Here is a 43,261-nt window from a genome sequence, read left to right as displayed (position 1 = left end):
ACCCACGACCCCTTGGTTCGTAGCCAAGTACTCTATCCAGCTGAGCTACAGCCGCAAAACTTGCTCACTTACTCTTCACCATACTGCATGAAGTCACAACCTTCAACCAAAACCTGTACCACAGGTTCCGGGTCATACTGGTGCGGCTGGCAGGAATTGAACCCACGACCCCTTGGTTCGTAGCCAAGTACTCTATCCAGCTGAGCTACAGCCGCGCAGGCAAACATTATAGCGTATTCGTTTCGCTTTGAAAAGTTCGATTTTTCAATCGCTTAGCGGTGTTTTGCAAAACTGCTGCCCAGCACCGCCAACTCTTTTCACTGCCGAAAAGCTTGCGCCATTCGCACTGGATTTCAGCTAGCGCCGAGGTTTCCAGTACATCGAGAAGTTGCTGTCTCGAAAGAAGCGGGATTATAGGGACTGCATCCTGCTCTGTCCAGTGCTATCTGCACAACGAGGCTGAATCAGGCCCCGCAGGCCATGTGATCGACAGCGCCAAAGCGTAATCTTCTGGCAAGGGCAAGCGTGTGCAGGCCAATCCGTGCTTGGGGATACAATGGCCGCAAGATAGACAGATGTTGGCACACAGGATTTCTGATGGTTAAGCATGACCACAAGCAAGATCTGCCTTATCCGGCACAGCCGCTGAGCTTGTCGGATGAAGGCATCGCCAATGTGCTGGAAGGCATCACGGATGGCTTCAGCGTGCTCGATGCCGACTGGAACATCCTTTATATCAACGCGCGCGGCGCCGACATGCTGGCGCCGCAGCGCTCTCCCGGCGTGCCGCTGGCCGGTGCCAATCTGTGGCAGGCCTGCCCCGACATGCTGGGCACGGAGCTGGAAATGCAATACCGGCGCGCCATGGCGCAGCAGCAAAGCTGCAGCTTCGAGCTGCGCCACGCGCCGCTGGGACGCTGGCTGGAAGTGCGTATCTTCGCTTCCGCCGATGGCCTGACCACCTATATCCATGATATCAGCGAGCGCAAGGCCGCCGAAGACAGCCTGCGCCAGAGCGAGGAAGACTTGCGCGCACTGGCCGACTCGATACCGCAGCTGGCCTGGATCGCCAGCTTCGACGGCACCATGAGCTGGTACAACCAGCGCTGGCATGACTACACGGGCACCACGCCCGATGAAATGGCTGGCGACGGCTGGGACACGGCCTACGATCCGCACTACCTGCCGCAAATGCTGGCGGGCTGGAAAGCGGCGCTGCAAGGCGGCACGCCGTTTGAAATGGAGTTCCCGATCCGCGGCAGCAATGGCCAGTACCGCTGGTTCCTGACGCGCGCCAATCCCGTGCACCGGGGCGGACAGTTGCTGCGCTGGTTCGGCACCAGCACCGATGTCGACGAAGTCAAGCATGTCGAGGAAGCGCTGCGCGATGAAACGCGGGTGCTCGAATTGCTCAACAATACCGGCACCACGCTGGCCAGCACGCTGGACCTGCCCTCGCTGCTGCAAGAGACCGTCGATGCCGCCACCCGCATCAGCGGCGCGCGCTTTGGCGCCTTTTATTACGATGCAGAACATGAGGGGCATGTGGCGCACGAGCACGGCGGCAACAGCGAACCGCTGCTGCCGGTGGCGCAGGCGGTCAGCGGCATGACCGCGCGCGAGGCCGAAGCCATCGCCGCCGAACTGCGCCTGGGTCCGGCCATGCGCCACAACGATCTGCAGACGGCGCCCGACGGCAACGCCTCCGGCGCGCCCATCGTGCGCAGCTGCATGAGCCTGCCGGTGCGCTCGCGCTCGGGCCAGCTGCTGGGCCGCCTGCTGCTTGGCCATCCGCAGCCCGGCATGTTCAGCCTGCGCAGCGAACGCATCGTGGCGGCAATTGCCGCCCAGGCCGCCGTCGCGCTCGACAATACCCGTTTATATGTGGAAGCGCGGCGCGCCGCCGAAGAGCGCAAGGTGCTGCTCGACAGCGAACGCGAGGCGCGCGCCGAGGCCGAGCGTACCAACCAGCTGAAAGATGAATTCCTCGCTACCCTGTCGCACGAACTGCGCACGCCGCTGTCGGCCATCCTGGGCTGGGCCCAGGTACTGCGGCGCGGCACGCGCGACCAGGCCGACCTGCACCGCGGACTGAACAGCATCGAGCGCAATGCGCGCGCGCAGGCGCAGCTGATCGAAGACCTGCTCGACATGAGCCGCATCACGTCCGACAAGGTGATGCTCGACATGCAGACCATCGTGCCGGCCACCGTGATCGCCTCGGCCATCGAAACCCTGCGCCCGGCTGCCGACGCCAAGCATATCAGCCTCAATACGGACATCGCCGCCAACGCCGGCACCATGATGGGCGACCCCAGCCGCATGCAGCAGGTGATCTGGAACCTGCTGTCGAATGCGCTGAAATTCACGCCCCAAGGTGGCCAGGTCGATATCCGCGTGGCGCGCGACGGCAACCGCCTGCTGCTGACCATCGCCGACAATGGCGTGGGCATCCGCGCAGACTTCCTGCCGCATGTATTCGACCGCTTCCGCCAGGCAGACGCCTCGACCACGCGCAAGCACGGCGGACTCGGGCTGGGCCTGGCGATCGTCAAGCATCTGGTGGAGCAGCACGGCGGCACGGTTGCCGTCAGTAGCCCCGGTGAAATGCAGGGCGCCACGTTTACCGTGCGCCTGCCTGCGAACAGCCTGGCGCCTGCCGCGCGCGAAGCGGGCGTTGCCCCGGCCGCGCCGCACGACCTGGCCGGCGTCAGGGTACTGGTGGTCGATGACGAGCCCGACGCACGTGAACTGGCCGAACGCATCCTGTGCGACGCCCATGCCGAGGTGCAGAGCGCCGCCAATGCCAGCGAAGCGCTGCGCCTGCTGGCCAGCGCACGGCCAGACGTGCTGGTCAGCGATATCGGCATGCCCGATGTGGACGGCTTTGAACTGCTGGCGCTGGTGCGCGCGCGCGCCGACGGCGGCGACCTGCCGGCGCTGGCGCTGACCGCGTTTGCCCGGCCGCAGGACCGGCAACGTGCCCTGGAGAGCGGTTTTCAGGCCTACCTGGTCAAGCCGCTCGACCCGAATGAACTGCTGGCCACGGTTGCGCAGCTGGCGTCGGCGGAACAATTGAAAAACAAGCAGGATTGATGCAGGATAGTTAATACAAAGAAATAAATAAATATAGTTAGAAATTTATCAATGATGGGTTAAACTTCCTACTTTCAGACGCGGCCCTGTCCTACAAGCAACATCGACACCGTTTGCTACACTGAAATGGATAAGCGCAGCTATATACAAGCCGAGCGACGCCACCTTGCAAGTCAAGGATAAACCGGACTGATCCGCTTTCGTGCGCCCCATCTTGATGCAAGACGCTACCATCATCGCGCTCTTCTGCTGGCCGCCTTCGCCGTGGATGATGCCTGCGATGACCTAACAGAATTCACCGAGACTACTTATGCCCAGCCAAGATGAAATTTTGAAAGCCAAAATTTTGGTCGTCGACGACTCGCCCGACAATGTCGACCTGATGCTGGAGATCCTGCGTGACGCTGGCTACAGCAACGTCACTGCCACCATGCGGCCAGCCGAAGTGTGCCCGCTGCATGAAGAACATTGCTACGACCTGATCCTGCTGGACCTGCAGATGCCCGAATTGAACGGTTTCCAGGTCATGAAAGGCCTGAAGGAAATCGAGCATGGCGGCTACTTGCCGGTGCTGGCGCTGACGGCGCAGCCAAGTTTCAAGATTGCTGCGCTGGAAGCGGGCGCGCGCGACTTCATCAGCAAACCATTCGACCTGATGGAAGTGCACAAGCGCATCCACAACATGCTCGAAGTGCGTCTGCTGTACAAGGAACTGGCGCAATACAGCAAGCAGCAGCAGGAGCTGGCGCTGCACGACCCCTTGACGGGCCTGCCCAATCGCCGCCTGCTGGAGGACCGCATCGAACACACGCTGCAGCACTCGGCGCGCGTGCGCGGCAAGTCGGCCATCCTGTACCTGGACCTGGACGGCTTCAAGGCCATCAACGACAGTTATGGCCACGCGTATGGCGACGAAATCCTGAAAATGGTGGCCGAGCGCCTGGTGGGCGCCTCGCGCAAGGAAGATACCGTGGCGCGCATCGGCGGCGATGAATTCGTCATCGTGCTGGGCAACCTGGCCGGCAAGGGCGACGCGCGCGAGCCGGCAGCCAAGCTGATCGAGGTCATTTCCGAGCCCTATTTCATTAACGACCTGACCTTGCGCCTGTCGACCAGCATCGGCATCAGCATCTATCCCGACGACGCCACCACCGTCGAAGCGCTGCTCAGCGCGGCCGACACCGCCCTGTACGAAGCCAAGCGGGCCGGCAAGAACCGTTATTGCTGCGCACCGCACGACGTGGCGGTCAGCCAGGTCAGCAAGCATGGCGTGGGCTCGATTGCCTGACACCTTCACGGCCTGGCTTTGCCCATGAAAAAACCGGGATGTCGCCATGGCGGCATCCCGGTTTTTTCATCTTGCAGCGTATTGCTTACTTGGTCTTCTTGCCGGCCGTCACTTCATGCTTGCCGGCATGCTGATGGTCGAGCTGGGCGCTGACTTTTTCCGGCGCTACCTCAATGCGCGTAATGCCGGCGTCGACCGAAATCGGGTCGCTGGCTGGAAAGGTCATTTCGACGGCATCATCGAGCAGCTCTTCCTTGGCTTTTTCTTCGCCCGTCATGCCCTCCTCGTCGGCCAGGATGGCCAGCGCGCTGGCCCATTTGACGAAGTTCAGGTTGGCCAGTTCGCGCACCGTGGTCACGCCGAAAGCCTGGGTCAGGGCCTTGGCATCCTTGGCGCTGACGCCGCGCAGGGCGCTGATGGGCGCATTGACGATATCGCGGAAGCTTTTGGCACAGTATTCTTGATCAACAATGGTATCGATATTCATGGCATATCCTTTCGTTTGGGTGGGGGCCGGTCCTGCGCCCGAGCCGCAATGGCGGCAACTGCCGCATCTGCTGCATGGCTTGCGCACAACCTTACTATGGCAGGCACGGGCAAACGGGTATGTGCGCAACCGTACGCAAGGGACACTGTCCCACCTGGCTGTCGCGCATCAGGGCGAACTTGCCGGCAAACCAGAAATTTTCCTGCCATGCGCCCTGTCAAGCGATCCTCATGTATGATCCAGACTAAAATCACGTCGAATACTTTTATCATTCTTTCTATTCCCGGGGCTCCATGTCCGCACAAACCGATCAGAGCAAGGAAGTGGGCCACCCAGATACGGCACGCGCCGCCGATCTCAGCGAATTGCTGGGACACACCAATACCAGCTGGGACAACGAGCGGCGCGCCCTGTCGCGCCAGTTGCACGACAGTCTCGGCTCCTCGCTGACAGCACTGACCATGCACCTGTCGCTGCTGACGCAGAAAATGCCGCAGGAAGCGCCGCTGCTGGACCGCGCCGCCACCATGAAACAGTTGCTGCTCAATGTGATTGAAACCAATCGCCAGATGCAGATCAAACTGTGGAATGACAAGCTGGAGTTCTTGGGCGTCAACGTGGCCCTGAGCGAACTGGCGGCGCAATTTGCCGAACAGCACAAGCTCAGCGTGCGCTGCAGCCTGCCCGAAGATGAACTGGTGTGCCCGCGCGATGCGGGCGTGGCGCTGTTGCGCACGCTGGAAGAAGCGCTGCGCAATGTCGCCGCCCATGCGCAGGCGACGGAAGTGGACGTGATCGTCGACGACAATGACGAAGAATTGATGATTACCGTCAAGGACAATGGCGTCGGCCTGCCCGCCAGCCTGCCGGACGACCTGCACAAGCATGGCTTGCGCGCCGTGCGCGAGCGTGTGGCCTACCTGGGCGGCACGCTGACCCTGGCCGCCAACCCGCAGGGCGGCACGGCCGTCACTGTCGTCATCCCGCGCGCGGCAGCCGCCCAATAATCGGGCAAACTCGGTTTTCCGTCATTTGCGCGCCTCGCACGCGGTGCGCGTCATCGGAAAGTGTATCGTGGTCAGCTTGCCTTTCAGCGTACCCATGATACTGGCATGCACCTTGCGATCGCTGTCGTGGCGATAGGTGATACGGCTGGGAAAAGGATTATCGAGGTTGGCGAAAACGAATTCGTTCGGCTTGTCCTGCCGCAACAGATTGAATTCCACTGGCGCCTCGCCCCCTGACTGCACGATATAGGCCAGCTGGCCCGGCACCGTCAGGCGGATCTGCACGAATTCAAACGCGGTGGTCTTGCCGCCCTTGACGGTGCGGCTGGCGCCCAGGATGGTGCCGCCGGCCGCCGTGCTCCACTGCTCGCCGGAACCCGGCTCGGCACCGTCAACCTGCCAGCAGCCCGCGAGCCAGGCCAGCCTGGCCACCGTTTCCGGCGGCGGCGCTGGCCTGGCGGCGGCGTGGGCCACGCCCCACCCTGAACACAACGCTGCGGCAATCGCCGTACTCAACAATCGTTTCATGTTATCTCCAGTAGTGGGCAAGGCCAGGGTATCAGTGCAGCTTGACCTGTGGCGTGCTGCGCTTGATCAGGAAGCGGCCCATGGCCATCACGGCCGTGCGCACGGTACCGAGCACCGCATTGTGGTGCATCAGGTGCAGGCTCACATACATCATGCGCGCCACGAACCCTTCCACGAACCAGCTCAGGCCCTTGAGCGAACCCATCAGGGTACCGACCGAGGTGGTGCGGCCGAACGATACCAGCGAACCGTAATCGAGATACTCGTACGGTTTGGTTTGCGGCGGCTTGCCCTTCGCTTGCAGCAGGAAGGTCTTGAGCAGGTAATCGGCCTGCTGGTGGGCGGCCTGGGCGCGCGGCGGTACCGGCTTGCCATTGGCGCCCATGCAGGCGGCGCAATCGCCCAGCGCATAGATATTCGCGTGGCCCTGCACATTGAGCATGCCCGTCACTTCGATCTGGCCGCCGCGGTTGACCGGCAATCCCAGCGTGGCCAGGAATTCCGGCGCGCGGATGCCGGCGGCCCACACCACGATATCGGCAGCATAGCTGGTGCCGGTGGCGACATTGACCTTGTCGGCCTCGATCGAGGTGACGCGCGTGTCGGCCGCCACCGTGATGCCATGCTGGAACAGCAGCTTGGAGGCCGCCAGCGACACGCGTTCAGGCAGCGGCGCCAGGATGCGCGGCGCGCCTTCGAGCAGGGTGATGCGCACGTCCTTGATGGCGTTCAGGTTCTGGAAGCCATAGGCGGCATACACGCCGCTCGCCTCGCGCAATTCGGCCGCCAGCTCGACGCCCGTGGCGCCGCCGCCGATAATGACGATGTCGACGCCGGGATGGCCCGCGTCGCCCTGGCGCTGCTCGGCCATGGCCAGCAGTTTCAGCAGGGTCAGGCGGAAGCGCTCGGCATCTTCGGTGGCGTTCAGCGAAATCGTGTTTTCCTGCGCACCCGGCACGCCGAAGTAATTCGAGGTGCTGCCGACGGCCAGCACCAGCTGGTCGTAGCTGATGGTGCGCTGCGGCAGCAGCTGCTCATCCTTGTCGGAGGCAATCGCGCCCACCGTCAGGCTGTTAGATGGCGCGTCGAGCGCGACCAGGGGACCATACACATAGGTAAAGCCATTGTCATGGGCCAGCATCTGGTACGACAGCCCCTCCTGGTGGATATCGAGCGTGCCGGCCGCCACTTCGTGCAGCGACGGCTTCCAGATATGGTAAAGGCGGCTGTCGACCAGTGTCACCTGGCCGGCGCCGAGCTTGCGGCTGAGTTTGCAGGCAAGCTCAAGGCCTCCTGCCCCGCCACCGACGATAACGATTTTACTGTGCAAAGATCCTCCTGATGTGATTGCTTAATTCCTGTGTCCATTGTCCCGGTGATCGTTGCCGCGGCCATGGCCCCTGTCATTGCCGTGGTGGTTGCCAGGGCGGTTGTCATGGTGGTCCCGGTCCCGGTCCGGGCCACGGTCATGGCCGCGATCAGGTCCACGGCCGGGACCGTGGTCCGGACGGCCATGGTGCTGCGGCTGCGGGCGATGCATGGGCGGACGCGCATGCTGCTGGCGATAGCGCGGCGCATATTGGTTGTTATACCAACTATCCTGGACGAAATAGACTTCTTGGTTACAGGCATTATACCGGCGGCAGTGCTTCGACCAGTTTCTGGCATGGCCGGGCGGCACGCGCAGGTAGATCGGGCGCGCCTGCACATAGCGTGCGCGCTCGACAATCACGGGCTGGGCGTAGATCAATTGCGGCGCAGGATAATCGCCCACATCGATACGCCCGTAGAAGCCGGGCTGGCCGATGCTGACCGTGACGGCGGCCGAGGCAGTGGTGACAGCGGTGGTGGCAGCGAGCAGCAGGCCGGCGGCAATAAACAGGTTTTTCATGAGGACACTCCTTGACTTGGTGTCCCGATTGTAGCGCTTGCGCCAAAAGCTTGTTTGTTCGCAAGGACACATATGGCCCTGCGGCCGTTCTTATGCGATGCGACGCACCGGGCGCGGCGCGGCACCGGCCGGCCGGCGCAAGGTCGTGACATTGCTGGCCGGCGCCGTCTGGGTGGCATGGGTGCCGCTCAGACGAAACACGCTGACCACCTCGTTCAGGGCGGTAGCCTGGTCCTGCATCGATTCGGCGGCAGCGGCCGCCTGCTCCACCAGCGCCGCGTTCTGCTGGGTGACCTGGTCCATCTGCACGATGGCCATGTTGACCTGCTCGATGCCGGCGCTCTGTTCGCTGCTGGCGGCGGTGATTTCCTGCATGATGTCGGCCACGCGGCGCACGCTGCCCACCACCTCGTCCATCGTCAGGCCGGCGTCGCGCACCAGTTTGCTGCCGATTTCCACCTGCTCGACCGAGTCGCCGATCAGCGCCTTGATCTCTTTCGCGGCACTGGCCGAGCGCTGCGCCAGATTGCGCACTTCGGCAGCCACCACGGCAAAGCCGCGCCCTTCCTCGCCGGCCCGCGCCGCTTCCACGGCCGCATTGAGCGCCAGGATATTGGTCTGGAAGGCGATGCCGTCGATCACGCTGATGATATCGACGATCTTGCGCGACGAGGCATTGATCGACTCCATCGTCTGCACCACTTGCCCCACGACGGCGCCGCCCTTGCTGGCCACGTCCGAGGCGGCGCCGGCCAGCGTATTGGCCTGGCGCGCATTGTCGGCATTCTGGCGCACGGTCGAGGTCAGCTCCTCCATCGACGACGCGGTTTCTTCCAGCGAGCTGGCCTGCTCTTCCGTGCGCGACGACAAGTCCAGGTTGCCCTGCGCAATTTCGCTCGACGCCGTGGTGATGGTATCGGTGCCGGCGCGCACCTGGCTGACGATGCCGACCAGCTTGTCGCGCATGGTTTTCATGGCAAACAGCAGGCTGGCGCTGTCGCCGTTGCGCGTGGCAATCTCGACCGTCAGGTCGCCTTCGGCAATCGCGCCGGCGATATCGGCCGCATAGCCAGGTTCGCCGCCCAGCTGGCGCGTCAGGCCGCGCGTGATCAGCGCACCGAGCGACAGGCCGGCCGCCACGCTGCCCAGCACCAGTGCAAGCATGAAGCTGCGGCTGGTCTGGTAGACGCTGGACGCCTGCTCGGCCGCTTCCTTGGCGCGCACTTCCTTCTGCTGCGACAGCTTGTCGAGCACGCTGTCGAGCTCATTTGCATGTTCGCGCGTTTTATTGAGCAGCGCCACCAGTTCCGGGCTGCGCTGCGCCAGCGGCTCGGCCGCAGCCAGCGCCAGCACCTGGCTCATCGAGCTGGCATATTCGACCTCCACCACGGCAAAGCGGGCAAACAGTTCCTTGGCGGCTGGCGTGACAAACAGTGGCTGGGCCTTGGCCAGGCTGGCCTTGTTGGCGGCGAGAAATTTGGCAATATCGGCCTGGCGCGTGGCGCGTTCTTCGGCCGTGGTGGCCAGCAGGAAGTTGCTGCGCGCGCGGCCCACCTTGATCAGCGCGATATTGGCTTCCTTGATATGCGACAGTCCCAGCAGCTCATTGTGGTACATCTGGCCGGCCATGGTGTCGATCTTGCCCATGTTATAGATGCCGATGCCGGCCACGATGGCGCCCAGCAGCGCCACGCAAAAGAACGCCGCCAGCAAGCGGGTTCCAACTTTCATTTGATTTAACATGCTCTCTCCAGTATTCGGTCATGGACGCACGCAGCGTCAGTCCTGCCGGGCCGCATGGCAAGCAGGATAGGTATGCGTCGAATATAAGGAAAAAACATCGCCAACAAAAGCGCGGATTGTCACGGCAGCGACAATTCATTGATGCGGCGCAACACATTCTGCGGCTTTCCGTGCTAGCCAAGCCGCATTGTTAACTGTTATAAATCAATGTCCTGCGTGACCAGTTGGCTTGCGCACATTCATTTCCACCGTGCCAGTTCGTGGCGCCGCCGGCCGGCCCGCACCCTGCCCCCGGACCGGCTCCGGCAAGGCACCTGTCCACTCGTAGGCCAGCGTGCCTTTCGGATGCCGGTACCAGCCCGGATCGCGGTAGTCGCCGGGTTGCTGGTCCTTGCGCACCTTCACCGTGGTAAACATGCCGCCCATGCCGATCGCGCCGAACGGACCGTCGCCGGCCATCATCGGCAGGGTGTTGTCGGGGATCGGCATCTGCATCTCGCCCATGTCGGCCATGCCGCGCTCGCCCATTACCATATAGCCCGGCACCAGCTGGTTGATCTTTGCCGCCACGCCCTGGTGGTCGACGCCGATCATGGTCGGCACGTCGTGCCCCATGGCATTCATCGTGTGGTGCGATTTGTGGCAATGAAACGCCCAGTCGCCCGGGTCGGTGGCGGTGAATTCCACCGCCCGCATCTGGCCCACGGCCACGTCGGTGGTCACTTCCGGCCAGCGCGATTCGGGCCGGGTCCAGCCGCCGTCGGTGCCCGTCACCTCGAACTCGTGGCCGTGCATATGGATCGGGTGGTTGGTCATGGTCAGGTTGCCCACGCGCACGCGCACCTTGTCGCCCTGGCGCACCACCATCGGGTCAATGCCGGGAAACACGCGGCTGTTGAAGGTGAACAGATTGAAGTCCGTCATGGTCATGATCTTCGGCGTATAGCTGCCCGGATCGATGTCGTAGTTGCTGAGCAAAAAGACGAAATCGCGGTCGACCTGCATGAAGTTCGGGTCTTTCGGATGCGTGACCCAGAAGCCCATCATGCCCATCGCCATCTGCGTCATCTCATCGGCATGCGGGTGGTACATGAAGGTGCCGGGGCGCCTGGCCACGAATTCATAGACAAAGGTTTTTCCGGGCGCAATGCCCGGCTGGGTCAGGCCCGTCACGCCATCCATGCCATTGGGCAAACGCTGGCCGTGCCAGTGCACGCTGGTGTGTTCCGGCAATTTATTGGTGACAAAGATGCGCACGCGGTCGCCCTCCACCACTTCGATGGTGGGACCCGGCGACTGGCCGTTATAGCCCCACAGATTGGCCATCATGCCCGGCGCCAGTTCGCGCACCACCGGCTCGGCCACCAGGTGGAATTCCTTGACGTTGTTGTTCATGCGCCAGGGCAAGGACCAGCCATTCAGGGTGACTACCGGGTTATAAGGACGGCCATTCGGCGGCGGTGGCGGCGCCTTGGTTTCGGCGCCGGCCATGCTGGCCGCTTCCGGCAGCGAGGCCGCGCCGGCGCGGCTGACGGCGGCGGCACTCAAGGCGACGGCGCCCGCATTCATGAAAAAGTTTCTACGTGAGATCATGGTTATTCCTTGTTGGCTGCGCCGCTGCCATTGATGGCCGACTGCAATTCGGTTTGCGCGATCCAGAAGTCGCGCTGGGTCTCGATGGCGCTGTTGACGCTGGCGACCTGCTCGCGCGCGTCCGCCAATAGTTCGAACACGCTGGCCAGCATGCCGTTGTAGCGCAGCAGCACTTCATGCGAGATCGTCTTGCGCAGCGGCACCACTTCATCGCGATAGTGGCGCGCCAGGTCGTAGGCAGTGCGGTAGCTCGAATAGGCCTCGCGCACTTGCGAACGGGCATTCACTGCCGTGGCCGCCGTGCGCTGCAGTGCCTGCTCGTAGACGGCCTGCGCGCGCGCATGGCGGGCCGTGCCCCAGTCGAACAGCGGCAGTTCCAGCGACACCTCATAGCCGTTTTCGCGGGGCGCGGCCGAGGTACTCTTGTTGGTGTACGCCACGTCGAGCACATTGACCACGCGCGTGACATTCGACAGGCCCAGCGCGCTGGCGGTGGCCTGTGCATCGAGTTTGCTCATCTGCACATCGAGGCGCTGCTCCATCGCCTGCGCTTCGATAGTGCCGGGCTCTTCCGCCTTCGCCGGCAAGTCCGGCAGGCGATCGGGCAAAATGAACGCGGTTTGCCGGCCCCACAGGCCCAGCAGGCGCGTCAGCCGTTCACGCGTGGCCGTGGCCTGGTGGCGCGCGCGCGCCAGGTCGCTGACCGCATCGGCATAAAACACCTGCTGGCGCGCCTGGTCCAGGCGGCTCCAATTCCCAGCCTGTTGCAGGCGCGTGGCCAGCTGGGCGCCAGCCTCGGCCGATACCAGCGCGCGCTGCATGAACTGTTCCGTCTGCACCGCCGCCACCGCCATGAAATAGGCGCGGCGCGTGTCGGCGGCCAGCTGCACGGCAGAACTGGCCGCCTGCAGCTTGGCCTGCTCGAAGCGTCCCCGCTCGATTTGTACGCGCATCGGCATGGTCAGCAGTCCCGCCAGGTCGAAGCTGGCGCTGCGGTCGATTTCATGGCCTTCGCTGCCATGCGAGCGGCCGAACGACAGCCCCGGATTGCGCAGCCGGCCGGACTGCACCAGGTCGGCTTCCGACGCCCCCAGTTCGGCCAGCGCCGCCCTCAGGCCGGGATTGTTCATCAGCGCAATGCGCACGGCGCTGTCGGCGTTCAAGGGCTGGGCCAGCAGCGGCGCCAGCCCGTCTGCGCCAGCTGCCGGGGCCAGGGCACCCGGTGCGCCGGTGCGCGCATCGGCCAGGGTGGACACGGCCTGCATGCCGCCGTCCTGGCTGAAACTGGCGCAGCCGCCCAGTAGTAAAGCTGCAGCCAGCGGAGTCAATCTTGACAAGGTATGGAAGGCGGCCATCTCAATGCCCCTGGTGCTGGTGGTGTTGGTCGTGCGCGACAGGCACAGGAACTGTCTTGTCCATCGGCATGGCGTGTCCCGCCATGTTCATCATATGGCCCTTGTGGCCGCCGGCCTCGCCCACCTTGCGGTTGACGGCGCGCCAGGTTTCGTCCGGGGTAGCGTCGTCTTCGGCGGCGCTGCGGTAGCCGTCGAAGGCGGAGCGGTATTCGGTGGCGGGCACGGCGGCCTGCGGGTCCTGCGGTGCAGGTGTTGGCGGCTGGGCAAGGGCGGCCAGCGGCGGCACGACGCACGCAGCCAGGACAAGGGCAATTAAATGCTTCATGAGTATCTCGATAACAGGACGGTCGTACGCAGGTGGTACGGGGGCAACGCTGGCATGGGGCGCAACAGGCGTAAGGTAGCGTCCCGCCAGGTTCACGGGCGGTCAGGCGGAGCGGATGCTTCTCGGGGGACGTTCGGGGCCGGGCGGAATATGCCCGGCAAACAGCAGCGCGCTTGCCACCGGCAGGCGGGGGGCGCGCAGGTTCAACGGCTGCAGCAAGGACATCGGCGGGGGCGCGCTGGCGGCCACGGTGCAGGCGCCATGGTTGCCGCAATCGTGGCCGTGCGCCATCGTCTTGCCATCGTGGTCATCGATTTGCATGGGCATGGCCATGTCCGCCATGTCTGCCATGTCCGTCATATCGTGGCAATGCGGTATGGCCGCCTTGACTTCCATCACTGCTGCCGCTTTCGCCACGCCATCCTGCTGCAGGCAGCAGGTGCGCATGGCCGCAGCGAAACCCTGCAAGGGCAGCGCAGCAACAAGCAGCCAGAGCAGCGAGCGGAGAAAACAGCGGTAAAGGGCGCGATTCATGGTGGCATGATAAACCTTCCTATGGACGGAAGGTCAAGCATTTATCTCAGCTGGTGCAGCCAGATGATCCAGGTGCCGAAATAGCCCTGCCCTTCCAGCACGATCTCGTCGCTGGCAAACTGCGCCTTTTTGAGCGCATTGACGGTGAAGTGGCGCCGTGCGTCCGCGTTGCGCGGGTCGCCGCTGCGGCGCGGCCGGTACGCCTGGGCGCCGCTGTGCGCGGCAATGGCATCGAGCAGGTCGCGGTACAGATAATCGACCAGCAGTTCGGCCAGCAGCGGCTGGTGTCGTGCCAGCATCGCGGCGATGCCGGGATAGCCCGCGTCGCGCAGGGCCGGCAGGTCGGATTCGTCCAGCAGCGCATCGTCTTCGCGGCAGGTCTGCAGGAAATCATCATATGCCTCGCCGACCAGGCCAGCCAGCATGCTGGCCGGCAAGCATAAGCGAAACGGCAGCAGCGGCAACGCGCTGCGCTGGCCGTAGCCCATGTCGCGGCAACCGAACCGGCGCAGGTCGAACGGCTGGCCGTCCACTTCGCAACTGATCGTCGAATCGGTCATCCGTGACGCGCCAGCATTTCATTGACGCCCACGCAGTTGCGTCCTCTTTCCTTGGCCACATACAGCGCCGCATCGGCAGCCAGCAGAATCGAGGCGCTGTCGCCATCCTGCTGGCTCGACGACACCACGCCCAGCGAGACGGTGATGGCGCCGGCGCCGGGAATCTCGGCCTCGGCTACCCGCCCACGCAGGCGCTCGGCGACCTGCAGCGCAATGTCGAGGCTGGCGTCCGGCAGCAGCATCAGGAATTCGTCGCCGCCATTGCGGCACAACACGTCATGGTCGCGTGAACCGGCGCGCATCAGTTGGGCCAGGCGCAGGATGACGGCGTCGCCGACAGCATGGCCCCAGCGGTCATTGACCTGCTTGAAGTGGTCGATATCGATGGCGATCACGGAAAACGCCCGCGATTGCGCCTGCCACGCTTCCAGGGCCGCATCCATGCCGCGCCGGTTGGCCAGGCCCGTCAGCGGATCGGTCTGCACATCGCTCTTGAGCTTGCCGATCTTGTTTTGCAGCAGCGACATGCCAACCAGCAAGGCGCGCTTGATCTGCGCCGCTTCCAGGTACCACACGCCGATGCGGCCGATGCGCTCGGCCATGCCGGGCGCATCCATGCGGCTGGCGCCTTCGGCCAGTTGCACCAGCGGACGCGAAATCAGGCGCGCCAGCCACCAGATCAGCGGCAGGGTCAGCAGGGCAATCGGCAAGGTATGCCACACCGTATTGAGCATCAGCTGGTTCAGCGGCGCCAGGGTGGCCAGCGTCGGGCGCTGGGCAACAATGCCCCAGCCCGTCGATGGCAGCACGGCGTAACCGGCCAGCATGTCCACGCCCAGCGTATTGACCGTGCGTCCGCTGCCGTTTTCGCCGCGCACGATGGCGTCGATTACCGTATTGCCCCCTGCCGTCGCCCCGACCCGGCCCGGATCGGGGTGATACAGCAGGCGCCGCTTCTGGTCGACCACATACAGATAGGAGCCATCGCGATAGTAATGTTCGCCCAACAGGCGGGACAGGATATTCTTTTGTTTCAGGTAAATCGAGCCGCCCACATAGCCCAGGTAGTCGCCATTGGCGGCAAACACGGGATGCGAGATAAAAATCACCAGGTTGCCCACTGAAGACAGATAAGGCTGGGTGATCAGGGGACGGCGCTCGCGCAGCGCCTGCTGCGCGCCCAGCGTGGTCAACCGGGTATCGCGCACGGCCAGCGTTTCTGGCGAAACACCCTGCACCACGCCGCGCGCATCGACAATCAGGACAGAGTTGAAGCTGTTGGTCTGCTTGCGCAGGCGCCCGGCCTCGGCATTGAGCGCGGCCCGGTCGCCAAACTGGCGCGCCAGCAGGCCGGCGCTGTAGGCCAGCTGCTGGCGCGTCGACTGCAGGAAATCCTCGGTGCTGCCGGCCAGCTTGTGCGCATACGCGTGGTTCGCCTCCAGTGTGCTATCGATCAGCAGCTGCCGCTGCACGCGAAACGTGGCGTAGAAGGTATTGGCCAGCGAAATGATGGCGCTGGCAAACGCTACCAGCACGATCAGACGGCGCAGATTGATACGCGAAGACAACTTGGATTGGTGCGGCATGGAAGTGGCATTGCCCGAAAAAGACGCATTATACATATCTATAGAGCAACAAACGATAAAGGAAACCGTTTATTGAGTGCTATATTGATATGGCATCAATTTCAGGCCTGTCCGCCATCAGGCGTGAATGGCGTGTTTTTGTATCCACGACACGTACTGTTTCATCCAGCCCTGGAAGAAGCCCAGGCTGGCCGCGCCGATATTGCCATTTTCGTCGAACAGGCCTTCTTTGGCCTGGATAAACATTTCCGGCTGGCCCAGCACCGGCACGTCGAGGTAGGCCAGCACGTTGCGCAGATGCTGCTGCGCCAGCGCGGTGCCGATGGCGCCGACCGACACGCCCAGTACGGCGGCCGGTTTGCCGCCCCATACGCTCTGGCCGTAAGGACGCGAGGCGTGGTCGATCGCGTTTTTCAGCACGCCCGGAATCGAACGGTTGTATTCGGGAGTCAGGAACAGCAGCGCCTGGGAATCGGCGATTTCGGTTTTCAGGCGCAGCACCTGCGGCGACTGGGCGCCGTCGTCATCCTGGTTGTACAGCGGCAGGTCGCCGATCTCGATCTGCTTGAAAGAGAACTCGGGCGGCGCCAGCTTGACGATGGCGTCAGCCAATTGGCGGTTGAAGGAATCCTTGCGCAGGCTGCCGACGATGATTGCAACTTGATACTGGCTCATATGAAAAATCCTCCGATAGGGTAAAAAAAGGCCTGACGTGATGATCACGACAGGCCTATCTTGCCACACAAGTATTGCTGACGTCTGCACGCCAGAAGGTCAGTTCGGCGACGGCGCCAACCCTGTATACACGCGGAAATAGCGTCCGCCCAGATTGGTCAGCACTTCATAGCCGATGGTATGGGCCATCGCGGCCACTGCGTCGACCGGGTGCTCGGGGCAGATCAGGTCGACCAGCTGGCCGGGCGCCAGGCGCGCCGGATCGATATTGCTCGCGTCGAGCGTGATCGAATCCATCGAGATGGCGCCGATCTGCGGCACCCGCACGCCATCGATCAGGCCCAGGCCCTGGTTGCTCATGCTGCGCAGCCAGCCGTCCGCATAGCCGACCGAGACGGTGGCCACCACGCATGGCCCGGTGGCCGTGTAGCGGCAGGAATAGCCGACATGCTCGCCCGCTTCGATGGTGCGCGTCTGGAGGATCTTGCCCTGCAGGCGCACCACCGATTGCAGCGGGTTCGGTTCGCCCGCCTGCGGCGTGATGCCGTACAGCGCGGCGCCCGGACGCACCAGGTCGAAGTGATAATCGGGCGACAGGAACACGCCCGAAGAATTGGCCAGGCTGGCCGGATACTGCGGCAGGCGCGCGCGAATTTCCAGGAAACGCGCCAGCTGCTGGGCATTGGCCGGGTGATAGCGCTCGTCGGCGCAGGCCAGGTGGCTCATCACATAGCGTACCTTGATGCCGTCGAGAAAATGCGGGTTCGCCAGCCAGCCGTCGATTTCCTGCGGCGACAGGCCCATGCGCGACATGCCCGTGTCGACCTGCACCACGGCGTCGAGTTCGCGGTCCAGCAAGGCGGCATGCGCGCGCCAGCCGGCCACCTGCGGCGCGCTGTTGAGCACGGGAATCAGGCCGTGCTGCGTGAATTCGCTTTCCGCGCCGACCGGCGGGCCGTGCAGCACGAAAATTTCGGCGTCCGGCGCCACGTGCGGGCGCAGGCTGATGCCCTCTTCCAGGTGCGCCACGAAGAAATGGCGGCAGCCCTCCTCGTACAGCGCGGCGCCCACTTGCGCCGCGCCCAGGCCATATGCGTCCGATTTGACCACCGCCGAACAGGCGGCAGGCCGGGCTTTCTCGCGCAGCAACCGGTAGTTGGCGCGCACGGCATGCAGATCGATCGTAAGGATGGCGCCGCTGCGCTCTTTTGCCGTAACAACTGTGTTTGCCGTCATGCTCATGCCTCCGCGTAGTGCAGCTTGCCGCCCTGCTGCGCGCCGCCATAGCGGCCCACGGACAAATCGTCGGCACGGATCGCCGGCTGCTTCGACGACATCAGGTCGGCCAGCAATTGCGCCGAGCCGCAGGACATGGTCCAGCCCAGTGTGCCGTGGCCCGTGTTCAGGTACAGATTGCGCAATGGCGTGCGGCCGACGATGGGCGTGCCGTCCGGCGTCATCGGGCGCAGGCCGGTCCAGAAGGTGGCCTCGCCCGTGTTGCCGCCGCCGGGGAACAGGTCGTTGACCACCATTTCCAGCGTTTCGCGGCGGCGCGGATTGAGGCGCAGGTCGTAGCCGGCGATCTCGGCCATGCCGCCCACGCGGATGCGGTCGTCGAAACGCGTCACCGCTATCTTGTAGGTCTCGTCGAGGATGGTCGACACCGGCGCCTTGGCCGCATTGACGATGGGCACGGTGATCGAATAGCCTTTCAGCGGATACACGGGGATGCCCAGCAAGGGGTTCAGCAAGGTGGTCGAATAGGAACCCAGCGCCACCACATACGCGTCGGCCTTGACCACCTCGGCGCCGCATTGCACGCCGGCAATCGCTTCGCCCTGCGTCAGCAGCGCGTCGATCGCCACGCCATAGCGGAACTGCACGCCCAGGTTGACGGCCATCTCGGCCAGACGGGTGGTAAACAGCTGGCAGTCGCCGGTTTCATCGTTGGGCAGGCGCAGGCCGCCGAACAGCTTGTCCTTGACCGCTTCGAGCGCCGGCTCGGCGCGCGACAGCTGGTCGCGCTGCAGCACCTCGAACGGTACGCCCGCGTCTTTCAGCACATCGATATCCTTGGCCGCATCGTTGTACTGCTTTTCGGTGCGGAACAATTGCATCGTGCCCTGCTGGCGGCCTTCATAGCTGATGCCAGCCTCGGCACGCAGCACCTTGAAACAGTCGCGGCTGTATTCGGCCAGGCGCACCATGCGCTCCTTGTTGACGGCGTAGGCGTCCGGGGTGCAGTTACGCAGCATCTGCCACATCCATTTCAGCTGTGCCATGCTGCCGTCGAGCGAGATCGACAGCGGTGCATGGCGCTGCATCATCCATTTGACGGCTTTCAGGGGAATGCCGGGCGCGGCCCATGGCGAGGCATAGCCGGGCGAGATCTGCCCCGCGTTGGCAAAGCTGGTTTCCAGTGCCGGACCAGGCTGGCGATCGATGACGGTCACCTCATGCCCTGCCCTGGCCAGATAATAAGCACTGGTGACGCCGATGACGCCGCTACCCAGAATCACGATACGCATAATTTCCTCTATTTATTTTAGGGCAGATTGCCAGATTTACCGCTATGATATTGCCAAGTCACCAGCATATGTTCACGTATAAATCGAAATATTCAGCAAATAATCATGAGAATTCTAAAAGAATCGTCGCGCGGCCTGGACAAGCTGGACCGGCACATCCTGCGCATCCTGCAACAGGACGGCCGCATCTCGATGAAAGACCTCGGTGAACAGGTCGGTTTGTCGATTACCCCGTGCATCGAGCGGGTCAAGCGCATGGAGCGCGATGGCGTGATTACCGGCTACCACGCCAAGGTCAACCCGGCCGCGCTGGGCGCCAAGCTGCTGGTGTTTGTCGAAATCACGCTCAATCAGAAATCGGCCTCGGCCTTCGAACAATTCCGCCGCGAGGTGCTGCAGATTCCGGAAGTGCAGGAATGCCACCTGGTATCGGGCGACTTCGACTACCTGATCAAGGCGCGCATCCATGAAATGGCAGAATACCGCAAACTGCTGGGCGACATGCTGCTGCAGCTGCCGGGGGCGGCCCAATCGAAAAGCTATGTGGTGATGGAAGAAATCAAGGAAACGCTGGCGGTCTCGACCGATGTGCTGCACAAGAGCTGAAAGTAGCAGTTGGCGATACCATCGGCATCGGTTTTTGCGCCTTTGTATAATCCGGTAGCACACCGTTACAAATGCACGCACACTCTCCCTCGACATCACGCCCGTCCCCTCTGAGATTGGAAGCAGTGATGCGCACCGGGACTACTGCTATGAATACCTTTTTAAAACTGGCGTTATCTTGCCTCGCCGGCCTGTCCATGGCCATGTGCACCGCCAGCGAATACACCGTCAACCGCGCGCCTGCCAATGGCGCCATCTACCAGACCATTACCGTCGGCAAGACCACCCGCCTCGACCTCGACGCGGCGCTGGGCAGCGCCACCGTGGTCAGCTTCGACCCCGGCTATGAAGTGTGGGTCTACAAGAACCAGCTGCAAGCCCCTGCGAGCCGTTTCCTGCCTCTGGTGGGCCAGAAAGGCACGCGCGAAGTGGCCGTCATGTTCGACCGCGCGGGCATCGTCAGGAAATTCCGCATCCACGAGCCAAGGAAATAAGCAGGACGCCACGACTGCGGCCCATGCGCTACAGTTACGGTTTATCCATTTGACTCCGCATGCAATTACCCGCAAACAGCCATCTCATTTCGCTGGACAAGGACTGGCAGCACCGCCAGTCTTATCCGCCACTTGGTTTTACACCTTTTTACGAAGCCGCCCTGGGCAATGGCGATACGTTCGGCCTGTACTGGCCCATCGGCCGCGAAGCGTTTGAACCGATCGTGGTGGAAACCTGGCACGACGAATGGCGCGTGCAGCCGCAGTTTTCCAGCATCGATGCCTTTCTGCAAGCCTACGAACGGGCGGATGACGAGCATGTGACCACGCCCTCGCTGGCCGACGATCCGGCTTCGCCGTTTGCCGCTTATCTGGCGGCAAAGGAAGCGATCGGCCAGCGCAACCCCGAGGCGGCCATCGGCCTGCTGGAAGCGGCGCTGGCCATCGTGCCCGAATATACCGATGCCCTGTGCCTGCTGCATGGCCAGTACGTGCGCGCGGGCAGGACCGATGACGCCGTCAAGCTGGCGATCCGCGCCATCATCTCGCCGCCCTCGTTTGGCGGTCCGCCATTGAAGGCGGTGCAATGGCTGCGCAGCCAGCCGGTGGCTGACAAGGAGCTTGATCCCATCTGGCGCATGTGCGGGCAGTTGTCGTTCAGCTTTGGCGGCAGCAAGGAAAACGCCGATTACCCGCTGCTGGCCGCCGCGATCGAATGCTATCTGGAACAGGAAAACTTTCTCCATGCGGCGACGCTGATGCAAACCTATGCGGAACTGATGAGTGCGGAAACCGTGTCGTTCCAAGAGCGCTACGGCTTCGACCAGGCCGCTTTCATTGCACGCCAGATCGCCGTCAGCGCACAGCTGGCGCCGGGCGGACGCGATCCGGCCACACTATGGGCCGCCCGCCCCGCCTGACGCCAGGCAATGGTTTAAACTGACCGTTCACCTTTCAATAAAAAGGACATCCCCATGGCCAACGCATCTCCCCCGCCGCGCCGCGCCCTGCTCGTGATCGACGTGCAGAATGAATACGTCACCGGCAAGCTGCGCATCGAATATCCGCCCGTTGCCACGTCGCTGCCGAATATCGCGCTGGCCATGCAGGCGGCGCGCGCCGCCGGCATGCCTGTCATCACGGTGCAGCACGACGCACCGGCAGGCTCGCCGATTTTTGCCAGGGACAGCGACGGCTGGCAGTTACACCCAAGCATAGCCAGCTTTGCCGCCGATCATCATATCCACAAGACCATGGGCAGCGTGTTTGCGGGAACCGACCTTGCCGACTGGCTGGAAAACCATGCGATCGACACGCTGACCGTCACCGGCTACATGACGCACAACTGCGACGCCTCGACCATCTACCATGCCGCGCACCATGGCCTGCAGGTGGAATTCCTGGCCGACGCCACCGGTTCGCTGCCATATGAAAACGCGGCCGGCAAGGCCAGCGCCGAAGAGATCCACCGCGTCTACAGCACCGTGTTTCATTCCAGCTTTGCGGCGGTGGCCAACACGGCCGAGTGGATCGCGGCGGTACAGGAAGGCAAACCGCTGGCCAGGGACAATATCTTCCTGTCCAACCAGCGCGCGGCCAGGCCCGGCGCTGGCGCATGATGGCGCGCCGACCGCCACCTGCTGCGCTTGCCGGCCACCCATGATCCGCTTGTTCACCCGCCTTGTCCTTGCCGCCCTGTCCGTGTTTGTGCTGGCGACCGTCGCGCTCGTTCTCGCGGGCCTGAACGACAAGAACGGGCAGGCCGAATTGATCGTGGTGCCGGGCAATACGATTGCGTCCGATGGCACACCGAGTCCTAGGCTGCAGGCGCGGCTCGATGTGGCGGTCAAACTGTTCAAGCAAGGAAATGCGCCGCGCATTTTTGTCAGCGGCGGCACCGGCAAGGAAGGGTTTGACGAGGCGGCCTCGATGGCAGCCTACCTGCGGCGCCAGGGCGTGCCGGCGGCAGCAATCATCGAGGACAGCCAGGGCTGGACCACGGGCGCCTCTGCCGTCAATGCGGCCGCGTATCTGCGCGCACAAGGAAAGGGCAAGCACACGGCCATCGCCGCTACCCAGTATTTCCATGTGCCGCGTTTCCAGCTGGCGCTGGAACGGCAAGGCGTCACCGTCAGCGGCCATGCCCATGCGCCGTATGTTGAACTGCGCGACCTGTATTCGATCCCGCGCGAAACCGTGGCCTATCTGCTGTATTACCTGAGGGGATAATGCAATGGCGCAGCAATTTGATCTGCAACGCTTTGTCGATGCGCAGGACACCGTCTACGACACCGTGCGCGCCGAACTGAGAGCCGGCCACAAGCGCAGCCACTGGATGTGGTATATCTTTCCGCAACTCGCGGGCCTGGGCCGCAGCGAGACGGCGCGCCATTATGCGCTGTCGGGCGTCGAAGAAGCACAGGCGTATCTGGCGCATCCGCTGCTGGGCCAGCGGCTGGAAGAATGCTGCACGATACTGACCGGCATCGAAGGCCGCACGGCCAGCGCCATCTTCGGCTATCCCGACGACCTGAAGCTGCATTCCTCGCTGACCCTGTTTGCGCAGGCCGCGCCAGACCAGCCCCTGTTCGGCGCCTGCCTGGCCAAATATTTCAATGGCCAGCGCGACGCCGCCACGCTCCAGCTTCTGTAATTACGCGCTCCAGTCGCGCGAACGCTCGACCGCGCGCTGCCACTTGTGCAGCCGCGTGAGTCGCTCATCGTCCGCCATCATCGGCTCGAAGCGGCGCGCCACGCGCCACTGCGCGGCGATCTCTTCGAGCGAACTCCAGTACCCCACCGCCAGGCCCGCCAGGTAGGCCGCGCCCAGCGCCGTGGTTTCCGTCACCACCGGCCGCACCACCGGCACATTCAGGATGTCCGACTGGAACTGCATCAGCATGTCGTTGCGGGCCGCGCCGCCGTCGACGCGCAGTTCGGATAGCGCAATGCCGGCGTCATTCTGCATCGCCGACAAGACATCGACGTTCTGGTAAGCCACGCCTTCGAGCGCCGCGCGCGCGATATGCGCCTTGCCGGTGCCGCGCGTAATGCCGATCAGCGTGCCGCGCGCATACGGGTCCCAGTACGGCGCGCCCAGGCCGGCGAACGCCGGCACGAACACCAGGCCGCCCGTATCGGGCACGCTGGTAGCCAGCGCTTCGACCTCGGACGAATGGCTGATGATGCCCAGCCCGTCGCGCATCCACTGCACCGCCGCGCCGGCAATAAAGGCGCTGCCTTCGAGCAGGTAGTCGGTGCTGCCCGCGCCCTGCCCCAGCTGCCAGCCGACGGTGGTCAGCAGCCGGTTCTTCGACGGCAGCGGCTCCTTGCCGACATTCATCAGCATGAAGCAGCCGGTGCCATAAGTATTTTTGGCCATGCCCGGCTGCAAGCAGGCCTGGCCGAAGGTGGCCGCCTGCTGGTCGCCGGCGATGCCGGCAATCGGCAGCGGCACGCCCAGCAAACCGGCATCGGTGTGCGCCGCCACGCCGCTCGACGGCACCACCTGCGGCAGCAGGGAGGCGGGAATATCGAGCAGCGCCAGCAGGTCCGCATCCCACTGCAAGGTATGGATATTGAACAGCATGGTACGCGAGGCGTTGCTGGTGTCGGTCAGGTGCGCGCCGCTCATCTTCCAGATCAGCCAGCTGTCGACCGTGCCGAAAGCCAGCTCGCCCCGTTCGGCCCGTGCGCGCGCGCCGGGCACATTGTCGAGCAGCCACTTGAGCTTGGTGGCGGAAAAATAGGCGTCCAGCACCAGCCCCGTCTTCTGCTGGATCAGCTCCGCCTTGCCCTCTGCCACCAATTGCTCGCAGAAGGCGGCATTGCGGCGGTCCTGCCAGACGATGGCGTTGGCCACCGGCTGGCCCGTGGCGCGGTCCCACAGCACCGTCGTTTCGCGCTGGTTGGTGACACCAATGGCGGCCACGTCGGCAGCTTTCACGCCGCTCTCGCGCAGCACCTGGTGCAGCACCGACAGCTGCGAGTCCCAGATTTCATCGGCGTCATGCTCGACCCAGCCCGGCTGCGGAAAGATCTGGCGAAATTCGCCCTGTGCGCAGGCATGCGGATGGCCGGCGTGATCGAACAGGATGGCGCGCGAACTGGTGGTGCCCTGGTCTAAAGCAAGTATGTATTTGGTCATGGTTTGCACTGCGTTGTGACAGGTGAGAACTCTGCGGGTTGGCTGGCGATTTTTTTAACCCCAACGCCGCCCCTGGGGTCGGACCCTCAGGATCCGACCCCGGTATTTCGCCGTTGGGGTAGCAATCATACCTTCGGCCTAGCGCACCTTGCCCTCTTTCCACGCTTGCAGCAGCTTGTCGTAGGCGATGGTCTCACCCTTCGGCTTTTCGTTCGCCAGCTTTTTCCATGGCGCGTGCTGGTCCGACAGGTACTGGTTCGGATCGCCCTTGGCATTGAGCTTCGGCGCGCAGGCCTTCATGCCGGCCCGCTGCAGGCGCGCCATGACCTGATCCATTTCCTCGGCCAGGTTGTCCATCGCGGCCTGCGGCGTTTTTTCGCCGGTAATCGCGGTGGCCACGTTTTTCCACCACAGCTGGGCCAGCTTCGGATAGTCGGGCACGTTGTTGCCGGTCGGCGTCCATGCCACGCGGGCCGGGCTGCGGTAGAACTCGATCAGGCCGCCGTATTCATTGGCGTGCTTGGTAAAGTACTCGTGGCGGATATCGGAGTCGCGAATGAACGTCACGCCAACGATGGACTTTTTCAGCGACACGGTTTTCGAGGTGACGAACTGCGCATACAGCCAGGCGGCGGCCTTGCGGTCGTCCGGCGTGGACTTGAACAGGAACCAGGAACCGACGTCCTGGTAGCCGTTCTGCATGCCGTCCTTCCAGTACGGGCCGTGCGGCGACGGCGCCATGCGCCATTTCGGCGTGCCATCCTTGTTCACCACCGGCAAGCCCGGTTTCACCATGCCGGCCGTAAACGCCGTGTACCAGAAGATCTGCTGGGCGATTTCGCCTTGCGCCGGCACCGGGCCGGACTCGGAGAAATTCATGCCGTTCGCCTGCGGCGGCGCGTATTTCTTCATCCAGTCGATATATTTGGTCAGCGCAAACACGGCCGCCGGCGAATTGGTGGCGCCACCGCGCGACATCGAGGCGCCGACCGGCGTGCACTTGTCGGCCGCCACCTTGATGCCCCATTCATCGATCGGCATGCCATTCGGAATGCCCTTGTCGGCCGCGCCGGCCATCGACAGCCAGGCATCGGTAAAGCGCCAGCCCAGCGACGGATCTTTCTTGCCGTAGTCCATATGGCCGAACACCTTCTTGCCGTCGATTTCCTTGACGTCATTGGTAAAGAATTCGGCGATGTCCTCATAGGCGGACCAGTTCTGCGGCACGCCCAGCTCGTAGCCGTACTTGGCCTTGAACTTGGCCTGCAAATCCTTGCGTGCGAACCAGTCGGCGCGGAACCAGTACAGGTTGGCGAACTGCTGGTCGGGCAGCTGATATACCTTGCCGTCCGGCGCGGTGGTAAAGCTGATGCCGATAAAGTCCTTCAGGTCGATGCCGGGATTGGTGAATTCCTTGCCCTTGCCGGCCATGTAGTCGGACAGCGGCTCGATCGCGCCATAGCGGTAGTGGGTGCCGATCAGGTCGGAGTCCGAGACCCAGCCGTCATAGATGCTTTTGCCGGACTGCATCGAGGTCTGCAGCTTTTCCACCACATCGCCTTCCTGGATAATGTCGTGGCGCACCTTGATGCCGGTGATTTCCTCGAAGGCCTTGGCCAGCGTCTTCGATTCGTAGACGTGGGTGTCGATGGTTTCCGACACCACGGAAATTTCCTTGACGCCCTTGGCTTTCAGCTTGGCGGCCGCATCGATAAACCATTTCATTTCATCGAGCTGCTGCTGCTTGTTCAGGCTCGACGGCTGGAATTCCTTGTCGATCCAGGTTTGCGCCTGTTTGGCATCGGCCAGCGCCGCACCCGACACCAGCAATGCGGCCGCGGCCGCCAGGACTGTACACTGCAATTTCATCGTGATTCTCCTTTATAGTTGTCATCCGGCAGGCAAAACCCGCCGGTAATTTCATCTACGACTTATCCCCAACGCATTACTACCAACAACAACACAAAACTGATGGCCGCTCCTATCGTTTGCTGCATTTCCGTAAAGCCGGCCCACGCCAGGTTGACATAGGCGGCCGCCAGCAGACCGACAAACAGGCGGTCGCCGCGCGTGGTCGGCATCGGCAGGAAACCCTTGCGTTCGATGCTGGGCGAACGGATCTGCCAGATCGTCATGCCGGCCAGCATCAAGCCGATGCAGCCAAAAAAGATCGCCACTTCGGGCGTCCACGCCATCCAGCCGAACAGGCTGGCGCTGCTATCTGCAGTTGCTTCCATCTCACACCCTCCCCATGGCAAAGCCCTTGGCTATGTAATGCCGCACGAACCAGATCACCAGGGCGCCCGGCACGATGGTCAGCACGCCCGCCGCCGCCAGCACGCCCCAGTCCATGCCGGCCGCCGACACGGTGCGTGTCATGGTGGCGGCGATCGGCTTGGCGTTCACCGACGTGAGCGTTCGCGCGAGAAGCAGCTCGACCCAGCTGAACATGAAGCAGAAGAAGGCCGTCACGCCCACGCCCGACTTGATCATCGGCAGGAAAATCTGCACGAAGAAGCGCGGGAAGCTGTAGCCGTCGATATACGCCGTCTCGTCAATTTCCTTCGGCACGCCCGACATGAAGCCTTCGAGTATCCACACGGCCAGCGGCACGTTGAACACCATGTGCGCCAGCGCCACGGCCAGGTGGGTGTCCATCAGGCCGACGGTCGAGTACAGCTGGAAGAACGGCACCAGGAACACGGCCGGCGGCGTCATGCGGTTGGTCAGCAGCCAGAAGAACAGGTGCTTGTCGCCGACAAAGTTGTAGCGTGAAAAGGCATACGCGGCCGGCAAGGCGACGGTGACCGACATCACCATGTTCAGCGCCACATAGATCATCGAGTTGATATAGCCGCTGTACCAGGACGGATCGGTAAAGATCGTGTGGTAGTTGGCAAACGTCAGGTGCTCGGGCCACAGGCTCAGTACGCCAACGATCTCCTCGTTGGTTTTCAGCGACATATTGAGCATCCAGTAAATCGGCAACATGGAGGCGATCAGGAACGCGGCCAGGATGGCGCCGCTCACTTTCTTGTTCATCATTTCTGGTCTCCCGTGCCCACGCGTTGCATCCAGGTGTACAGCACGAAGCAGAACAGCAGGATGATCAGGAAATAAATCAGCGAGAATGCCGAAGCCGGTCCCAGGTCGAACTGGCCCACCGCCTTTTGCGTCAGGTATTGCGACAGGAAGGTGGTGGCATTGCCCGGTCCGCCACCGGTCAGCACGAACGGTTCCGTATAGATCATGAAACTGTCCATAAAGCGCAGCAGCACGGCAATCATCAGCACATTGCGCAACTTCGGCAGCTGGATATAGCGGAACACGGCCAGGCGCGAGGCGCCGTCGATGCGCGCCGCCTGGTAATAGGCGTCGGGAATCGCGCGCAGGCCCGCGTAGCACAGCAGCGCGACCAGCGGCGTCCAGTGCCAGATATCCATCACCATCACCGTCAGCCAGGCGTCGAGCGAATTGCCGTTGTAGTTATAGTTGATGCCCAGCGAGTTCAATGTATAACCCATCAGCCCGATATCGCCACGGCCGAAGATCTGCCAGATGGTGCCGACCACGTTCCAGGGGATCAGCAGCGGCAGCGCGATCAGCACCAGGGCGAGCGACGCCTTCCAGCCATCGGCCGGCATGCACAGGGCAATCAGGATGCCGAGCGGAATCTGGATCGCCAGCACCGAGCCGGAGAACAGCAGCTGGCGCAGCAAGGCGCTGTGCAGGTCGCCGTCGAGCATCACCATGCGGAACCATTCGGTGCCCACGAATACCTTCTGCGTGGGACTCAGGATGTCCTGCACCGAATAATTAATCACCGTCATCAACGGCAAAATTGCGGAAAACGCCACGCACAGCAGCACGGGCAGAATCAGGAACCAGGCGCGGTTGTTATCGGTCTTCATTAGGCCACCCGTTTGTCGTTGAGGTAATACAGCGTGCGTTCCGGCGGAAAGCGCAGCCGCACGGCGTCGCCGGCGACGGCATCGATGGCGCGCAATTTGGCCGCCACCGTGACGCTGCCCAGCCGGAACTCGGCCAGGTAATGCGTGCCCATATTGCGCACCGCCAGCACGCTGGCGGCGACCGTATCGTTGCCGGCGGCATCGGGCTTCATGCACTCGACAAACTCGGGCCGCACGCCGAGCGTAATCTTGCCTTGCGCACCCGTCAGCGCAGCGCGCGCCGCCTCCGGCAAGGCCAGCGCCTGCCCGGCCACCCGCGCCTGCCCGTCTTCCACCGTGCAATCGAACAGATTCATGCCGGGGTTGCCGATAAAGTAGCCGACAAAGGTATGCTCGGGCGCCTCGAACAGCGCCTGTGCGCTGCCCGTCTGCACCACCTCGCCCTGCGTCATGACCACCACCTGGTCGGCAAAGGTCAGCGCTTCGACCTGGTCGTGCGTGACGTAGATCAGCGACAATCTGAGTTCGTGGTGGATCTCTTTCAATTTGCGCCGCAGCAGCCATTTCAGGTGCGGGTCGATCACCGTCAGCGGTTCGTCGAACAGCACCGCCGCCACGTCGGGGCGCACCAGTCCCCGGCCCAGCGAAATTTTCTGCTTGGCGTCGACCGACAGGCCGCTGGCGCGCATTTTCAGGTCGCCGGACAATTCCAGCATCCCGGCCACCTGCTGCACGCGTTTGCGTACCTCGGCCTCTTTCCAGCCGCGATTACGCAGCGGAAAAGCCAGATTGTCGTGCACGGTCATGGTGTCGTAGATGACGGGAAACTGGAATACCTGCGCGATATTGCGTGCCTCGGTCGGCAGTTGCGTCACGTCCTTGCCGTCGAACAGCACCTTGCCATGCGACGGTTTGACCAGGCCCGAAATAATATTGAGCAAGGTGGTCTTGCCGCAGCCGGACGGTCCCAGCAGCGCGTAGGCGCCGCCATCCTGCCAGCTCATGCTCATCGGCCGCAGCGCATAGTCGGTCGGTGCGGATGGGTTCGGTTTATAGGCGTGCGCCAGGTCGATCAGTTCGATGCGCGCCATTGTCAGTCCCCCTTCACGGCTGGCGCGAACAGCAATTCGCCGCTCCCGCCAAAGATAAACAGCGACTGCGGCCGGCAATACACGGTGCAGGCGCTGCCGATTTCCAGGTTGTGCACGCCGCCGAGCTGCGCCACCAGCGCCAGCGCACCGCGCCGCGCATGGACATAGGTTTCCGAGCCGCTGATTTCGGCCAGGTCGACCTGCGCCGCGATCGCCAGGTCGCTATCGGACTGCGGCGCCAGGTGCAGGCTGTGCGCGCGCACGCCCAGCGTCACGCTGCGCTGGCCGGCCAGTGCGGCCTGCTGTTGATCGCTCAAGGGAATCGCCAGCCCGCCTTCGGCCTGCGCGATGCCATCGGCGCCGATCTGCGCCGGCAGCAGGTTGATCGGCGGATCGCTGAAAGTGCGCGCCACCTCGATGCAGTTGGGCGCATTGAACACGTCGAGCGTGCGGCCTTGCTGCAGCAGCCGGCCTTCATGCAGCACCGCCACATGGCCGCCCAGCTGCAGCGCTTCGAGCGGTTCGGTGGTGGCATACACGACAGTGGTACTGCCGCTGGAAAACAGCTCCGTCAGCTCGCGCCGCAGTTCCTCGCGCAGCTTGTAGTCGAGGTTGACCAGCGGCTCGTCGAGCAGCAGCAGCGACGCATCCTTGATCAGCGCGCGGCCCAGCGCCGTGCGCTGCTGCTGGCCGCCGGACAACTCGCCCGGCGTGCGCTGCAGATACGGCGTGATATGCAGCCGCTCGGCCAGCGCCATTACCTTGGCACGTATGCTCTCTTCCGGTTCCTTGCGCAGCCGCAAGGGCGAAGCCATATTGTCGTAGACGGTAAACGCGGGGTAGTTGATAAATTGCTGGTACACCATCGCCAGATTGCGTTTGCTGACCGGCACGCCCGTCACATCGACGCCGTCGGCCGTGACCGTGCCCGCGTTCGGCTTGTCGAGGCCGGCCATCACGCGCATCAGCGTGGTCTTGCCGGCCCGCGTGGTACCGAGCAGCACATTGATGGCGCCCGGCACCAGCGCCAGCGACATGGGATACAGCCAGGTGTCGGCGCCGTGCTGCCGGCTGATCTTGTCCAATACAAGTTGCACGTGTTCTCCTCCAGTGTTTTTCGCCGCGCCCTCGTTCGGGGTGCGGTCGTTTGCTGCGTTTGGTGCGTTTGCTGCGTTTGCTGCGTGTTTCTACAGCGGATGTGCGGCCAGCCACGCATCGAGCCTGCTTTCCGTCTCCGGGGGCAAATGCAGCCCCAGCTTCGAGCGCCGCCACAGGATATCGGCCGCGCTGACGGCCCATTCGCGGCGCCGCAAATAATCGATCTCGACCGCGTACAGCCCGCTGGCCACCTCTTCCCCCATGTCGGCCGGCGCCGTGCATCCATTGAGCAGCACGTGGATGCGCGTGCCATAGGCGCGGGCATGGCGCGCCACCAGTTTCGGCGGCAGCCACGCATACTGGCGCTGCAACTGCTGCACAAACGCGCCGAACTCGCGCACGCCCCGGTTATCCGGGACTGCGCCAAACAGGTCGCCGCCGGGCAAGCAGGCTGTCGCCGTCCATGCGCTTTTCGCCGTGCCCGGCGCCGGCTGCAGCAACGGCTGCAGCAAATTCACAGCCTCCTCGGCCAGCTTGCGAAACGTGGTGATCTTGCCGCCGAAAACGCTGAGCAAGGGCGCGCCCTCGCGGTCCAGCTCGAAGCGGTAATCGCGCGTCACGGCCTTCGCATCGGCTGCCGCATCTTCCACCAGCGGCCGTACGCCCGAATAGGTCCACACTACGTCGGCCGGTACCAGCTGCTTGTTGAAATAGTAACTCGAAAGTTCACACAAGTAACTAATTTCCGCGTCATCAATGGCGACCTTGCCACTGTCGCCCTGGTAATCGAGGTCGGTGGTGCCGATCAGGGTGAAGTCGTGCTCATACGGAATCGCAAACACGATGCGCCCGTCCGGATGCTGGAAGATATAGGCATGATCATGGTCGAACAGGCGTTTGACGACGATATGGCTGCCCTTGATCAAGCGCAAATGCCGGCCCTGTCCGCCCGGCGCGGCCTGGCGCAGGAAGTCGGCGGTCCACGGGCCGGTGGCGTTGACCACGCTGCGCGCACGCACCTGCAGCCGCGTGCCGTCAGCGCGCAGCAGGCTTGCGCGCCAATGGTCCGCCTCGCGCTGCAGATCAGTGCACAGCGTGCGCGTCAGGATGGTGGCGCCCTTCTCCCGTGCATCGATGGCGTTGAGCACCACCAGGCGCGCATCGTCAACCCAGCCGTCGGAATACACGAAGCCGCGCCTGAACTGGGGTTGCAAAGGCTTGCCTGCCGCATGGCGCGCCAGATCGATGCTGCTGGAGGCGGGCAGCAGCTCGCGCCTGGCCAGCATATCGTACAGAAACAGGCCGGCGCGGATCAGCCAGGCCGGGCGTTGCCCTTTTGCATGCGGCATCACGAAACGCAGCGGCCACATGATATGCGGCGCCGAGCGCAGCAATACTTCGCGCTCGATCAGCGCCTTGCGCACCAGGCCGAATTCGTAATACTCGAGATAGCGCAGGCCGCCGTGGATCAGCTTGGTGGAAGCCGACGAAGTATGCGCGGCCAGGTCGTCCTTTTCGCACAGCAGCACCGACAGGCCGCGGCCGGCCGCATCGCGCGCGATGCCGGCGCCATTGATGCCGCCCCCGACGACCAGCAGGTCGCATTCCATCGCCATCGCCATCGCCCCGCCATGCTGTCCTGCCGCCATCGCAACCCCGCCATCATCGTTAACATCAATAAAGATATAATTCGAATGCAATATGACTAAGATTACTGCAGAATACGAAGCCATAGCAACATATTTTCATCACTATTTTTTCGTTTCTGTTCGTTTCATGCGTTTACAAAGAAAAGAAAGCAACATGACCCTCAATCCCCGCCAGCGCCGCCTGCTCGAAGCCGTGCGCCAGAAAGTCACGATTTCCGTCGAGGAACTGGCCCAGCAATTGGGCGTGACGCCGCAAACCGTGCGCCGCGATGTCAAGCAGATGGAAGAGGCGCGGCTGCTGGCCCGCTACCACGGCGGCGTCGGCCTGCCCTCGTCGGTGGAAAACATCGATTACAGCCAGCGCCAGGTATTCAACAGCGAAGCCAAGCAGCGCATTGCGGCCGCCGTGGCGCAGCAGGTGCCGCATGGCTGTTCGCTGCTGATCAATATCGGCACCACCACCGAAGAGGTGGCGCGTGCGCTGGGCCAGCATACGGGCCTGCATGTGGTCACCAACAACCTGAACGTGGCCGCCATCCTGGCCGACAATCCGGGCTGCGAGGTGATCGTGGCCGGCGGCGTGGTGCGCGGGCGCGACCGCGGCATCGTCGGCGAAGCCACCATCGACTTCATCCGCCAGTTCAAGGTCGATATCGGCATCATCGGCATTTCCAGCATCGACGAGGACGGCAGCCTGCGCGACTTCGATGCGCGCGAAGTGAAAGTAGCGCAGGCCATCATCGAGCAGTCGCGCGAAGTGTGGCTGGTGGCCGACCAGCACAAGTTCGGCCGCAAAGCCCTGGTGCGGCTGGCCGACCTGGCGCAGGTGGACATGCTGTTTACCGATGCGGCGCCGCCGGCGCGCTTTGCCCGCGTGCTGCGCGACGCGGCCGTGAAACTGGTGGTGGCTGCCTGAAGTTGTATCACCGAAAAAAAGTGACCGCACACATGCCGCCATATGTGCACGAACTCACTTAACAACGTGAAATAGTTAGCAAGACACAAAAAATTCCTGTTACCATTGAAGCAACATGAGTTATTTTTTTAATCTTCCTCTCTGGCAATACTATTGCAGGCTTGTTATGGCTACCAGCCTGCGGGGCAAGAGAGGACGATGACTCCGCCCGATGCGCCGCCCAGTGAAGGAATACAGATGAGCCATAATTTTGAATCGGCCGCCAGGCCGTCCGCCCCTCCCGCCAATGCCAACAACGTTGCCAACGCCGCCAGCGTCAGCGAACTGGAAGCCCACCTGGGCTACTGGCTGCGCTTTGTCTCCAACCATGTCTCGCACAGCTTCCAGAAAAAGGCGGAAGCCAATGGCGTGACCGTCTCCGAATGGGTGGTATTGCGCGAAATGTTCCGCCTCGGCTGCACTTCGCCGACCGTGCTGGCGCAAGTGGCCGGCATGAGCAAGGGCGCCGTCTCGAAACTGATCGACCGGCTCGAAAGCAAGGGCATGGTCAGCAAATCGATCCTGCTGGCCGACCGCCGCCAGCATTCGATCGAACTGACCACCGAAGGCGAGGCGCTGGTGCCGGTGCTGGCCGGCATGGCCGACCAGAACGACGAGGAGTTCTTCGGCAAGCTGCCGCCCGAACTGCGCGAGAACCTGCTGGAAGCGATGAAGGAAGTGGCGCGCACGCACCAATTGAAGAGCGCTCCTCTCAATTAAGCAGCACTGTCAATCAGCGCCACGCCATCGCGGCCCTGCCCCTTGGCCTGGTACAAAGCCTGGTCGGCCAGGTGCAGCAACTGCTCTGGCGTCACGCCGCCCTCGCGGTGCAGGGCGATGCCGATGCTGGTGGTCACCACCAGCGGCCCGCTGGCCAGCATGAACGGCGCGCGCACGGCGGCGATGATCTTGGCGCCGATGTGCCGCACTTCCGCCGTGCTTTTCACCCCCTCGAGCACGATCACGAATTCATCGCCTGCCAGGCGCGCCACCAGGTCGCTGGCGCGCACGCTGCGCTGCAGGCGCCGGGCAAATTCCTTCAGTACTTCGTCGCCGGCCTTGTGGCCCAGGCTGTCGTTGATCGCCTTGAAGCGGTCGATATCGAGATAGGCCAGCGCCATCGGCGTACCCGCCGCCTGCGTGCGCGCCATGCTTTTGGCCAGCTGCTCGTCGAAACGGCGCCGGTTGGCAATCCCCGTCAGCGTATCGGTGGCGGCGGCGAACTGCAGCGCCGAATGCGCGGCCTTGACCTTGGTGATTTCATGGATCAGGCCATACACGCCGATCACCACGCCATCGTCGTCGATATCGGGCACATAGCTGGTCTGGAAGGCGCGGCCGTTGCCGGCGCCGTCCGGCGCATCGTCCTCCACCGTGAATTCATAGTCCACTTCTTCGCCGGCAAATGCGCGCTGCAGGTACTGCTGGCGCAGCTGGTAGGCCTTTTCGCCCAGCACCTCGCTGATCGAGCGCATCATGCCGTCCCTGGCCGAGATGCCGAACCATTTTTCAAACGTGGCGTTGATGAACTGGTAGCGGTGCTCGCGGTCGATATACACGATCACCACCGGCACGTGATCGGTCAGCAGTTTCAGGCGCCGCTCGCTGTCGCGCACCTGCGTCTCGGCCAGTTCGCGCTCGGCCACCAAGCTATAAAAGTCGCGGCTCAGGTCGCCGATTTCGTCGCGCCGCCCGATCTGCAGCGCCTCGATGCCGAGCCGGTGGCGGCGGATCTGGTGCACCTGGCTGCGCAGCCGCTCCAGCGGGCGCAGCAGGCGCAGCACCACGCGCCAGCCGGCCAGGCCCGCCAGCGTGGCCAGTACCAGCGCCGCCAGCAGGATCTTGCTGCGTACGGCGCGCAGCGGCGCAAACGCCTCGCGCGTCGGATAGACCGAGGCCAGTATCCAGCCGGTGCTGGCGATGCGGCGGTAGGCGAACAGCGCATCGACGCCGTCGCTGGTGGTGCCGGCCATGGAGCCCTCGAAACCCTGGATGGCGCTGCGCGTGGGAATGCTCAGCGTGCTGGCGGCGCCAATGCGCTGCATGATGCGCGACTTGTTCGGGTGCTCGACGATGATGCCGGCTTCCGTCATGATGTACAGATAACCGTCGCGGCCGGGCTTGAGGGCTTCCAGGCGGCCCAGGAAATCAGGCTGGTGCAGGTTGACGCTGGCCGCCAGCACCAGGCGCACCTGGCCGCGCGCATCGAACACGGGCTGCGTCACGACGACGACGGGCATGCCGGAAATGCTGCCGTGCATCGGCTCGGAAATAATGGAGCGCTGCTGCGCCACGGTCTGCTCGAAGTAGGCGCGGCCCCGCAGATTCATGCCGGCGCGCGGCTTGACCGGTCCCGTGCTGGCCAGCAGGCGGCCATCGAGATCGACCAGGCCGGCGGTGAAGAATTCCTTGCCCAGCACCGTCTGCGCGGACAGGAAGCGCTGCACGCCGGCGGCGTCGCGCAAGTCCTGCGCCGCCATGCTGTCGGCGATCACGCGCAGCACATTGCGCTTGGCGGCCAGTTCTTCATCGATAAACACGGCGGCGCTGGCCAGCGACACATACTGCTGCTCGCCCGTGACGCCGCGCATGTCGCGCTCGGCCATCGCCAGGGTGGCCAGCGCCAGCAGCGCCACGGCGCCCAGCACCAGCAGGAACACGACCACGCTCATGCGGGCCTTCAGGCTGGCGGGCAGGCGCCTGGCCAGGCCCTTGCGCAATCTCGTTTTCATGATATCGGGGTCCGGTATGGCCTGGCGTTGCGCCCCCACTGTCGTCGTCGCCAGCCCTGGCGCATGCGCCGGCAGGCAAAATTGCTTTACAACATGATACCAAACTGTTCACCAGCGCGAGCAAACCGCACGCAATTACAACGCCAGCCAGTAACGGTACAGCTGTTCCGCCGATGCTGCCAGCGGCTGCGAGCCGGTGTCGAGCGCCAGGGCCGGCGACAGCGGCGCTTCGTAGGGGGCGGACACGCCGGTAAATTGCGGCAGTTGGCCGGCGCGGGCGCGCGCATACAGGCCCTTGGGATCGCGCGCCTCGCATACTTCCAGCCGGGTGCTGACATGCACTTCGATAAACTGCGCCGCGCCGATAATGGCGCCGGCCATGGCGCGGCCCTCGCGATTGGGCGAGATCAGGGCGGCGATCACCACCAGCCCCGCGCCATTCATCAGGCGCGCCACTTCGGCCGTGCGGCGGATATTTTCATGGCGGTCCTGCGGCGTAAACCCGAGATCGCGGTTCAGGCCATCGCGCAGCAGATCGCCATCGAGCACGGTGACGGCCTGGCCGTCCTGTTCCAGCATGGCGGCCAGCGCATGCGCGATGCTGGTCTTGCCGGCGCCGCTCAGGCCTGTCAGCCAGACCGTGACTGCTTTTTTCTCCTGCTTGTCCGCCATGCGCTCTCCTCGTGTGTGACGGGGAATATAGCAAAGGAGCAGCAAAAAAGACAGCCTGAAAATAATGACGTTTGGTTCGCGTCCGCTTTTTACCCCAACAGCAAATTCCGGGGTCGGACCCTGAGGGTCCGACCCCGGCATTTTCGCCGTTCGGGGTGGGTGCGAACCTCACAGATGACAATGCTACGCCACCCTTTCTGTCAGCGCTTGCGCCGCCACCACCGCAATGAGCTGCCGTATCTCCGGCACGCAGGAGCCGCAGTTGCCGCCCGCCTTGACGCAGGCCGTGACCTGCGCGGTAGTGGTCAAACTGTCCTTGCGGATCGCGTCGCAGATCGTGTTGCGCCCCACGCCGAAGCACGAGCAGACGGTCGGCCCGGCATCGGCGCCTTTGACGATCGGCTGGCCCAGCAGCACGCCGGCACGGTCCACCGCATCGAGCTGCGCGTGCGCAAACAGGCCGGCCAGCCAGGCGCGCGACGGCAGATCCGGGCGTGGCGACACATACACGCATTGCGCGATGCGGCCCTCCTCCAGGTGCACCGCGCGGTAGACGCCCGCGCTGGCGTCCGCGTAATCGAGCCAGTCGGCGTTATCGTCCGTCACGCCCAGCAAACCGCGCGCCCAGCCGGCCAGGTCGTCGAGACGGGTGCGTCCTGCCAGCTCATAGCGCAAAAACTGTTCGCCCCGGATGCGTGTCCAGTGCGCCACGCCATCAAGCTTCAGGGGCGTGCGGCTCAGCACGAACGCATGCCAGTGCACGCGGAACTGTTCGATGCGGACCGGCGTATGCTTGAATTCCGGTTCGCCCGAGACCGCATCGACCACCGGATTGACGACGGCCCCCACGCGCGCGTCCGACGCATTGGCGTCGCTCCAGTGGATCGGCACGAATACCTGGCCGCGCGCGATGCCGCCGCCATGCACCACGCGCGCCACCATCGCGCCCCAGCGGCTGGAAATGCGCGCCAGTTCGCCCTCGCGCACGCTGTACAGCAGCGCGTCCTGCGGGTGGATGTCGATAAACGATTCGGCGACATGGCCGGACAGGCGCGCCGCCTTGCCGGTGCGCGTCATGGTATGCCACTGGTCGCGCACGCGTCCCGTGTTCAGGACCAGCGGAAAATCCTCGTCGGGCAAGTTGTGCGGCGCGCGCGGCGCGGTGGGCACAAAGCGCGCACGGCCATCGGGATGGGCGAAGCGGCCGTCGCCGAACAGGCGCGCCCTGCCCTGCGGCCACTGCTGCGGCGCCAGCCCATCGTACTGCGCGGCGTTCATGGCTGTCAGATCGGACAGATTGAACAGGCGGCTTGTCGCTCCTGCATTGCGGAAGGCCGACAGGCGCGCATGCTCGTCAAAGATGGCGTGCGGCGCGGTGAAATCGAAACCGGCATACCCCATGCGGGTAGCCACCTGGCACAGTACCTGCCAGTCGGCGCGCGCCTCGCCGGGCGCCGGCAGAAACGCCCGCTGGCGCGAGATGCGGCGCTCGGAATTGGTGACCGTGCCGTCCTTTTCGCCCCAGCCCAGGGCCGGCAGCAGCACGTCGGCATATGCATTGGTGTCGGCATCGGCGCTGATATCGGACACCACCACCAGTTCGCACTTGTCGAGGGCGCGCCGCACCTGGTCGGCGTCGGGCATGCTGACCAGCGGATTGGTGGCGATGATCCACACGGCTTTCACCTTGCCCGCCTCGATGGCCTGGAACAGCTCGACCGCTTTCAGTCCCGGCTTGTCGGCGATGGCAGGCGAATCCCAGAAGGTCTGCACGGCGGCGCGGTGGGCCGGCTTGTCCAGGTCCAGGTGGGCCGCCAGCATATTGGCCAGGCCGCCCACTTCGCGCCCGCCCATGGCGTTCGGCTGGCCCGTCAGCGAGAACGGCCCCATGCCGGGCTGGCCGATGCGCCCCGTCGCCAGATGGCAGTTGATGATGCTGTTGACCTTGTCGGTGCCGCTCGACGACTGGTTCACGCCCTGCGAAAACGCCGTGACGACCTTGCGCGTGGCGGCGAAATCGCGGTAGAACGCCAGCAGCGCCTGCGGGTCGACCTTGCAGATCTTCGCCACCTGCAGGGGGTCGCTGCAATCGGCATGGGCCGCCGCCAGCGCCGCATCGAGGCCGCTGCTGTGCCGTGTGACGAACTCATCGGCAATCACGCCTTCGCTCGCCAGGTAACACAGCAGGCCATTGAACAACCATACATCGGTGCCAGGCTTGACCGGCAAATGCAGGTCGGCCAGCTCGCAGGTGGCCGTGCGGCGCGGGTCGATCACCACCAGCTTCATTTCCGGCCGGCTTTCCTTCAGGCGCGCGATGCGCTGGAACAGGATCGGATGGCACCACGCCGTGTTCGACCCCACCAGCACCACCATGTCGGCCAGCTCCAGGTCTTCATAGCAGCCCGGCACGATGTCTTCGCCGAACGCGCGCTTGTGGCCGGCCACCGCCGACGACATGCACAGGCGCGAATTGGTATCGATATTGGCGCTGCCCACATAGCCTTTCATCAGCTTGTTGGCGACATAATAGTCTTCCGTCAGCAGCTGGCCCGACACATACAGCGCCACCGCGTCGGGGCCATGTTGATCGACAATCGCGCGCAGGCCGCCCGCCACCTTGTCCAGCGCGGCATCCCAGGACACGCGCGCAAGCGTGCCGCCCCCGCCGTCCTGGCGCAGTTGCGGGTACAGCAGGCGCTGCTCGAGACCGACGGTGTCGCCCAAAGCCGAACCCTTGACGCACAGGCGGCCCAGGTTGGCCGGATGGCTGCGGTCGCCGGCGATGCGGATGGCGCCATCGGGCAGGCGCGTCGCGTCGACGCCGCAGCCGACGCCGCAATACGGGCAAGTGGTTTTTACAGGCGTGCAGGTCGTCATGAAGGCTTTCCGGTCAGGCAGCCAGGTCGCACAGGGCCTGGCCAAACAAAAGGTGCGAGCGCAGGCGGCTGATGTCGCGGCGCTGCTGGATCAGGTCGAAATACCAGGGGCCGTCCTGCACCTCGCCATACAGCACGGCGCCGGCCAGGCGGTTGCCCTGCACCACCAGGCGCTTGTAGACACCACGGCGCGGGTCGCGCAGCACCAGGTCTTCGCTGCCTTCGCCGCCGATGATGTCGCCGGCCGAATACAGGTCGATCCCCGTCACTTTCAGTTTCGTCGCGCTGGCCTGCTGCACATAGCGGCGATGGCCGGCGCCCGCCAGGTGCGCGCCGCACACGCGCGCCTGCTCCCAGATCGGCGCCACCAGGCCGAACGTGGCGCGCCGGTGCTGCACGCATTCGCCCACCGCATACACGCGCGGATCATAGCTTTGCAGGCAGTCGTCGACCACGATGGCGCGCTCGCAATGCAGGCCCGCCTCTTTCGCCAGCGCGATGTTGGGGCGCACGCCGGCCGTCATCACCACCAGGTCGGCCGGGATGGTGCTGCCGTCAGCAAAGCGTACGCCCTGCACCCGCCTGGTGCCGAGGATTTCGGCGGTCTGCGCCTGCATCAGGAAGCGCAGGCCGCGCGCCTCCAGCGCCGCTTTGAGCAGCAGCGAGGCCGGCGCGTCGAGCTGCTGGTTCATCAGGCTGCCGCTCATGTGCACCACGGTCACATCCATGCCCTGGCGCTGCAGGCCATTGGCCGCTTCGAGACCCAGCAGGCCGCCGCCGATCACCACCGCGTGGCGGTGTGCGCGCGCCGCGCGCAGCATGGTATCGACATCGTCGATATCGCGAAAGCCGATCACCCCTGGCAGCTCATGGCCCGGCACCGGCACGATAAACGGCGTGGAACCGGTGGCCAGCAGCAGGCGGTCGTAGCGCACCTTGATGCCGGACAGTGCTTGCACCGTGCGCGCCTTGCGGTCGATGCGCACCACCGGGTCGCCCGCATGCAGGGTGATGCCATGCTGCGCATACCATTCGCGCGTATGCAGCATGATGTCGTCGACCGTCTTTTCGCCGGCCAGCACCGGCGAGAGCAGGATGCGGTTGTAATTGCCGTGCGGCTCGGCGCCGAACACGGTGATGTCGTACAGGTCGGGCGCGAGTTTCAGCAGTTCTTCCACCGTGCGCATGCCGGCCATGCCATTGCCGACCACCACCAGCGAAGGACGCGGGCCGGCATTGACTGCGGCATTCACAGCGCCACCCACACCATGCCGCCAAACACGCGCGCCGGCCAGGCCGCCACCGAGTGTTCCGGCGCCTCGATGCACTCGCCCGTGTGCAGGTCGAAATGCTGCTTGTAGATGGGCGAGGCGACCACGATGCGTTCGCCGATGCTGCCCACCAGCCCGCGCGACAGCACCGAGGCACCCGCGTTCGGGTCGACATTGTCGATGGCGAAGATCTTCGGGCTCGTATCGCCGACGCGGAACACGGCTACATGGCGGCCATTGAGCAAGGCGCACACGCCCGTATCGGGCACGATTTCTTCGAGCGGGCAGATCGGCTGCCAGCTGTCGCTCAGGGGCAAAGACAGGTTATTCATCGTTCAAGCCTCCACTGCAAGGATGGGTATCACGGTGCTGCGGCGTTCGATCTCGGTGGCCGGACGGATCTGGCCCCGCTCTTCGACAAACACCACGTTCTCGTCGTTCCTGTCGCTGTTGACGAAATGGCGGAAGCGCTGGCGCACTTGCGGGTCGGTGACGGCCGTTTTCCACTCGCACGCATAGGTGTCGACCACCTGCTGCATGTCCGCTTCCAGTTCGCTGGCCAGGCCCAGGCTGTCGTCGATGACCACGCGCTTGAGGTAATCGAGGCCGCCTTCGAGGTTGTCGCGCCAGACGCTGGTACGCTGCAGGCGGTCGGCCGTGCGCACATAGAACATCAGGAAGCGGTCGACATAGCGCACCAGGGTCGCTTCATCGAGATCGGACGCAATCAGTTCCGCATGGCGCGGCTTCATGCCGCCATTGCCGCACACGTACAGATTCCAGCCCTTTTCGGTGGCGATCAGGCCGATGTCCTTGCCTTGCGCTTCGGCGCATTCGCGGGTGCAGCCAGAGACCCCAAACTTGATCTTGTGCGGCGTGCGCAGGCCCTTGTAGCGGTTTTCCAGTTGAATCGCAAAGCCCACGCTGTCGGCCACGCCATAACGGCACCAGGTCGAGCCGACGCACGATTTGACGGTGCGCAGCGACTTGCCATACGCGTGGCCCGACTCGAAACCGGCCGCGATCAGCTCTTCCCAGATAGCCGGCAACTGGTCCACGCGCGCGCCAAACAGGTCGACCCGCTGGCCGCCCGTGATCTTGGTATACAAACCGTATTTTTTCGCCACCGTGCCGACCGCGATCAGGCCGTCGGCCGTCACCTCGCCACCGGCCATGCGCGGCACCACCGAATACGTGCCGTCCTTCTGGATATTGCCGAGGAAGTAGTCGTTGCTGTCCTGCAGGCTGGCGTGGACGGGCGTGAGCACGAAATCGTTCCAGCACGAGGCCAGGATATTTGCGGCCAACGGTTTGCACACGTCGCAGCCGAGGCCGCGGCCGTGCGCCGCCAGCAGGTGATTGAAACTGCGGATCTTGCCGACCCGGACCAGGTGGTGCAGCTCCTGGCGCGTATGGGCAAAGTGTTCGCAGACGTGGTTGTTGACCGCCATGCCCTGCTTCTTCATTTCGGCCTTCATGATCTGCGTGACCAGCGGCACGCAGCCGCCGCAGGCGGTGCCGGCCTTCGTGCAGGTCTTGAGGGCGCCGATGGTGGTGGCGCCATCGGCCACCGCTGCGCACAGCGCGCCTTTCGAGACGTCATTGCACGAGCAGATCTGCGCACCGTCGGGCAAGGCGTCCACGCCCAGGCCCACCTTCTGCTGGCCGTCCGCCTGCGGCAGGATCAAAAACTCGGGCGACTCGGGCAGTTCGATTCTGTTCAACATCATCTGCAGCAGGGTGCCGTATTCGCTGGCGTCGCCCACCATCACGCCGCCCAGCAGGTATTTGCCGCAGTCGGACACGACGATTTTCTTGTAGATCTGCTTGCGCTCGTCCATGAACTGGTAGCAGCGGCTGCCCGGCGCGTTGCCGTGCGGGTCGCCCAGGCTGGCCACGTCCACGCCCATCAGTTTGAGCTTGGTGCTCATGTCGGCGCCCTTGAACGACGCTTCGCCCTCTTCCTGCAACAGGTGGCGCGCCGCGATGCGCGCCATTTCATAGCCGGGCGCCACCAGGCCGAAGATCAGGCCGCCCCACAGCGCGCATTCGCCGATCGCGTAGATGTCCGGGTCGGACGTGACGCAGCTGTCGTCGATGGCGATGCCGCCGCGCGGCCCCACTTCCAGGCCGCAGGCGCGCGCCAGCTCGTCGCGCGGACGGATGCCGGCCGAGAACACGATCATGTCCGCTTCCAGGTGGCTGCCGTCGGCAAACTGCATGCGGTGCGTGGCCGCTTCGCCGTCGACGATGGCCAGCGTGTTCTTTTGCGTATGGACGGTCACGCCCAGTTCCTCGATCTTGCGGCGCAACACGCGTGCGCCGCCCTCGTCGACCTGCACCGCCATTAAACGCGGTGCGAATTCCACCACATGGGTCTCGAGCTTCAGGTCGCGCAGCGCTTTTGCGCATTCCAGGCCCAGCAGGCCGCCGCCGATCACCACGCCGGTCTTCGACTTGCCGCCCCAGGCCAGCATCGCTTCGAGGTCCTCGATGGTGCGGTAGACGAAGCAGCCGTCGCGCTCCTTGCCCGGCAGCGGCGGCACGAACGGGGTCGAGC

At 63.8% G+C, this 43,261-nt stretch carries 39 protein-coding genes and 1 tRNA gene; 11 read left to right on the top strand and 29 right to left on the bottom strand.

The window, feature by feature from the left end; all coding sequences use genetic code 11:
* Window positions 1–138: 138 nt before the first annotated feature.
* Window positions 139–215: transfer RNA gene (locus RTQ46_RS24170), tRNA-Arg, on the bottom strand.
* A gap of 382 nt (window positions 216–597) precedes the next feature.
* On the opposite strand from RTQ46_RS24170, the gene RTQ46_RS24165 reads away from it, so the two are divergent.
* Window positions 598–3,096: an ATP-binding protein gene (locus RTQ46_RS24165; protein ID WP_312440143.1), complete on the top strand. Its 2,499-nt coding sequence runs from the start codon at window positions 598–600 to the stop codon at window positions 3,094–3,096.
* 310 nt (window positions 3,097–3,406) lie between these two features.
* The gene (locus tag RTQ46_RS24160) at window positions 3,407–4,384 is read left to right on the top strand and encodes a diguanylate cyclase domain-containing protein (RefSeq protein ID WP_312440142.1); all 978 of its coding nucleotides are present in this window, start codon (window positions 3,407–3,409) and stop codon (window positions 4,382–4,384) included.
* An 85-nt stretch (window positions 4,385–4,469) separates the two neighbouring features.
* Here the strand turns inward: RTQ46_RS24160 and RTQ46_RS24155 are convergent, their stop codons facing one another.
* Window positions 4,470–4,871 carry a hypothetical protein gene (locus RTQ46_RS24155; RefSeq protein WP_312440141.1) on the bottom strand — a complete coding sequence of 134 codons (402 nt, stop codon included), beginning with the start codon at window positions 4,869–4,871 and terminating at the stop codon, window positions 4,470–4,472.
* Between the two features lie 293 nt (window positions 4,872–5,164).
* Here RTQ46_RS24155 and RTQ46_RS24150 point away from each other — a divergent pair, with 293 nt between their 5' ends.
* A complete protein-coding gene (locus tag RTQ46_RS24150; RefSeq protein ID WP_312440140.1) occupies window positions 5,165–5,878 on the top strand; it encodes an ATP-binding protein in 714 nt (237 codons plus the stop codon).
* A gap of 21 nt (window positions 5,879–5,899) precedes the next feature.
* Here RTQ46_RS24150 and RTQ46_RS24145 read toward each other — a convergent pair whose 3' ends face one another.
* The 13 genes from RTQ46_RS24145 to RTQ46_RS24085 form a co-directional block, all read right to left on the bottom strand.
* A complete protein-coding gene (locus tag RTQ46_RS24145) occupies window positions 5,900–6,406 on the bottom strand; it encodes a DUF6265 family protein (RefSeq protein ID WP_312440139.1) in 507 nt (168 codons plus the stop codon).
* Between the two features lie 31 nt (window positions 6,407–6,437).
* On the bottom strand, window positions 6,438–7,736 hold the full coding sequence (locus RTQ46_RS24140; protein WP_312440138.1) for an NAD(P)/FAD-dependent oxidoreductase: 1,299 nt from the start codon (window positions 7,734–7,736) through the stop codon (window positions 6,438–6,440).
* A gap of 21 nt (window positions 7,737–7,757) precedes the next feature.
* A complete protein-coding gene (locus RTQ46_RS24135) occupies window positions 7,758–8,297 on the bottom strand; it encodes a hypothetical protein (protein ID WP_312440137.1) in 540 nt (179 codons plus the stop codon).
* A gap of 90 nt (window positions 8,298–8,387) precedes the next feature.
* Window positions 8,388–10,028 (bottom strand): methyl-accepting chemotaxis protein, encoded by a 1,641-nt coding sequence (locus RTQ46_RS24130; RefSeq protein WP_312440136.1) that lies wholly within the window; start codon window positions 10,026–10,028, stop codon window positions 8,388–8,390.
* A gap of 216 nt (window positions 10,029–10,244) precedes the next feature.
* Window positions 10,245–11,633: a copper oxidase gene (locus RTQ46_RS24125; RefSeq protein ID WP_312440135.1), complete on the bottom strand. Its 1,389-nt coding sequence runs from the start codon at window positions 11,631–11,633 to the stop codon at window positions 10,245–10,247.
* Window positions 11,634–11,635: 2 nt separating this feature from the next.
* Window positions 11,636–12,988 (bottom strand): TolC family protein, encoded by a 1,353-nt coding sequence (locus tag RTQ46_RS24120; protein ID WP_312440134.1) that lies wholly within the window; start codon window positions 12,986–12,988, stop codon window positions 11,636–11,638.
* A gap of 1 nt (window position 12,989) precedes the next feature.
* The gene (locus RTQ46_RS24115; protein ID WP_312440133.1) at window positions 12,990–13,313 is read right to left on the bottom strand and encodes a hypothetical protein; all 324 of its coding nucleotides are present in this window, start codon (window positions 13,311–13,313) and stop codon (window positions 12,990–12,992) included.
* Between the two features lie 102 nt (window positions 13,314–13,415).
* A complete protein-coding gene (locus RTQ46_RS24110; protein ID WP_312440132.1) occupies window positions 13,416–13,847 on the bottom strand; it encodes a hypothetical protein in 432 nt (143 codons plus the stop codon).
* A gap of 41 nt (window positions 13,848–13,888) precedes the next feature.
* On the bottom strand, window positions 13,889–14,407 hold the full coding sequence (locus RTQ46_RS24105; RefSeq protein ID WP_312440131.1) for a hypothetical protein: 519 nt from the start codon (window positions 14,405–14,407) through the stop codon (window positions 13,889–13,891).
* Complete coding sequence (locus RTQ46_RS24100; RefSeq protein WP_312440130.1) at window positions 14,404–15,993, bottom strand: sensor domain-containing diguanylate cyclase; 1,590 nt, start codon at window positions 15,991–15,993, stop codon at window positions 14,404–14,406. Before RTQ46_RS24100 ends, RTQ46_RS24105 begins: the two co-directional genes overlap by 4 nt.
* A 117-nt stretch (window positions 15,994–16,110) precedes the next feature.
* Window positions 16,111–16,668, bottom strand: coding sequence for an NAD(P)H-dependent oxidoreductase (locus RTQ46_RS24095; protein WP_312440129.1), 558 nt, complete (start codon window positions 16,666–16,668; stop codon window positions 16,111–16,113).
* 99 nt (window positions 16,669–16,767) lie between these two features.
* Entirely contained in the window at window positions 16,768–17,904 is a 1,137-nt protein-coding gene (alr, locus tag RTQ46_RS24090) for an alanine racemase (protein ID WP_312440128.1), read from the bottom strand.
* A 2-nt stretch (window positions 17,905–17,906) separates the two neighbouring features.
* Window positions 17,907–19,196, bottom strand: a complete 1,290-nt coding sequence (locus RTQ46_RS24085) for a D-amino acid dehydrogenase (protein WP_312440127.1) — start codon at window positions 19,194–19,196, stop codon at window positions 17,907–17,909.
* Between the two features lie 105 nt (window positions 19,197–19,301).
* On the opposite strand from RTQ46_RS24085, the gene RTQ46_RS24080 reads away from it, so the two are divergent.
* The 6 genes from RTQ46_RS24080 to RTQ46_RS24055 all read left to right on the top strand — a co-directional run bounded on the left by RTQ46_RS24080 (window position 19,302) and on the right by RTQ46_RS24055 (window position 22,949).
* Window positions 19,302–19,802 (top strand): Lrp/AsnC ligand binding domain-containing protein, encoded by a 501-nt coding sequence (locus tag RTQ46_RS24080; RefSeq protein ID WP_312440126.1) that lies wholly within the window; start codon window positions 19,302–19,304, stop codon window positions 19,800–19,802.
* A 149-nt stretch (window positions 19,803–19,951) separates the two neighbouring features.
* A complete protein-coding gene (locus tag RTQ46_RS24075; protein WP_312440125.1) occupies window positions 19,952–20,296 on the top strand; it encodes a hypothetical protein in 345 nt (114 codons plus the stop codon).
* A gap of 59 nt (window positions 20,297–20,355) precedes the next feature.
* A complete protein-coding gene (locus tag RTQ46_RS24070; RefSeq protein WP_312440124.1) occupies window positions 20,356–21,216 on the top strand; it encodes a tetratricopeptide repeat-containing protein in 861 nt (286 codons plus the stop codon).
* Between the two features lie 54 nt (window positions 21,217–21,270).
* Window positions 21,271–21,915, top strand: coding sequence for a cysteine hydrolase family protein (locus tag RTQ46_RS24065; RefSeq protein ID WP_312440123.1), 645 nt, complete (start codon window positions 21,271–21,273; stop codon window positions 21,913–21,915).
* A 40-nt stretch (window positions 21,916–21,955) separates the two neighbouring features.
* Window positions 21,956–22,525 (top strand): YdcF family protein, encoded by a 570-nt coding sequence (locus RTQ46_RS24060; RefSeq protein WP_312440122.1) that lies wholly within the window; start codon window positions 21,956–21,958, stop codon window positions 22,523–22,525.
* Window positions 22,526–22,529: 4 nt separating this feature from the next.
* Entirely contained in the window at window positions 22,530–22,949 is a 420-nt protein-coding gene (locus tag RTQ46_RS24055; RefSeq protein ID WP_312440121.1) for a DUF1810 domain-containing protein, read from the top strand.
* On the opposite strand, the gene glpK is transcribed toward RTQ46_RS24055, so the two are convergent.
* The 8 genes from glpK to glpD form a co-directional block, all read right to left on the bottom strand.
* Window positions 22,950–24,443, bottom strand: coding sequence for a glycerol kinase GlpK (glpK, locus tag RTQ46_RS24050; protein WP_312440120.1), 1,494 nt, complete (start codon window positions 24,441–24,443; stop codon window positions 22,950–22,952).
* Window positions 24,444–24,581: 138 nt separating this feature from the next.
* Complete coding sequence (locus RTQ46_RS24045; RefSeq protein ID WP_312440119.1) at window positions 24,582–26,312, bottom strand: ABC transporter substrate-binding protein; 1,731 nt, start codon at window positions 26,310–26,312, stop codon at window positions 24,582–24,584.
* A gap of 62 nt (window positions 26,313–26,374) precedes the next feature.
* Window positions 26,375–26,650 carry a DUF2160 domain-containing protein gene (locus tag RTQ46_RS24040; RefSeq protein ID WP_409518372.1) on the bottom strand — a complete coding sequence of 92 codons (276 nt, stop codon included), beginning with the start codon at window positions 26,648–26,650 and terminating at the stop codon, window positions 26,375–26,377.
* A gap of 31 nt (window positions 26,651–26,681) precedes the next feature.
* A complete protein-coding gene (locus RTQ46_RS24035; protein WP_409518371.1) occupies window positions 26,682–27,488 on the bottom strand; it encodes a carbohydrate ABC transporter permease in 807 nt (268 codons plus the stop codon).
* The gene (locus RTQ46_RS24030) at window positions 27,485–28,354 is read right to left on the bottom strand and encodes a sugar ABC transporter permease (RefSeq protein WP_312440117.1); all 870 of its coding nucleotides are present in this window, start codon (window positions 28,352–28,354) and stop codon (window positions 27,485–27,487) included. Before RTQ46_RS24030 ends, RTQ46_RS24035 begins: the two co-directional genes overlap by 4 nt.
* The gene (locus RTQ46_RS24025; RefSeq protein ID WP_312440116.1) at window positions 28,354–29,445 is read right to left on the bottom strand and encodes an ABC transporter ATP-binding protein; all 1,092 of its coding nucleotides are present in this window, start codon (window positions 29,443–29,445) and stop codon (window positions 28,354–28,356) included. Before RTQ46_RS24025 ends, RTQ46_RS24030 begins: the two co-directional genes overlap by 1 nt.
* A 2-nt stretch (window positions 29,446–29,447) precedes the next feature.
* Complete coding sequence (locus tag RTQ46_RS24020; RefSeq protein WP_312440115.1) at window positions 29,448–30,542, bottom strand: ABC transporter ATP-binding protein; 1,095 nt, start codon at window positions 30,540–30,542, stop codon at window positions 29,448–29,450.
* 90 nt (window positions 30,543–30,632) lie between these two features.
* Window positions 30,633–32,192 (bottom strand): glycerol-3-phosphate dehydrogenase, encoded by a 1,560-nt coding sequence (gene glpD / locus RTQ46_RS24015; protein WP_312440114.1) that lies wholly within the window; start codon window positions 32,190–32,192, stop codon window positions 30,633–30,635.
* 154 nt (window positions 32,193–32,346) lie between these two features.
* Between glpD and RTQ46_RS24010 the strand changes: the two genes are divergently transcribed.
* Both RTQ46_RS24010 and RTQ46_RS24005 read left to right on the top strand, forming a co-directional pair.
* A complete protein-coding gene (locus RTQ46_RS24010; protein WP_312440113.1) occupies window positions 32,347–33,108 on the top strand; it encodes a DeoR/GlpR family DNA-binding transcription regulator in 762 nt (253 codons plus the stop codon).
* 237 nt (window positions 33,109–33,345) lie between these two features.
* Complete coding sequence (locus RTQ46_RS24005; RefSeq protein ID WP_312440112.1) at window positions 33,346–33,867, top strand: MarR family transcriptional regulator; 522 nt, start codon at window positions 33,346–33,348, stop codon at window positions 33,865–33,867.
* Here the strand turns inward: RTQ46_RS24005 and RTQ46_RS24000 are convergent.
* The 6 genes from RTQ46_RS24000 to nirB form a co-directional block, all read right to left on the bottom strand.
* Window positions 33,864–35,879 (bottom strand): diguanylate cyclase domain-containing protein, encoded by a 2,016-nt coding sequence (locus RTQ46_RS24000; RefSeq protein WP_312440111.1) that lies wholly within the window; start codon window positions 35,877–35,879, stop codon window positions 33,864–33,866. The two genes, RTQ46_RS24005 and RTQ46_RS24000, sit on opposite strands and share 4 nt — an antisense overlap.
* A gap of 135 nt (window positions 35,880–36,014) precedes the next feature.
* Window positions 36,015–36,551: an adenylyl-sulfate kinase gene (cysC, locus tag RTQ46_RS23995; protein ID WP_312440110.1), complete on the bottom strand. Its 537-nt coding sequence runs from the start codon at window positions 36,549–36,551 to the stop codon at window positions 36,015–36,017.
* 183 nt (window positions 36,552–36,734) lie between these two features.
* Window positions 36,735–39,431 (bottom strand): molybdopterin-dependent oxidoreductase, encoded by a 2,697-nt coding sequence (locus tag RTQ46_RS23990; RefSeq protein ID WP_312440109.1) that lies wholly within the window; start codon window positions 39,429–39,431, stop codon window positions 36,735–36,737.
* Window positions 39,432–39,444: 13 nt separating this feature from the next.
* Window positions 39,445–40,683, bottom strand: a complete 1,239-nt coding sequence (locus tag RTQ46_RS23985) for an NAD(P)/FAD-dependent oxidoreductase (RefSeq protein ID WP_312440108.1) — start codon at window positions 40,681–40,683, stop codon at window positions 39,445–39,447.
* On the bottom strand, window positions 40,680–41,033 hold the full coding sequence (gene nirD / locus RTQ46_RS23980) for a nitrite reductase small subunit NirD (protein ID WP_312440107.1): 354 nt from the start codon (window positions 41,031–41,033) through the stop codon (window positions 40,680–40,682). Before nirD ends, RTQ46_RS23985 begins: the two co-directional genes overlap by 4 nt.
* Window positions 41,034–41,036: 3 nt before the next feature.
* Window positions 41,037–43,261: nitrite reductase large subunit NirB (gene nirB / locus RTQ46_RS23975; RefSeq protein WP_312440106.1), on the bottom strand; the 2,225-nt coding region annotated here is incomplete at its 5' end.

The organism is Janthinobacterium sp. (genome assembly GCF_031995485.1).
In the GTDB taxonomy this organism is placed as follows: Bacteria; Pseudomonadota; Gammaproteobacteria; order Burkholderiales; family Burkholderiaceae_D; genus Janthinobacterium.
The sequence above is the reverse complement of the archived record's forward strand: the minus strand, read 5'-3'. Positions and strand labels throughout refer to the sequence as shown.

Bases quoted from the DNA above. Each gene is read 5' to 3' on its own strand.
- RTQ46_RS24135 (WP_312440137.1), bottom strand. From the start codon at position 8,297: ATGAAAAACCTGTTTATTGCCGCCGGCCTGCTGCTCGCTGCCACCACC.
- nirD (WP_312440107.1), bottom strand. From the start codon at position 41,033: ATGAATAACCTGTCTTTGCCCCTGAGCGACAGCTGGCAGCCGATCTGC.
- RTQ46_RS24070 (WP_312440124.1), top strand. From the start codon at position 20,356: ATGCAATTACCCGCAAACAGCCATCTCATTTCGCTGGACAAGGACTGG.
- alr (WP_312440128.1), bottom strand. From the start codon at position 17,904: ATGACGGCAAACACAGTTGTTACGGCAAAAGAGCGCAGCGGCGCCATC.
- RTQ46_RS24100 (WP_312440130.1), bottom strand. From the start codon at position 15,993: ATGCCGCACCAATCCAAGTTGTCTTCGCGTATCAATCTGCGCCGTCTG.
- RTQ46_RS24045 (WP_312440119.1), bottom strand. From the start codon at position 26,312: ATGAAATTGCAGTGTACAGTCCTGGCGGCCGCGGCCGCATTGCTGGTG.
- RTQ46_RS24065 (WP_312440123.1), top strand. From the start codon at position 21,271: ATGGCCAACGCATCTCCCCCGCCGCGCCGCGCCCTGCTCGTGATCGAC.
- RTQ46_RS24085 (WP_312440127.1), bottom strand. From the start codon at position 19,196: ATGCGTATCGTGATTCTGGGTAGCGGCGTCATCGGCGTCACCAGTGCT.
- RTQ46_RS24080 (WP_312440126.1), top strand. From the start codon at position 19,302: ATGAGAATTCTAAAAGAATCGTCGCGCGGCCTGGACAAGCTGGACCGG.
- RTQ46_RS24055 (WP_312440121.1), top strand. From the start codon at position 22,530: ATGGCGCAGCAATTTGATCTGCAACGCTTTGTCGATGCGCAGGACACC.
- RTQ46_RS24130 (WP_312440136.1), bottom strand. From the start codon at position 10,028: ATGAAAGTTGGAACCCGCTTGCTGGCGGCGTTCTTTTGCGTGGCGCTG.
- RTQ46_RS24060 (WP_312440122.1), top strand. From the start codon at position 21,956: ATGATCCGCTTGTTCACCCGCCTTGTCCTTGCCGCCCTGTCCGTGTTT.
- RTQ46_RS24000 (WP_312440111.1), bottom strand. From the start codon at position 35,879: ATGAAAACGAGATTGCGCAAGGGCCTGGCCAGGCGCCTGCCCGCCAGC.
- RTQ46_RS24125 (WP_312440135.1), bottom strand. From the start codon at position 11,633: ATGATCTCACGTAGAAACTTTTTCATGAATGCGGGCGCCGTCGCCTTG.
- RTQ46_RS24095 (WP_312440129.1), bottom strand. From the start codon at position 16,668: ATGAGCCAGTATCAAGTTGCAATCATCGTCGGCAGCCTGCGCAAGGAT.
- RTQ46_RS24145 (WP_312440139.1), bottom strand. From the start codon at position 6,406: ATGAAACGATTGTTGAGTACGGCGATTGCCGCAGCGTTGTGTTCAGGG.
- glpK (WP_312440120.1), bottom strand. From the start codon at position 24,443: ATGACCAAATACATACTTGCTTTAGACCAGGGCACCACCAGTTCGCGC.
- RTQ46_RS24010 (WP_312440113.1), top strand. From the start codon at position 32,347: ATGACCCTCAATCCCCGCCAGCGCCGCCTGCTCGAAGCCGTGCGCCAG.
- glpD (WP_312440114.1), bottom strand. From the start codon at position 32,192: ATGGCGGCAGGACAGCATGGCGGGGCGATGGCGATGGCGATGGAATGC.
- RTQ46_RS24105 (WP_312440131.1), bottom strand. From the start codon at position 14,407: ATGACCGATTCGACGATCAGTTGCGAAGTGGACGGCCAGCCGTTCGAC.
- RTQ46_RS24005 (WP_312440112.1), top strand. From the start codon at position 33,346: ATGAGCCATAATTTTGAATCGGCCGCCAGGCCGTCCGCCCCTCCCGCC.
- RTQ46_RS23990 (WP_312440109.1), bottom strand. From the start codon at position 39,431: ATGACGACCTGCACGCCTGTAAAAACCACTTGCCCGTATTGCGGCGTC.
- RTQ46_RS24035 (WP_409518371.1), bottom strand. From the start codon at position 27,488: ATGATGAACAAGAAAGTGAGCGGCGCCATCCTGGCCGCGTTCCTGATC.
- RTQ46_RS24160 (WP_312440142.1), top strand. From the start codon at position 3,407: ATGCCCAGCCAAGATGAAATTTTGAAAGCCAAAATTTTGGTCGTCGAC.
- cysC (WP_312440110.1), bottom strand. From the start codon at position 36,551: ATGGCGGACAAGCAGGAGAAAAAAGCAGTCACGGTCTGGCTGACAGGC.
- RTQ46_RS24115 (WP_312440133.1), bottom strand. From the start codon at position 13,313: ATGAAGCATTTAATTGCCCTTGTCCTGGCTGCGTGCGTCGTGCCGCCG.
- RTQ46_RS24075 (WP_312440125.1), top strand. From the start codon at position 19,952: ATGAATACCTTTTTAAAACTGGCGTTATCTTGCCTCGCCGGCCTGTCC.
- RTQ46_RS24165 (WP_312440143.1), top strand. From the start codon at position 598: ATGGTTAAGCATGACCACAAGCAAGATCTGCCTTATCCGGCACAGCCG.
- RTQ46_RS24025 (WP_312440116.1), bottom strand. From the start codon at position 29,445: ATGGCGCGCATCGAACTGATCGACCTGGCGCACGCCTATAAACCGAAC.
- RTQ46_RS24110 (WP_312440132.1), bottom strand. From the start codon at position 13,847: ATGAATCGCGCCCTTTACCGCTGTTTTCTCCGCTCGCTGCTCTGGCTG.
- RTQ46_RS24120 (WP_312440134.1), bottom strand. From the start codon at position 12,988: ATGGCCGCCTTCCATACCTTGTCAAGATTGACTCCGCTGGCTGCAGCT.
- RTQ46_RS24030 (WP_312440117.1), bottom strand. From the start codon at position 28,354: ATGAAGACCGATAACAACCGCGCCTGGTTCCTGATTCTGCCCGTGCTG.
- RTQ46_RS24155 (WP_312440141.1), bottom strand. From the start codon at position 4,871: ATGAATATCGATACCATTGTTGATCAAGAATACTGTGCCAAAAGCTTC.
- RTQ46_RS24150 (WP_312440140.1), top strand. From the start codon at position 5,165: ATGTCCGCACAAACCGATCAGAGCAAGGAAGTGGGCCACCCAGATACG.